Below are 57,671 nucleotides of genomic sequence, written 5' to 3' on the forward strand. Positions count from 1 at the left end.
TCACAACAGTATTCAAGTGATTGGCAAACATGCCCATATCACATTAAGTGCAGCGCGTGATGAAGAGTCAGACAGAGTCAGAATTTCAGTGTCTGACAATGGCCCTGGTATCGATTTAGCGCTGTCAGAAAAAATATTTGAACCCTTCTTTACTACAAAAAGCCAAGGCACAGGCCTAGGTTTAGCGGTTGTTAGCTCAGTGGCTAACTCACATAAAGGTAAAGTAGAAGTCACCAATAATGAACACGGCGGAGCATGTTTTAGTTTATTACTGCCAATTTCATTCAGTACAGAGCAATTGGAGGTTGTATGAGTCATTCAATTTTAGTTGTTGAAGATGATGCAGGATTAAGAGAAGCATTAATCGATACACTTCAACTTTCAGGTTTTGATACGGTTGAGGCGAGCTCTGCCGAAGAAGCAGTAATGCTTTTGAAAAAGCAAACCTTCTCGATTGTGGTCAGCGATGTGCAAATGGGCGCAATGAGTGGTTTGGATTTACTCAAAACCATTAAGCTTAACTACCCAGATTTGCCTGTGCTGATGATGACGGCTTATGCAACTATTGATGATGCAGTAGAGGCCATGCGTTTAGGTGCCGTTGATTATATGGCAAAACCGTTCGCGCCAGAAGTACTTCTGAATATGGTTAGTCGCTATATGCCGGAAAAAGAAAAAGAAACAGAGGGCCCTGTGGTTGCAGATCCACAAAGTCTGCAATTACTTGAACTTGCCAATAAAGTCGCTAAATCTGATGCTAGCGTAATGGTGCTAGGGCCAAGTGGTTCGGGTAAAGAAGTATTAGCTCGATTCATTCATGATAAATCAGAGCGTAAAGATGAAGCCTTTGTAGCCATCAATTGTGCGGCTATTCCTGAAAATATGCTCGAAGCTACTTTGTTTGGGTATGAAAAAGGTGCATTCACAGGTGCTATTCAAGCGTGTCCGGGTAAATTTGAACAAGCTCAAAAAGGCACTATTTTGTTAGATGAAATTACCGAAATGGATTTAGGCTTGCAAGCCAAACTCCTTCGCGTCTTGCAAGAGCGAGAAGTAGAGCGTTTGGGTGGTAGAAAAACTATCGACTTAGACGTCAGAGTTTTGGCGACCAGTAACCGTGATCTTAAAGAGGCTGTGGCTGAAGGTAAGTTTAGAGAAGACTTATATTACCGCTTGAATGTTTTTCCTCTGATGTGGCTGCCACTGAATGAGCGTCCGGGTGATATTGTAGTGCTAGCTGAGCATTTGTTAGCAAGACATACCAGCAAGGCAGGTAAGCCAGCAGTGTATTTAAGTGATAGTGCCAAGCAAAAATTATTATCACATTCTTGGCCTGGTAATGTTCGCGAGCTTGATAATGTAGTTCAACGTGCTTTGATCCTGCAGCAGGGCGATATTGTACATGGTGAAGATATCTTTATTGAAAACTATCAACCAAGCTTAGTAACTACAAGAATAACGAATACTGAAGTGTCGTCACAGATCAATGTGGAGCAACAGATGCGACAAGTTGAGCCTGAAATCAGTGACACAGAAAATTATGATGCTGCAAATTATAAAGCGACATTACAAGATAAAGAGCATCAAATTATCTTAGATACGCTTCATAAGTGTAATGGTAAGCGTAAAGATGTTGCTGAAGTTCTGGGCATGAGCCCAAGGACATTACGCTATAAGTTGGCAAAAATGCGTGATATGGGGATCCCATTACCAGCATAACTTTCTTCTCTACAAGAGGCCAAAATCTTGGCCTCTTTAATATTAATCCTCAAAATAGATCGCTCAACTAAAAATATTGGTATTGTTGTCAAAAAGTCGACTCACATAAAAACACCCTAAAGCACTGAAAATAAAGATTTAATTTTTGGCACGCTTTGTGCTTTTACAAGTTATATGTTTTTATTGGAGTGGGTGTTATGAAAATCCAACCAAACTCTCTTTATCAAGAAATGCAGTCTCTTGCAGTAGAGGCAACGAGAAATACCATTAAAACCAATGAAGTTGCAGTACAAAAAACCGCAGCGACTTCTTCTGCGCAATTTGGCGATTTGCTATCTGACGCAATCAATACGGTAAATGGTTTACAAAAAGATGCTAAATCAAAAGTAACGGCACTAGAGATGGGTGACAGAAGTGTTTCACTTGCAGAAGTCATGATAGCATCACAAAAATCATCAGTGGCTTTCGAAGCAACGGTACAAGTGAGAAATAAACTTGTAGAATCTTATAAAGAAATCATGAATATGCCAGTTTAATCTGGGTAGTGGAGTAGCACCGTGGCAACGAATCAATCAACCGATCTGACTTTAACCGATGGCACTGCTGGCGCTGGCTCTGAAGAGCAGCAAGAGCAAAAGTCGGGATATTTGAGCGCATTAAGTGGCGTTGATATGCTTCGCCAGGTGACTATTATCATTGCTTTAGCTATTTGTTTGGCAATAGCAATTGCGATTATCATTTGGGCACGCCAACCTGATATGCGCCCACTGGGCCAGTACCCAACCGAAGAGTTAGTCCAGACTCTAGACTTTCTAGATGCGCAGAAAATTGATTATGAGCTAGAAGGCAACACCATCATGGTTGCCGAAACCGATTACCAAACCATAAAACTACAAATGGCCCGTGATGGTTTCACACAAGCTCCAAGCTCAGGTACAGATATATTAATGCAAGACATGGGCTTTGGTGTGAGTCAGCGCCTAGAGCGTGAGCGCCTCAAGCATAGTCGAGAACAGCAATTAGCTCGTACCATTGAAGAGCTGCAAGATATTAACCGTGCCAAAGTACTGTTAGCTATACCTAAAGAAAATGTATTTGCGCGTCGTGAGAAAAAGCCTTCGGCTACCGTGGTTATTACTTTAAAGCGTGGTAGAACGCTTGGCGGTGAAGAAGTTGATTCGATTGTAGATATCGTTGCTTCAGCTGTGCAAGGTTTAGAACCCGCACGTGTAACAGTAACAGATCAAAACGGTCGTCTGTTAAATTCAGGTTCGCAGGACTCACTGGCTGCACGCTCGCGTAAAGAATATGAAATTGAGCGCAAGCGTGAACAAGAATATTTAGAAAAAATTGATAGCATCCTTATTCCTGTTGTTGGCCTCGGTAAGTATACCGCTCAAGTTGATTTAACTATGGACTTCAGTGCAGTTGAAGAAACACAGAAACGCTATAATCCCGATTTACCAGCTGTACGCAGCGAAACGACCTTCGAAGAAAGTAACATCGGAGGAATTACTGCGGGGATTCCTGGCGCGCTATCGAACCAACCACCAGTAAATTCAAATATTCCTGAAATCGCAGGTGGCGCTAACGGTCAAGGCTCATCGCCTTCTCGTTCACAAAAAGAAGCCACTCGTAACTATGAATTAGATACAACTATCAGCCACAAGCGTCAGCAAACAGGCGTGATTCGTCGAATCAGCGTTTCAGTGGCAGTAGATTATCTGCCAAAAGCAGATGAAGAAGGCAATATGACAATGGCACCTCGTAGCCAAGAGGAGTTAATGAATATTCGTCGTCTACTTCAAGGTGGTGTGGGTTTTGACATGCAACGTGGTGATGCGTTAGAAGTTGTAACTGTCCCGTTTGTTCGTGAGGATATCATTGAGCAAGCTGATCTGCCGCTGTGGGAACAAGATTGGTTTATGAAAACAATCCGTCTTGCGCTTGGTGCATTGGTTATTATTGTGCTTATACTGGCGGTTGTTCGTCCGATGCTGAAACGCCTAATTGACCCAGATGACACACTAGAGGACTTTGATGAAGACGCGTTAACAACCGGCGTAGACTTAGGTGATAGCACGTTAGATATGCTGAACAATGAGTTTGATTCATCAGCAGTTGGCTTCTCATCAGATGGTACTTTACAATTACCAGACTTACATGGCGACGAAGACTTACTGAAAGCAGTAAGAGCGCTTGTAGCCAATGAACCAGAATTATCATCACAAGTTGTGAAAGCGTGGTTAACGGAAGATGAGTAACGAAGAAGAACAAAAACAGCTCCCAGCAGCTTTTGATGTTGAGAAACTCGATGGGGTTGATAAAGCTGCCATCTTATTACTGAGCTTAACAGAAGAAGATGCTGCACAAATTTTAAAGCATCTTGAGCCAAAGCAAGTGCAAAAGGTTGGTATGGCTATGGCAGCCTTAGACGACCTTTCACAAGCTAAGATCAGTGCGGTTCATAACCTATTTATTGAGCAGATCCAAAGCTTCAGTACCATAGGTTTCCAATCTGAAGACTTTATCAAAAAAGCACTTACGGCTGCACTTGGTGAAGATAAAGCGGCAAGCCTAATTGACCAAATTGTCATGGGTTCTGGAGCGAAAGGTCTAGACTCATTGAAATGGATGGACTCAAAGCAGGTTGCCAATATTATTCGTAACGAGCACCCACAGATCCAAACCATCGTATTAAGTTATTTAGAGCCAGAACAGTCCGCCGAAATTTTGTCGCAATTCCCTGAAAAAGTCCGTTTAGATTTGACTATGCGTATTGCGAATTTAGAAGAAGTTCAGCCAGCTGCACTACAAGAGCTAAACGAGATCATGGAGAAACAGTTCGCAGGTCAAGCCGGTGCACAAGCTGCGAAAATGGGCGGCTTAAAAGCGGCAGCAGATATCATGAACTACCTAGACACCAATGTTGAAGGTCAGTTAATGGATTCAATCCGTGAGCATGATGAAGAGATGTCACAGCAAATTCAAGATCTGATGTTTGTATTTGAGAACCTGATGGATGTCGAAGATCGTGGTATTCAAGCTATTCTGCGTGAAGTACAACAAGATGTATTGATGAAAGCAATCAAAGGTACTGACGATGCACTGAAAGACAAGATCTTAGCGAATATGTCTAAACGTGCAGCTGAGATGATGGCAGATGATCTTGAAGCAATGCCACCAGTTCGCATCAGTGAAGTAGAAGCCGCACAGAAAGAAATCTTATCTACAGCTCGTCGCCTTGCAGATTCAGGTGAGATTATGCTGGGTGGTGGTGGCGGTGAAGAGTTCTTATAATCGATGAGTGATAAAAAGTTTTATAAAGGCAGACCGGTAGAAGGTGAAGCCATTGATGAATTGCTAAAAAGCTGGCCAATTCCGGATGTCAGCGAAGATCCGACCAAGTTCTCAGGCCGTTCTACGGCATTTGGGCAACCACTTGAGCAAGTTTATCAAAATCAGCAGCATACGCATGAAGATGAACCAGAAACGCAAGAGCCAGAAGAGTTTCCGACACTGACGCTTGAAGAACTTGAGCAGATCCGTCAAGACGCCTATGAAGAAGGCATTAAGCAAGGTCATGAACAAGGTTATATCGAAGGGTTCGATAAAGGGGTTACAGAAGGAAAAGAAGCTGGTTACAAAGAAGGCCTAGAAATAGGCAAAGAGCAAGGCTTAAACGATGTTAAACCTCTGATTGAAGAAAAGCTGCAATATTTAAGTCAGTTAATAGAAGGTATGGCAGCGCCTCTAAATAAAGTAGATGAATCAGTAGAGAAGCAACTTGTTCACCTTGCCAAATTATTGGCGGAGCAAGTGGTGTTTAAAGAGTTACAAACTAATCCAGAACTTATCTTAGTGGCACTTAAGAAATCTATAGATGCTCTGCCTATGGGTGAGCAGGGAGTAAAAATACATTTAAACCCTGAAGATTTGAGCTTAGTAGAAGAAGCGTATGGAGCTGAGCATCTGCAACAACAACACTGGCAATTAGTAGCTGAGCCAACGCTAGAAAGAGGAGGTTGTGAAGTAAAAACAGCCCAATCTTCAATAGATATGACACTTAAAACTCGTATAAATGAAATTATGGAGAAGTTCTTGCATGATAGTGGTATCTAATACCAGTAATTATCATGCATGAGTGTCGAAAGTCCTTTAGCTGAGCGTTTAACACGCTATCAAAAACACATTAAGCCATTTGCTACGGCCGTTGCTGGCAGCTTAACTCGCGTGGTGGGGTTAACCCTCGAAGCGCGAGGATTGAGTGCACCTGTTGGCAGTCAATGTAAAATCGAAACCATTCGCGGTTTTGTCAATGCCGAAGTGATTGGCTTCAACGGCGATACACTTTATCTCATGCCAAACGATCACATTTCTGGTGTATTACCAGGTGCGCGAGTGATCCCCCAATTAAACGAAACCGGCCTACCAGTTGGCATGTGCTTATTAGGTCGAGTCGTTGACGGCCTTGGAAGACCATTAGATGGTTTAGGTGCTATTGAAGCAGAGCACTATCTTAAGTTTGCTCAAGATCCAATCAACCCACTGGCGAGACGCCCAATCAGTCAACCTATGGATGTGGGTGTGCGCGCAATTAACTCGATCATTACCGTTGGGCAAGGTCAGCGTATGGGTTTATTTGCGGGCAGTGGTGTGGGTAAATCAGTTTTGCTTGGCATGATGACTCGTGGTAGTGAGGCGGATGTCATTGTTGTAGGCTTAGTGGGAGAGCGTGGCCGCGAAGTAAAAGAGTTTATTGATGAAATCTTGGGCCCAGAAGGTAGACGTCGCTCGGTTGTGGTTGCAGCTCCTGCTGATGCTTCTCCTCTGATGCGTTTAAAAGGTTGCGAGAGTGCTGTCACTATAGCAGAGTATTTTCGCGATCAAGGGTTAAATGTCTTATTACTTTTAGATTCAGTGACACGCTATGCTATGGCGCAGCGTGAAATAGCATTGGCAGTCGGTGAGCCGCCAGCCACAAAAGGTTACCCGCCTTCGGTATTTGCAAAACTCCCTGCGCTGGTGGAGCGAGCCGGTAATGGGGGTGAAGGGCAAGGCTCAATAACTGCTTTCTTTACAGTATTAAGTGAAGGGGACGACATGCAAGATCCTATTGCAGATTCGGCTCGTGCAATCCTAGACGGCCACATTGTTTTATCTCGTGAGCTGGCTGACAGCGGCCATTACCCAGCGATAGACATTGAAAAGTCCATTAGTCGTGTTATGCCACAAGTTGTGTCTGAGCCACATATGCAACAAGCTCGTGTACTAAAGCAAGTTTACTCAATGTATCAGCAAAACAAAGACATGATCACTTTAGGCGCTTATCAACAGGGAAGCGACCCTATGCTAGATCAAGCCATACAAATGATGCCGCAAGTAAATGGTTTCTTACAACAAGGTATGAAAGATGTATTGCGCTATGACGAGTGCTTACAAGGCCTCGCACAGTTACTAGGACAAGGCTAATGGCGAAAAATAAATTAGATTTACTACTCAAACTTGAGACCGATAAAGAAGAAAATTTACGCATTAACTATGTTCAAGCGCAACAAAACTTTGTCAGTAACCAACAAAAACTTCAGGGCCTAAACGACTTTCGATTGGAGTATAGTCAACAGCTTCATAACAGAGCCAAGCAAGGAATGAGTTGTGAAAGCATCAAACAGTACAATTCTTTCATCAACAAAATTGAAGAAGCGATAAACCAGCAAGCAACAACGGTGAGAACGGCGAAACAAGTTGAAGAGCAGCGTCGTAAATTGTGGTTAGCTCAACAAGCGAAAACTAAGGCGATTGCAAAGTTAATTGAAAAGAAAGCCATTGAAAAGCAAACCAAAGAAAATAAAGCTGAACAAAAAATGTTAGACGAGTTCGCAACGAATATATTTATGAGACGGATTGCAAGCTAGCTTGGCTTAAATATTGCTTTATTTTTACAGATTATAGAATTTAATACTAATGCGGCTTACGTTTGCCGCTCTGAAAAGGTGTAGATATGCTTAATTTAAAATTAGAAGTGGATCTAAAATTGAGCCAAGCTGAAAAAGCGCGATTTGCCAGTGAAAAAGAGCAAGCAGACAAAAACGCCTTTCATTCAGAGTTAGAGCGAGCTGAAAATGCATCAACGAGCGTTGATTCAACGAAGGTTACTACTAAAAATAGTGCGAGTGAACAAGATGCTATTAAAATTACCCAAAAGCCAGTGAGTGAGCACAATGAGAAAGTCAGTGATGTAGACAAACTCATGGTGGCAGACTCTAAAAAAGCAGGGGCTTTATCTAATAGTGATCCAGAGCAGAAAGAGTCGAGTGAAACGCCTTTAGCAGAAAACGCTCGCGAAGCGAGTGAACAAGCTGTTGATGATAAGAAAAAAAACTTAGAACAAATAGCTACGACAAAAGATACTGAGCAAAAAGCAAATATTAGTGTTTATCATGGGCAACAAGATCATGAGCAGGTGAGTGCTGAAGGTCAACAAGCGACTAAGCCAGTTACTGATAATAATGCTTTAAATGCTGGTCAAGTCGAACAACCTGATATTGCCAAGCCAAATAAACAAAATATTAATACACCTAGTCACACTGGTACGCTTACAAATGCTCAAGTTGAGCCTTCAACCTCTGATAAATTACTTGCTCAGATCCAAGCTTCGACAGCTCAAACTACCGATGTAAAACAGCACCTCGCGCCAGTGCCAAAAGCATTGAAAGACGTGCTAACACAGTTTGATAGAAGTAAAGAAGTTCTGCCTGTAAACACCGAGAAAGAAGCGGATGAAATTTCACCACCAGACTTAGGGCGAGATGAAAATGAAGCGGTAAAAGTAATGTCTGCTAAATCTGAACTAGTTTCATTACTTGGTGGGAAAATGCAAGTGGATACTAAATCATCTAGCCACACTGGTGAAGTCAACGCTTCATCGCCATTAGCAAGTAAAGCAACTCAAGAACCTCAGGGTCTATCTAAAGACGGCAAACCGAAAATTTTAAATGAACAAATACAATCTCAACCTGTTGCTCAGTCAGGTAAGGTGAATGAGGGGCTTACGGAGTCGGTTAATAATCAGGCTAGTAAAAGTGAAAAGTTAATTAGCAATGTAGCGGTACAGCAAACTTCACCTAAATCAAGCGAAAAACCATCATCTATGCTAATGAGTGAGGTGCAACCAGATGCTGATGTTAACCAAGTGTCAGATTTAAATGCGATTAAGAAATCTGATATTAATGTTACTCAAAAATCAAATGAACAAAACAATAGATTATCTCAAATACACGCTGATAAAAGGGTAGATACTTTAACAACTGACTTTAAGCAATCTGTAAAAGAGCCCACAGCAGATAATGTTTCTATTTCTAATGACGCAAAAGTAGTGACACATCTAGATAAGGTAATTGAACTCCAAGAAGGCAGTAACCGAGTTACAGATAAAGTGGTAAATTTGGCAGATAAAACCCCTGTCAACCCTAGTGCTTTAGAGCAGCAAATAAAGTCGCTGCCAAACCAAGAGAAACTTGCACTACAGCGCTCATTACAACAGGCCGTTGATAGTGGAAAGTTAGATGATGTGCAATTGGAACGTGCTGAACAGACAATATCAATACTTAAATCAAGTATTGATATGCATGACCAAGATGCTAAAAAAACTGAACCAAAAACAGCCAGCGCTATTGGTGTTATGGGAACTCAGAATAAAGGCAATGCTGATTTAACTAACTACAACAGTACAAAAGTAACAGCTCAAAGTTTATCTGAGACAGCTCAAGCATCTGTAGAACAAGCAAAGAATGAGCAAGTTTCAACTGCTGATTTATCAGACGTAATGCAGGCTAATAATGAACAGTTTACAAAGCAAGGCCGTAAAGCTGAGATGAGCCCGCAAACAGAGAATATTTTCAAGTCGATAATACAGCAGACACCATTAGCGAATACGCAATCAACACACGATTTAGATATTTCTCAATCAGTTCAACAGTTTGATAATGTATTGCAAAATGCGCAAACGCAGCAAAGTGCAGCAGTCACTCAAAAGGCAAGTACTGACCCGAATATTGCTCAAACTTTTAACCTGCAGAAAAATGATGCGGTAAAAGCATTACATGACAAAGTAAATGCAATGCTGAACATTAATAATAAAGAAGCCGAGATTCGCCTCGATCCGCCAGAGTTAGGCAGTATGCAAATTCGCATTCGCAGTGAAGCTGAACAGGCCCAGGTGAATTTTGTGGTTCAAAACCAGCAAGCAAAAGAGGCATTAGAACAATCTATGCCTAAACTTAAAGAAATGCTTGCTGAGCAAGGTATCCAGCTAGGAGAAAGTAATATTCAACAGGATTCTGGTTCAAGTTCTGAGCAAGGTACTGATGAAGCTCAAGAACTTGGTAATTCAAAGCTTGCTAATCAGGAGTCACAAGCGCAAAATAGCCAACAAACTAGAACAAATTCATCAAGCAGTGAATCCGGCATAGATTACTACGCATAACTGCTGCTAATATTGATTAGATTAGAATAAACTTGAAGGCTAGGCATGGCAGAAGAAACTGATTTAGAAATTGAAGAGTCGGGTGGCGGCAAGAAAAAGCTCATTATTATCATTGCTGCGGCTGTAGTTTTAATTGCAGGTGCTGTTGGGGCTTTTTTATTTTTATCAGGTGATGAAGAGCCGGCTGAGACTTTAGCGGAAGAAACGGTTACGACAGAGGCTGCTTCTGAGTCTTCAGGTGCAGAACTTGGTAGTGCATTATACGTGGCGATGCCAAGACCTTTCGTATTCAATGTGCCAGGCGCGAGCCGAGATCGAATTGTACAAATTAAGGTGCAACTCCTTGTGCGCGGTGACGTCAATGAAGAAGTTGCTAAGAAACATATTCCACTTATTGAAAGTACATTATTAGGTGTGCTTTCAACTACGACCGCTGACGAGTTAAGTACGTCTGCGGGTAAAGAAACTATCCGTCTAACCGCGTTAGATAAAGTGCAGGCCGCGATGGAAGCCGTTGAAGGCAGTAAAGTGATCGAACGCGTGTTATTCACCGGCTTTGTTATGCAGTAGCGAGGGTTAAGTGAGCGATTTATTATCCCAAGACGAAATTGATGCGCTCTTACACGGTGTTGATGAAGTCGAAGAAGACGAGATAGTCGAAGAGGGCGGTGAGTCCTCAGCAGGAGCACTGCAATATGACTTTTCTTCTCAAGATCGTATTGTTCGTGGTCGTATGCCGACCCTTGAGATTGTTAACGAACGATTTGCAAGGCATATGCGGATCAGCTTATTTAATATGATGCGCCGTACCGCTGAAGTCTCTATAAACGGCGTACAAATGCTCAAGTTTGGTGAGTACATACATACCTTGTTTGTTCCAACCAGCCTAAATATGGTGAGGTTTAGACCTTTAAAAGGTACTGGCTTGATCACCATGGAAGCGCGCTTGGTATTTATCTTAGTAGATAATTTCTTTGGTGGTGATGGCCGTTACCATGCAAAAATCGAAGGCCGAGAATTCACACCAACCGAACGTCGTATCGTGCAGATGCTTCTTAAAATCATCTTCGAGGACTACAAAGAAGCATGGGCGCCTGTAATGGATGTGTCTTTTGAGTACTTAGACTCAGAAGTAAACCCAGCGATGGCGAATATTGTGAGCCCAACTGAAGTGGTTGTTATTAGTTCATTTCATATAGAGCTTGATGGCGGCGGCGGTGATTTTCATATCTCACTACCTTACTCAATGCTTGAGCCTATTCGAGAGCTGTTAGATGCCGGTGTGCAATCAGATACAGAAGATACTGATTTGCGCTGGAGTAAAGCGTTACGTGATGAAATCATGGATGTCGAAGTAGAGCTATCTACGCAACTGTTAGAAATAGATTTATCATTAGAACAGGTTATGGGGCTTAAAGCTGGGGACGTTATTCCAGTTGAAATGCCAGAGCATATAACTGTTTTTGTTGAAGATTTACCAACATTTAGAGCGAAGATGGGCCGTTCTAGAGATAATGTTGCACTACAAATTAGTGAAAAAATTAAACGCCCTGAGTCTGTTAAATCTGAGCTGCATGTTTTCACAAAAGGTGGGAAAAAGCTCGATTCTGATGCTGAGCTGGCAGAGCTAGAGGAAGATCTTCACCTATCAGAGGGTGTGGATTTAGATTGGTAAGGTTAACTATTAGGTTTTAAGTTATGAGCGATGATCAAGATACTATGGATGAATGGGCGGCGGCCTTAGCTGAAGCAGAAGGAGCGGATGACGGTGGCGATGTTGCAGTTGCAGAGCTCGATGAGCTACAAGATTCGTCTCAAAGTTTATCGGCAGAAGAAAAGCGTAAGCTTGATACAATTTTAGATATCCCGGTCACCATTTCGATGGAAGTGGGTCGTTCTAAAATTAATATTCGTAATTTACTTCAGCTTAATCAGGGCTCAGTTGTTGAGCTTGACAGAGTTGCGGGTGAGCCGCTTGATGTACTTGTTAATGGCACCCTTATCGCCCACGGAGAAGTAGTTGTAGTAAATGACAAGTTTGGTATTCGTCTTACTGACGTTATCAGTCAAGTTGAGAGAATTAAGAAGCTACGATGAAAAAGGGGTTGCTTTGGGTTGCAGCGTTTTCCGCTCCGGCTCTTGCTGGGTCAAGTAATATTGGCCTGAGTAGCGATTTAGTATCAATGAGCCTATCACTTTTTTTAGTGTTAGGCTTAATTGTTGGTATGGCAGTACTTTTAAAAAGACTTAACCCTAGTCTGGGTAATAGCCCCGACTTTAAAGTTGTTAGAAGCTTTCCTTTAGGTAACAGAGAACGTTTGATGGTGGTTGAGCTTGATGGCAAGCACCATCTTCTGGGTGTCACTTCTCAAAACATTAATTATTTGTATCAGCTCGAAACACCTTTGAGTGATCAAAATACCCCCGCTTTTGCAAAAGAGTTAAGCCGCTTTATGATGCCGGCCAATAAGAAGAATAAAACAGATGATTAAGTTAAGTATAGGCATATTACTTTTGTTACTAGCGCCTTTTGCTGGTGCAGAGGGCATAGAAGCGCTGAGTGTTACGACTAATCCAGATGGGTCTCAAGAGTATTCTGTAACACTACAAGTTTTGGCTTTAATGACAGCCCTGAGCTTTATACCTGCGGCAGTGATTATGATGACCTCATTTACTCGTATTATTGTGGTGTTAGCCATACTTCGACAAGCCATCGGCTTACAGCAATCCCCTTCAAATCAGATATTGCTTGGCATGTCGCTATTTTTGACCTTCTTCATTATGGCGCCTATTTTTTCTCAAATTAATGATAAGGCGGTTCAGCCTTATCTCAATGAAGAGCTGACTTCGATTCAAGCGCTGGAACAAGCGAAAGAGCCAATTAAGGCCTTTATGTTGTCACAGACAAGAATCAAAGATCTTGAAACCTTTGCGAAGATTGCAGGTTATGACCAACTTGATAGCCCTGAAGACACCCCCTTTGTGGTGATTATTCCAGCATTCGTTACGAGTGAATTACAAACCGCATTTATTATTGGGTTTATGTTTTTCATCCCATTTTTGATTGTTGACCTCGTCGTAGCCAGTGTTTTGATGGCCATGGGTATGATGATGCTATCGCCAATGATTGTTGCCTTGCCATTTAAGATCATGCTGTTTGTTCTTGTTGATGGTTGGGGGTTAGTTATGGGGACACTTGCTCGAAGTTTTGGCTTAGGGGTCTGATATGGAACCAGAAGTTTTTGTCGACATATTAAGTGACGCGCTATTTGTTGTTATCAAACTCGTTGCAGCCATTGTTCTTCCAGGTTTACTGGTAGGCTTAGTCGTGGCTGTTTTTCAAGCTGCGACTTCTATTAACGAACAGACACTCAGCTTTTTACCTCGTTTGATTATCACAATAATTGCATTGATTGTTGGTGGTCATTGGATGACTCAGGTTTTAATGGACTATTTTCAAGGGTTGATAATGCAAATACCTGAAATCGCAGGTTAAAATGGAATTTACTTTTGCTGTAATTTTACAGTGGCTCAGTGACTTTATCCTTCCTTTAGTGAGAGTCACAAGCATGATGATGATTATGGCCGGTCTGGGTGCGAAAAGTGTACCGACTCGCATAAAGTTAGCATTGTGTGTTGTGATCACCTTTGCAGCGATGCCTATGCTGCCCAAGTCTCAATTTACAGACTTATTTTCTTTTGCCATGGTGCTGGTTGTCATAGAAGAGATGATTATTGGTTTTGCCATTGGTTTTGCTTCAATGCTGTTACTAAATACGTTCATCATTGCAGGTCAGATACTAGCAATGCAAACCGGCTTGGGTTTTGCGTCAGTTGTTGATCCTGCGAATGGCTTGAGTGTCCCCGCTGTGGGTCAGTTTTACCTGATCCTATCAACACTACTCTTTTTTGTTTTTAATGGCCATTTGATGATGATCCAAATGGTGTTATACAGCTTTGAAAGTATCCCTATCGGTCAGTTTACTTGGTCAATTGATAATTATTGGCAAATCGTTAATTGGGGAGGGTGGATGTTTGCAACAGCCTTGGCACTTTCTCTTGCTCCCTTAACCGCGATGTTAGTGATTAATCTTTCATTTGGTATTATCACTAGGGCTTCACCCCAAATGAATATTTTCGCGGTTGGTTTTGCATTTACGCTTGTTGCTGGTTTAATGATTATATGGGCGACGCTGGGTAACTTCATTGTGCAATATGAATTTCAGTGGCTTAAAATGACAGAGTTACTTTGTAATTTAATTGGCTGTACGGTGTAGAAAATGGCTGAAGATTCTGGTCAAGAGAGGACCGAAGAACCCACAGATAAAAAAATTAATGAGTCTCGCAAGAAAGGCCAAGTTGCCCGCTCAAAGGATCTAGGTACTACCTTTGTACTGATTTTTTCAGCGATTGCTCTGTTGATGTATGGCCCAGCAATCGCGAAAGGGCTCTATAACATTATGGGTCGTGGGCTAACATTGAATCGAAATGAAACTTACGACACCACGAAAATGTTCTCTGTTTGGGGTGAAATGTTCTCAGAGCTATTTTTTCCGATGGCTATGTTTGTATTTATTATCACAATCGCAGGTATTGTCGGGAATACCTTATTGGGTGGCTTTAATTTCAGTTGGCAAGCGGCAGCGCCTAAAGCGAGTAAAATGTCACCCATGAAAGGGATCAAGCGCATGCTGGGGCCGCAAGCCGCTATAGAGTTAGTGAAAGCTATTCTTAAATTTGTATTGGTTGCTGGCTTCGCAATTTTATTAATACAAATGTTTTTTTATGAAATTCTACACTTGAGTATTGAGCAGGTCCCAAGTTCAATTATTCATGCCCTAGAAATTCTGGCTTGGATGTTTTTGGCGCTTAGTTGCACAATGATAATCATCTCAGCAATAGATGCGCCTTACCAAAGCTATAACCACCACAAGCAACTAAAAATGACGTTGCAAGAAGTGAAAGATGAGTACAAAAACTCAGAAGGTGATCCGCAAATAAAAGCGCGAATTCGACGAACACAACGCGAAATGTCACAAAGGCGCATGATGCAGGATGTGCCAGATGCCGATGTCGTTGTTACAAACCCGACTCACTATTCAGTTGCGCTTAAATACGACACAGAAAAAGCAGGAGCACCGATTGTGCTTGCTAAAGGTGTTGATGAGTTAGCAATGCAGATAAGGAAAATTGCTAAAGGTAATGAGGTCCCTATTGTTGAGTCTCCCGTCTTAACACGCTCACTCTATCACACCACTGAAGTTGGCGATCAAATTCCAGATCAACTTTTCACTGCCGTGGCACAAGTTTTAGCCTATGTATTTCAGCTAAAACGTTATCAAAAAGGTCGTGGAAGAAGACCAACAAAGCTCAGTAATAACTTGCCTATCCCAGATGATGTAAAACATTAAATCCTGTAAATTTATTGGCTCACTAATTGCTTTATTAGACCAGTGTCAATATTTTGTAGTTGTTAAGTTATGGATTTTAAAGCAGTTTTACAAGGTCTTAATGAGAATAAAAAAGACTATGCAAAAGGGGTCGGAACACCATTATTAGTGCTTGCGGCTTTGGGCATGGTAATTTTGCCTTTACCTCCATTCCTTTTAGACATCTTATTCTCTTTTAATATCGCTTTGGCTTTGGTGGTATTACTCGTTACTGTTTACACAATGAAACCACTAGAGTTTGGCATGTTTCCAGCGGTTCTACTTATTGCAACCATCATGCGATTAGCGTTGAATGTAGCCAGTACTCGTGTTGTATTACTAGAAGGCCACAATGGCGGAGATGCTGCTGGTAAGGTAATTGAAGCGTTCGGCTCTGTGGTTATTGGCGGTAACTATGCCGTTGGTCTTGTTGTCTTCTTAATCCTGATTATTATCAACTTTGTAGTTATTACCAAAGGTGCTGGTCGTATTTCTGAAGTGTCAGCACGTTTCACTCTAGATGCCATGCCAGGTAAACAGATGGCAATTGATGCTGATTTAAATGCTGGTTTTATCAGTGCAGATGAAGCACGCAAACGCCGCGACGAAGTAACACGTGAAGCGGACTTTTACGGTTCAATGGATGGTGCTAGTAAGTTCGTAAAAGGTGATGCGATAGCAGGTATTGTAATCCTAGCCATCAATATTATTGGTGGTTTATTTGTTGGTATGATCCAACACGACTTAACATTTTCAAGAGCCATGGAAGTATATACATTACTTACCATTGGTGATGGCCTGGTTGCACAACTGCCTTCTCTTTTACTTTCAATTGGTACTGCAATCGTCGTTACTCGCCAAAACGAATCTCATAACATGGGTGAGCAGTTTAAAACTCAGTTAGGAAATGAGAAATCTCTCTATATTGCTGCTGGTATCTTAATTACAATGGGTCTAGTACCTGGTATGCCACATATTGCATTTTTAAGTTTAGGTGCGCTTCTTGGTTACTTGGCTTATTACACGCAGCAGCAAAAAGCAAAAGCAGAAGAGGAGCAGGCTCAACAAGAAGCCAAAGGTGGAGATGTTGCAGCTAAACAACAAGATCAAAAAGAGCTTGGCTGGGATGATGTTCAACCGGTCGATGTGATTGGCTTAGAGGTTGGCTATCGTTTAATTCCATTAGTTGATCAGGCTCAAGGTGGTGAGCTTTTAAGCCGCATTAAAGGTGTTCGTAAAAAGCTTTCACAAGAGCTTGGCTTCTTGGTTCCTCCAGTGCACATCAGAGATAATCTTGAATTAGATCCAAATGAATACCGTATCACCCTTATGGGGGTAGGTTCAGGAAATGGCGAATTAAAACATGGTGATGAATTAGCCATAAATCCTGGGCAAGTATTTGGCCCAATCAATGGCGTAGCAACGACTGATCCTGCCTTTGGTTTAGAAGCGGTTTGGATTAAGCCTGAGCAAAAAGACGAGGCGCATTCATTAGGTTACACAGTCGTAGATGCTGCGACCGTTGTCGCAACTCATATTAGCCAATTGCTTACAAACAACGCATCACTGCTACTAGGACATGAAGAAGTACAAAATTTATTAGATATGCTCGCTAAGTCACACCCTCGTTTAGTCGAAGGCTTAGTACCAGATATTTTACCTCTTACGACGGTTGTTAAAGTACTGCAAAACTTATTGAATGAAGGGGTTGCAATTCGTGATATGCGCTCGATTGTTCAGACCCTTGTTGAGTATGGTCCACGAAGTCAAGACCCAGATGTATTAACCTCTGCAGTGCGAATTTCACTGCGTAGACTAATTGTTCAAGACGCCGTTGGCGGTGCAGATGAAATTCCTGTCATAACATTGGCGCCTGAGTTGGAACAGATGTTGCATCAGTCACTTCAGAACGCAGGTGATGAAGGGGCTGGAATAGAGCCAGGCCTTGCGGAGCGACTTCAAGCATCATTAAGAGAAGCGCACCAAACGCAAGAAATGCTGGGCGACCCATCCATCCTTCTAACCTCAGGTATGTTAAGAAGTGTGCTTTCAAGGTTTGTCAAACATACGATCCCAGGTCTTCGAGTGATGTCATATCAAGAAGTACCAGATGAAAGACAAATTAAAATTGTAAGCTCAGTTGGACAATAGATAGGAATTAAGGGGTTGTAACATGAAAATTAAACGTTTTTTTGCCAAAGATATGCGCACAGCACTGAAAGAAGTAAAAGAAGAGCTTGGCGCTGATGCTGTGATTATGTCAAACAAGAAACTGGCAGATGGTGTAGAAATTGTTGCAGCCGTAGATAATGATAGAGCGCCAGAAGCACCCGTTGAGGCGCCACAAGTAAATATAGCGCCTGCGCAGCCCCAAGCTGCACAACCGCGCTTTGTTCGCCCTGAACCGCAGCGTGCAAAACCAGAGCCTCAGGCTCAAGTTGCTGATAGTTTACAGGCACTATTAGAAAGGCAAGCGCCGAAGCCCCGTTCACCTGAGCTTGCTTCTATGTTCTCTCAATCTGGTATTAATACCGAAGAAGTATTTAAGCCTCGTCAAGCGACTGAAGAGCGATATGAGCGTCCAACCTCAACGCAAAATTTCAGGGCTGAGTCAAATGTTAAAGCTCAACAGCAAGCGCAATCATGGAATTTTGATGATGACCTCGATACAGGCTTTGCTGATGATTTTGAGCCTGCGCCTAAAAAAGTCGATGAAATGGCAACCATGAGAGAAGAAATGAATGCCATTCGTCAATTACTTGAACATCAAGTTTCAGGCTTAATGAAGCAAGAAATGGAAAGAAGAGACCCAACGAGAGCTTGTTTAGTTGACCGTTTACAAGGTATGGGTGTTGATAAAGAAGTTGCTGAACAAATGGCTTGCTTCATCCCTGATGACGTTTCTCGTAAAGAAGCGTGGAATTCATTGCTTGAAATGGTAGCTAATCAAATGCATACAACCAACAACGATATTCTTCGTCAAGGTGGTGTATATGCATTAGTAGGTCCAACTGGTGTAGGTAAAACAACGACAGTTGCTAAACTTGCTGCATTAGGCGCGCAGAAATACGGTGCAGATAAAGTTGCGTTAATCACAACTGATACTTATAGAATTGGTGCTTATGAGCAACTGGCAACTTACGGCAGAATTATTGGTTGTCCAGTCAAACAAGTAAAAGATGCCAATGAATTAGCAGAAGTTTTATATCATTTACGCAATAAGCGTCTAGTATTAATAGATACTGCGGGTATGAGTCAAAGAGATATCCGTTTAACAGAACAACTTAATACGTTAATGAGAAGCTCTAGAGTCGATATTAGAAGTTATTTGGTTTTAAGTGCAACATCGCAAATGCATGTACTGCAAGAAGCGGTTCGTCACTTCCAAAAAGTGAATTTAAGTGGTTGTATTTTTACAAAACTTGATGAATGTCTAAGTTTAGGCGAGATTATTAGTATTGCGATTCAAAATCGCTTGCCAATAGGGTATCTTACTAACGGTCAACGAGTGCCAGAAGACATTCGTGTAGCAAATGCTCATAAAATGGTCAAAAAGGCTGAGCAATTGTATTTAAAGAGAATAAAAGCACAACATTCGCGACGTGTACCTGTAGCGTCTCAGACAGTAGGAATGTATGATTAACACAGTATTAGATCAAGCAAGTGGCCTGCGTAGAATGAATCAAAATGGCAACCATGGCGTAAAAGTAATTGCAGTAACGGGTGGTAAAGGAGGGGTTGGTAAAACCAATGTCTCATTAAATACGGCTATTGCACTTGGTCAGCAAGGAAACAGAGTACTCGTCTTAGATGCTGACTTAGGTTTGGCAAATTGTGACGTGATGCTTGGTTTAAGAGTAGAAAAAAACCTGTCTCATGTCCTTTCGGGTGAATGTGAGTTAGATGAGATCTTAGTTGAAGGTCCTGCTGGTATTAAAATTGTACCGGCTACCTCAGGATCGCAAAATATGGTTGAATTGACGCCTGCAGAACATGCAGGTCTCATCCGCGCATTTAGCGAGCTAAATACAGAATTTGATATTTTAATTGTCGATACCGCAGCGGGTATTTCAGACATGGTTCTTAGTTTTTCTCGCGCAGCACAAGATGTGATGGTCGTTGTGTGTGATGAACCGACCTCAATTACAGATGCTTACGCACTTATTAAGGTGCTTAGTCGTGAACACGGTGTTTACCGTTTTAAAATTGTTGCTAACATGGTTAGGAGCTTACGCGAAGGGCAGGAGCTATTTGCTAAACTTTCGAAAGTTACTGACAGATTCTTAGATGTTGCACTAGAATTAGTTGCAACCATTCCGTTTGATGAAAACATGCGTAAATCTTCTCGCCGTCAAAAAACCATTGTTGAGTTATTTCCAAACTCTCCGGCAGCGGTTGCATTTAGAGGGTTAGCGAGTAAAGCAGTTAAATGGCCAATACCACATCAACCTTCTGGTCATTTAGAGTTTTTTATTGAACAGCTAGTCAACGGATAACTATGTCGTCATCGATGGGTAAAGCGATGGGCTATCAAACTACAGACAACCTTAATAGAGTGATAGAGCGTCATACCGGTCTTGTCAAAAAAGTGGCGTGCCATTTATTGGCACGTTTACCAGCAAATATTCAGTTAGACGATCTTGTACAATCAGGCATGATAGGTTTGATTGAAGCCAGTAAAAACTTTGACGCAAGTAAGGGCGCAAGTTTTGAAACTTTTGCGGGGATCAGAATCCGAGGCGCGATGTTAGATGAAATTCGCCGTGGAGACTGGGCACCAAGAAGTGTTCATAAGAATAGTCGTATGGTTGCTGAAGCAATTGCTAATCTAGAAAGCGTCCTAGGTCGAGAGCCAAAAGACATTGAAATTGCTGAAAAACTTGATATTACTCTGGATGAGTACCATCATATTCTACATGATGTGAATGCAAGTAAAATCATTGGAATTGAAGATTTGGGGGTTGATGAAGACGTAATCACTCCTGTTAACAATGATTTAGCGCTAGACAAACCGTTCAATAACGTTAAAAATGAACGCTTTAACGAATCGTTGCTAACGGCGATTCAATCGTTACCCGAAAGAGATGCGCTAGTCTTATCTCTTTACTATAACGATGAAATGAATTTAAAAGAAATAGGGCAAATACTCGATGTAAGTGAATCTCGAGTAAGCCAAATTCATGGGCAGGCAATGATCAGGCTTAGGGCTAAAATCAATGACTGGGTCAATTAGAGTAATAATAATAGGTTCAAACCTCACTGGAGGATGTTTTGGATAAAAACATGAAAATTCTTGTGGTTGATGATTTTTCTACGATGAGAAGAATAATCAAAAACCTGCTTAGAGACTTAGGTTTTACAAATGTACAAGAAGCAGACGATGGCAGCACAGCTTTGCCTATGCTTCAAAATCAAGAATTTGACTTCGTAGTCACGGACTGGAATATGCCAGGTATGCAAGGCATCGATCTTCTTCGTGCTATACGTGCAGATGACAGTCTTAAGCATATTCCAGTACTTATGGTGACGGCTGAAGCGAAAAAAGAGCAAATTGTTGCTGCGGCGCAAGCTGGTGTAAATGGTTATATTGTAAAACCTTTCACTGCTGGAACACTTAAAACAAAACTAGAAAAAGTGTTTGAACGTTTAGGCTAGATAATTAAGAAGGAGAGGCGGATGTCAGCACCTTCTGTGCCTCAAATAACACTTGAGCAAGCTAAGCAACTTGTGACTTATCTTGAGCAAGGCGAGCAAGATAAAGCAGATAAGTTAATCATGGAGGCTGCAAGTAAGGAGCAATCTGAGCTTTTTGCTGAAGTGGGTAAATTGACCCGTCAACTACACGAGTCATTGAAAAACTTTGAGCTTGATACTCGTATTTCTGATTTGACGACAGAAGCCTTACCGGATGCTAAAGAACGTTTGAATTATGTCATGGAAATGACAGAAAATGCAGCCAATAAAACGATGGATGCAGTTGAAGCAAGTCTGCCTCTCGCGCAACAGCTTGCAGACGATTTATCTGATATAAAGCCAACTTGGGATAGACTCATGAGACGTGATATCCAGCTTGGTGAATTCAAATCTCTTTGTCATGATTTAGATAAGTTTATGCAAGGCTCACAAGCAACTACGGATGAACTTCAAGGACATATGACAAATGTTTTAATGGCTCAGGATTATCAAGACTTAACAGGTCAGGTCATTCGACGTGTTATCGAATTAGTTAGAGAAGTAGAAGACAGTTTAATCCACTTACTAACTGTATTTGGTACAGCAGAAGAACCTCAATCAAAACAAAAAGAAAATATTGAAGAGGTTCAGATTGCTGAAATGGATCCTGCAGAGTTATCAGGACCAGAAGGTCCGATAATGAATGCTGAATCTAGAGAAGATGTCGTATCTAATCAAGATGAGGTCGACGATTTATTGTCGAGCTTAGGCTTCTAATAGGAGAGTGTGTACATGAGCTTTGAAGTCGATGAAGATATATTACAAGACTTTCTTGTTGAAGCTGGTGAAATATTAGAGTTGTTATCTGAGCAGCTTGTTGAGCTAGAAAATAACCCTGAAGATAAAGAATTATTAAATGCAATCTTTAGAGGCTTTCACACTGTAAAGGGTGGTGCAGGCTTTTTGAGTATGACTGAGCTTGTAGACGCATGTCATGGCGCGGAAAACGTTTTTGATGTGTTAAGACAAGGGCAACGCTCTGTTTCTCCAGAACTGATGGACGTGATTCTTCAGTCCCTAGATACCATCAATGAAATGTTCGCACATATTCAAAATCGTGAGCAACCAGATCCTGCAGACCCAGCATTACTTGAAACACTTCATCAATTGAGTAAGCCTGAATCAGAAGACGAACAAATTTCTATTTCAAGTTCAGAACCAGATCCTGTTGTTGAGGATACTCCTCAAGCAGATTTATCTGCTGATGATATTCTTTTTGATATTGATACCGATGAAGTTGCTGGTGAATCTGCCTCAGATAGCATCGATGAAATAACAGAAGATGAATTCGAAAGCTTACTTGATGAGTTACATGGGGCTGGTAAAGGCCCAGCTGTAGAGCAAACTACTTCAGCGGCTTCAACTGCTTCAAACTCAGATGATGGTGATATTACTGATGATGAGTTTGACAGTCTTTTAGATGAGCTTCATGGCGTTGGCAGTTTCGGTTCGATTAGTCCACCTCCTCCAACAAGTACAAACACTAGCACTAGCCAAGCCCCTTCTTCACCAATTCCATCATCCCCCTCGAGTGATGATGAAATAAACGATGAAGAGTTTGAGGCATTGTTAGATGAGCTTCATGGTAAAGGTGGTGCGCCAAAATCATTAGAAGGGGCTGATTCCAACAAGCCTGCTCCAAGTATTGAACCTAAGCAGCCCGAACCTGTTATAACTAAACCAGTTGCTAAACCAAAACCGGCACCTCAACCAGCAAAGCCAGCTTCTTCACCATCTCCAGTTGCAAAAGCGCAAAGTGCACCTGCATCGGCCAAAAAGCCCCCTGCGCCTCAAGCTGAGACGACAGTCCGTGTTGACACTAAGCGTCTAGACCAAATCATGAATATGGTCGGTGAACTGGTACTAGTGAGAAACCGCCTCGTTAGTTTGGCAAATAATTCTAGCAGTGAAGCTATGGGTAAGGCGATATCTAACCTTGATGTAGTTACCGCAGATTTACAAGGTGCGGTAATGAAAACACGAATGCAGCCAATTAAAAAAGTGTTTGGCCGATTCCCTCGTGTTGTTAGAGACTTAGCACGTAGTTTAAAGAAAGATATTAATCTTATTCTTGAAGGTGAAGAGACCGATTTAGATAAAAACTTGGTTGAAGCACTTGCAGATCCACTCGTTCACTTAGTTAGAAACTCAGTTGATCACGGTATTGAAATGCCAGATGTTCGTGAGGCATCAGGCAAACCTCGCACAGGTACAGTGACGCTCTCAGCATCTCAGGAAGGAGACCATATTCTGTTGACCATTAAAGATGATGGTGCAGGGATGGATGCTGAAAAACTGAAAAAGATTGCGATAAATAAAGGCGTTATTGATTCGGACCAAGCAAGTCGATTGTCTGACACTGAAGCTTATAACTTGATTTTTGCTCCAGGCTTCTCAACAAAAGAAGAAATTTCAGATATTTCAGGCCGTGGTGTTGGGATGGACGTAGTTAAGACGAAAATCACTCAACTTAACGGCTCTGTTAATATTCAGTCAGAGCTCGGCGTTGGCACTATCCTTGAGATAAAAGTTCCATTAACACTGGCTATTTTACCAACCCTAATGGTTGTAGTTGGCGAGCAAACATTTGCTTTACCTCTTGCTGGTGTAAGTGAAATTTTCCACTTAGATCTGACAAAAACAAATGTAGTAGATGGCCAGCTAACGATTATTGTGCGTGAAAAAGCAATCCCTTTATTCTACTTAGAGCATTGGCTAGTTAAGGGGGCAGATAGATCAACGAAGAAAGCCGAAGGTCATGTTGTTATAGTGCAGATAGGTACTCAACAGGTTGGCTTTGTGGTTGACTCTCTCATCGGCCAAGAAGAAGTTGTGATCAAGCCATTAGATGCATTATTGCAAGGTACTCCTGGCATGGCAGGTGCGACAATCACTTCAGATGGTGGCATAGCATTAATCTTAGATGTGCCAAATATGCTAAAACACTATGCAGGTAAATAACCTGAGATAGCAAAACAGTTAAAAGGTGGTGCGGATGCACCACTTTTCGTTCTTAAGAATTCATAGAGTATGCTAATGGCAGTAAAAGTTTTAGTTGTAGATGATTCAAGCTTTTTTAGGCGTCGAGTCAGCGAAATTTTAGAGCAAGATAGTGATATTAAGGTAATTGACTTTGCTGTTAATGGGCAAGAGGCGGTTGAAAAAGCGGCTTCATTACGTCCAGATGTTATTACTATGGATGTAGAAATGCCTATTTTAGACGGAATTAGTGCCGTAAAAAAAATTATGCAGGCTAACCCTACGCCAATCCTGATGTTTTCTTCACTAACTCGAGAAGGGGCAAGTGCTACTCTAGATGCGCTTGATGCAGGTGCATTAGACTTTTTGCCTAAAAAGTTTGAAGACATAGCCCGTAATAGCGAAGAAGCAATTAAGTCTCTACAAAACAAGGTGAAAGAAATCGGGCGAAGAAGACTTCCTCGTTCAGTTAGCAGCTATTCGCGACCAGCAGTGAACAAGCAAGCGGCTACTCAATCACCGGTGGCAGACAGGTCTGCAGCAGCATCTCGCACGTCAAGTATTGCTCAACCTGATAGAAGTTTTCAAAGAGCAGCTGTTCAGCCAGCATCAAGTTCAACTGCAACAGCTAAACAGTTCAAAGCGTCTGGAAAGCAATATAAACTTGTGGCAATAGGGACTTCAACAGGTGGGCCAGTTGCACTGCAAACCATACTAACGCAGCTACCTGCTAACTTTCCACACCCGATATTGTTGATTCAACATATGCCAGCTGCTTTCACACCCGCTTTTGCAACTAGACTAAATAGCCTTTGTAAGATAAAGGTAAAAGAGGCAGAACATGGTGATAAATTACAGCCAGGTGTTGCTTATTTAGCGCCAGGTGGTAAGCAAATGTTGGTTGAATCAAAAGGTGCAATGAAAACGCTTCGAGTTTTTGAGGATGATAGTGCAAGAGTGACCTACAAGCCGTGTGTTGATGTCACCTTTGCAAGTGCAGCAAAAGCTTATCAAGCTGATGTACTCGCCATAGTTTTAACTGGAATGGGTGCTGATGGTCGAGACGGCGCACGTTTACTGAAACAATCAGGTGCAACAATCTGGGCTCAGGATGAGCAGAGCTGCGTGGTTTACGGCATGCCTCAAGCTGTTACAAATGCAGGACTATCCTCTGAAAGCTTGGCTTTACATGACGTCGCAACAAGAATAAATAAAGAAATAGGTTGTTAATCTATTTGTTCAAGCACTGGGAAGTAATTGTTTCGTGAAGATCTGGACTGTAGCAAATCAAAAGGGAGGCGTTGGTAAAACAACGACTACGGTGAGTCTTGGCGGTATTCTTGCCAAGCAAGGCAAACGCGTTTTGCTTATAGATACAGACCCTCACGCATCTCTGACTTATTATTTTGGTATTGATTCTGAAGAGTTAGAAGTCAGTGTTTATGACATATTTGCTCGAGGGACGGCAATGGAGAGCGAGGAAATCCTCCAAGCTTTATGCCCCTCAACCATTGAAAACCTTGATATTTTGCCGGCAACAATGGCAATTGCGACGCTTGATAGAAGCATGGGTAATCGCAATGGTATGGGCTTAATCCTGAAAAAAACACTGGCGAAAATAAGCGAACATTACGACTATGCGATTCTTGATTGCCCACCTGTATTAGGCGTGCTAATGGTAAATGCTCTCGCAGCCAGTGAACGTGTGCTAATTCCAGTGCAAACTGAGTTCCTAGCGCTTAAAGGTTTAGATCGTATGATGCGTACCATGGAATTAATGCAAAGCTCTCAAGCAAAACAATATAATTACACCATCGTACCAACCATGTATGATAAGCGAACCAAGGCATCGTTAGAGGCATACAAAACATTGCTTGCCAATTACGAAGGGTCTGTCTGGCCCGGTGTTATTCCGGTTGACACAAAATTTAGAGATGCCAGTTTGGCACAGCAAGCGCCAGTTGAGTTTTGTCCAAAATCTAGAGGTGTATTTGCGTATAAAGCACTACTAGAGTATTTAATGAAGGGTAGTTAGAAGCTATATGAGTAAACACTTGTTTGCTAATGAAAAGGTGATGAAGCAGTATCTTGGCGCATTATTACAAGAAGATGAGCCTCAAGAGACTGCGCTTGCCCCTGTGGCAAAATTACTCGAGCGTGTCCCTGAGATTACTGAGACAGAGTTAAGCCAACCAGTCAATAAAGTTGTACCAGATATCATTGAGACTCAACCTGCCCCGGAATTAGAAAGCCCTGAGGTTGTTGAAATCCCAGAAGGTGAGTCGAAAGATCTTGAGTTAACAAAAAATAATACTATTATCAAAGAAGAAGCTGTTGTTGAACCAAGTTTAACAAGTGTTCAAGAAGAGTATGGTGAAAGTGAGTTTCAAGCACTATTTTTTGAAGTCGCAGGGCTAACTCTTGCTGTTCCTCTAAAGTCTTTAGGTGGTATTCACCAACTAGGAGAAGTAACACAGCTTTTCGGCAAACCTAAGTGGTTTAAAGGTGTCATGGTTAACCGTGAAGAAAAGCTAAATGTTGTTGATACTGCCAGATGGGTTATGCCAGAGAAGTATACCCCGGAGCTTGAAGAAAAACTGGATTATCAATATTTAATTACACTCGGTGATAGCCCATGGGGGCTATTGGCTGAAAATTTAATAAATAACATTACATTAAAGCCTGAAGACATTAAATGGCGTGTAAACGGTGGCAAGCGACCTTGGCTTGCTGGCGTCATTAAAGAAAAAATGTGTGCTTTGATTGATGTAGAGAATTTAAACCGCTTACTAGAGCAAGGCTTAGATAGCCAAGAGCAGTAACTCAGAACTTTATGGAGTATAACCATGAGCCAAGATAGACTACTTTCTGCAGACAATAATGCCGACAGTAATGATGAAGTTCTTCAATGGGTAACTTATAAGTTAGAAGACGAAACGTATGGTATTAATGTAATGCAAGTGCAGGAAGTGCTGCGTTATACTGAAATTGCACCAGTTCCAGGTGCACCAAGCTATGTTCTTGGTATTATCAATCTACGTGGTAACGTTGTTACTGTTATTGATACTCGCGCACGCTTTGGTTTGATGAGTGCAGAAGTGACAGACAATTCTAGGATTGTCATCATCGAAGCTGAAAAGCAAGTGATTGGTATTCTTGTTGATAGTGTTGCTGAAGTTGTGTACTTACGCAGCTCTGAAATTGACAGTGCGCCAAACATTGGTACAGAAGAAAGCGCTAAGTTTATTCAAGGTGTATCAAATAGAGAAGGTGAGCTACTTATTCTTGTTGATCTGAATAAGTTACTTAGCGATGATGAGTGGGATGAGTTGAGTCACATATAAGTGCTAGCTGTCGTTCAAGAAAATCTTGCTTTTATTGTAGTCACTATTACTTCAGGTATCCTTTTTTTAATATGTCTGGGGTTTATTTTTGGATTGCAAAAAAAGTTAGAACAAAATCATAAAAATCAAAAGTTTTTAAAACAACAACTCGAAGAATCTAATGCTCAAACTGAGATACTACGCAGTGAAATAGCTGAACTAAGATCAGGTTTAATGAGCGTTGGTAAGCGCTTACTGGCTTGCGAAAACTTTGCGAAAGATTTAGCCCAGCAGCAAGCAGCACAAAAGTACGATGATCCAGATGCAAAAATTTATTCTCGAGCTGTTAAAATGATTGAGCTAGGAGCCGATCTCGAAGAGATAATGCAAGAGTGTGAAATACCTCGAGCAGAAGCGGAGTTACTTCTTTCATTGCACCAAAAACAATCTTAAATAAAAGCGCTGAGTACTTACCTCGGTGCTTTTTCTTTTAAGCTTTTATATTCAACTTCTTATTAAAGCCTTCCCAGCCAGGTGGGAACTTACCTCTTAAAACATAAGAAAAAGCAATTAATTCGGCGATTACATAATAGAGCTCTTTAGGGATCTCTTGGTTTAACTCAAGTTGATTTAATGTCGACGCCAGTTCGGCATCTTCGTGGATCATAATGCCTTTTTCTTTTGCGAATGTAATGATCTCATCAGCTAACTCACCAAACCCTTTACAGACAACCTCAGGTGACTTGCCTGCTTCATATAGCAAGCCAATGGCTGATTTTTGTTCCATTTTCAATTCCCCTAAACCTGAATATTGACAATAGCATGCTGAGTAAAAAATAAATCAGCTTTTTCACTGTCTTCATTTAACTCGATGTCACCCACTTGCAGACCATGAGCACTTAATTTCCTTCTCAAAGTATCAAGGTGCGGCGCAGCTATTGCACATACCTGAGAGGAGTTTCCGGTTAATTGACATTCTAGTGATTTATCCATGAGTTCCGCTTGCACTGAGAGTTTTCCAGTAGAAGCGAAGTCGAAGTTTAATCGGATATACCAAACCGTTTTTTCAGGTAAATTGCCTTTTGCTGGTTTTTTATAATTGCCTATTTGTAAATGTGTCTGTTGGCAATTGTCAGGGAGCTTAGTTGGTAAAAACAAACTGACTAATAGTTGGGTATCACTAGTTTGGTTTTGATTTTGGTTGATGTTTGCTGACTGAAGCATATTTTGTTGCAAACTATTATTGAGTTGCACGAGTTCACTCATCAAAGATGAGTTTAAATTGGGTATTTGTTGCTGAAGTTGGCCGATATTCTGTGCTTTAAAGTTGGGTTGTAGGGTTTTTAACAGAGCATCTAATTTCGCTTGAGTTGAACGATCGTTATTTTCATCTTGCATCATTTTTGGCGCAGATAGAAATGTTAGCAGCAATTTTTCAACGTTATTCAGTAAACTACTACTTTGTAGGTTTGTATTTATATTGCTTTGAGTCGCTGCGCTAGTAAGTGGGTTTGGTAAGTTAAGCTCATTGGCAATTTGCGCTGAAGAGTGCTGTTTCTCATCAATCATTCTAGAAAAAGCTTGATGCACCAAACGCGAAAGATCTGGTGACTTTTCATCCTTAAAGCGAGAAAGTTTATTAATCTGCTCTGAGCTTACTTCCGGCATCAATTTTTCGGTTTTATCTATTTGTTGCTCAGATATAAATGGCTTAATCAAACGTTTCTCAAGGCTACCTGAAGGCACATAATGGTTCTTTATGATTGATAATACATTTTGGCTAGGAAGCCTAACTTGGTTTGAGTCATTCATTACTTCAGATTGGGGACTAAGGCTTTGTAGTAAAGCATTAGTATTTTTCGCAACGTTTTTACTTTGTTGTGTTATCGGACTCATACTGCTTTGTATTGAACTTTGAGTATCTGAAGCTGCACCATTTTTAACATCAATTTGCTTTTTTCCTTCCTTATTTAGTTGCGTGAGTGCACTGTGTAGGTGTGGAGATGCAACAGTTGTAGTGCGAGTTTTTACTTCATTAATTGGATTTTTTGTTGTTTGTAATTGCTCACTTTTATTCGCGTTTTTATTTCCTAAAAAGGAGGTAGTTAGCCCTTTTTCAGCGTTTACTTCGTTGCTTAAAGATGTTCTTTGAATTGCTTCTTTAGATATAAACCTTTCTTGCGTAGCCATTTGAACTTTGTTGGGGTTTATTTCAGTGTTCACCTGTTTGGCTTTTGGCTGCTGTAATGATGACTCTTGCTTGGGTGAGGGCATCGACTCAGATGGAAGCTTATTTGGATCACTTACACTTGATGCCATGGACGTTTTAGGCGTTGCTTTCAAATTTTCCTGAGAAAATAGTGATGTTGCTAAAAGGTGTTCGGGAACTTTGAGTGGCGCCATAATTGTAAATTGAGGTGTAAAAGCTATTGTTTGTCTGATCTGAGAAAATAGCTGCACAATAGGTTCTGATTTTAAGTTTTTTGCTTCAGGGTAAATGAGCGTTTGAGAGTCGGGTGTTTTGTTCAAGGTAAGCAATTTATTCACAACAGCCGCGATATCCACATTTGAAGAAACAGTGTTTTTACTGTTTTTCTCACCGATCAACATAAAAGGCGCTGCAATAATATTTCGTAATGCAGCTTGTACTGCTTGCTTTACGTCTTTAAATGAAACATTTAGCAAGGGCTTGTCATAATGCAACCCCGATTTGAGAGGCGCCTCGTTTGTGGGCCTTTCCAGCTTTGTAGCCTGTGTAAGCATTGACTTAGCTGAGTGCTTTAATTGAATAGCATATTGTTTCGACTTTTCGCTAATTTCAAGGCCATGCATGGTGGAAGTAGGTGTTGCAGCCCGCCAGCTTTTGTCTTGGGTGTTTGCTGAAAGCGGTTCTATATTTCTGAGTGATAAAGCTGCTTTGGTGACAGGATGTTGAATTTTTGGCGCTTTCTCAGAAAAATTAAGGACCATAGAAGGAAAGCTATTTGTTAGGCTCTGTGTAATTTTATTCTTGGCGATTGGTTGTTTGAGCAGTTGCTCTCCAAAGCGATCACTTATCGTGAGTAATACCTGTGCAGTATTGGCATTTAACTTTGCAATTAATTTAGGCTCTGCGGCAAGTATTTTTGCAAGACTTGGATTGATTGCTAGGCTTACATCAAGCTTAGGAAGCTGAAGGCTCGCGGGTGTGGTTTTTATCTCAGCGTGTGTCGTGATATTTGGGCCAATTGAATCTCCTTTTAAAAAGTTCAACAGAGAGAGCAATTGGTCAGGAGCCTTGATATGTAAACCTTGTTTTGGGGTTTGTAATGTTAACTTTAATCCCGTTTCATCGAGCTTAACAATTGCTTCTGGTAGTTCGAGCTTTTGACTGTGAGGCTCTATTGCAAGGCGAACAGTTTGCCAGCGTCCATTTATTTCGATGTCCATATTGATTGAATCAGATTTTATCGAAATGTTCTTGGCTAAGAACGATTGCCCAATCGAGTTATGCAAAGCGCGTCTATTTGCTTCGCTTAAAGTTGAGATAGACTCAGATGAGACCGAGCTCAGGTTTATAATTGGCAATTCATTCATTATTTTAAATCAAATTTTAAGTAATCGGTCGCAAAGCTCTGTTCGTATTACCATACCATTATGGTAGACTATCGCCCAATTTTACGCACCGAGAATACTAATTTGCTAGAGGTTAAATCTGTCACTTGCGTCAAGCAAGAACGCTGTTTATTTGAAGCGCTTAGCTTTACACTCGGATCTGGCAAGATTATGCAAATTGAAGGCCCAAATGGTGCGGGAAAAACCTCTTTATTGAGGATTTTGTCAGGCTTTGCTCAACCAGAAGAAGGTGAAGTACTGTTCGAGCAGCGTTCAATTAATGATTATTACGATGAATTTGCTGCTGAGTTATTATTCATTGGGCATAAAACGGGTGTAAACGCCCAACTCACAGCATTTGAAAATGTCTGTCATTGGCTGCGTGTTCACGGTTATAACGATGAAAGTCAGGTGTATGACCTATTAGGCAAGTTAGGCTTAGTGGGCCTAGAAGATGTACCTGTCAGAACACTATCAGCAGGTCAGCAACGCCGAGTTGCACTGGTTAGACTTTGGCTAAACAGCGCAAAGCTGTGGATTTTAGATGAGCCTTTTACAGCCCTAGATAAAAAAGGCGTTGCCATGTTGCAGTGCCGCTTTAATGAGCATCTCGAGCAAGGCGGATCAATTTTATTAACAACGCACCAAGACCTCACGCAGCATTTTGAACAATTACAAACTTTAGTGCTGGAGTATCGACACTAATGCAAGTAAATCATTCTTATTGGCAGCTTTTTAAAGCTGTATACAGCAAAGATGTCACTTTAGCATTTAGGCAGCGTGCAGAAATAGTAAACCCGTTATTGTTTTTTCTAATCGTCATTACCTTGTTTCCTTTAGCAATTGGCCCTGAGCCTGGGTTATTAGCCCGCATGGCGCCAGGTATTATTTGGGTTGCAGCGCTACTGTCTACCATGCTAGGCCTTGATAAGTTATTCAGAGATGATTATCACGATGGTTCATTAGAGCAAATGATTGCCTCACCTTATCCATTGTCTTTGTGCGTGTTAGCGAAAGTCTTTGCGCATTGGACCATCACCGGTTTACCTATGGTTCTAATGGCACCCATGTTTGCACTTTTGATGAACCTTGAGTCTCAGGCGCTCGGTGCAACCATTTTAACCTTATTAATCGGAACCCCATTGTTAAGCTTTATCGGTGCCATCGGCGCTGGTTTAACAGTGGGCTTACAAAAAGGAGGTATTCTAATGAGTTTACTTGTTTTACCTCTTTATATTCCTGTCCTAATTTTTGCAACCTCGGCCATTGATACCAGTAGTATGTCGCTGGCATATGGCGGACAGCTTGCAATCTTGGGTGCGATGTTAGCTGTTGCCTGCATTGCCGCACCTTTGGCCATATCGTCAGCATTAAGAGTGAGTGTAAGTTAACATGTGGAAATGGTTACATCCCTACGCTAAAGCAGATCGTGCATACCAGTTGTGTAACACCTTACTGCCGTATTTTGCCGTAATTACCGTTGTCTGTTTAGTTGTTGGTTGGGTCTGGGGCTTAGCGTTTGCGCCAGCTGATTATCAACAAAAAGACAGCTACAGGATCATCTTTATTCATGTGCCTTCAGCCATTTTGTCTATGGGCGCGTATTCTTCAATGGCGATTGCCGCAATTGTGGCACTCGTCTGGCAGTTGAGAAATGCTGAGTTGGCTGTAATTGCAATTGCGCCTGTAGGGGCTGCAATGACTGCAATTGCTCTCATCACCGGTGCTGCATGGGGTAAGCCTATGTGGGGAGCATGGTGGGTGTGGGATGCACGCTTAACCTCAGAGCTCATTCTTTTATTCTTATATCTAGGGGTTTTATCGCTCTATCATGCGTTTGAAGACAAAAAGGCAGCGGGTAAAGCGGCTTGTATCTTAGCGATCGTAGGTGTGATCAATCTACCTATTATTCATTTCTCAGTTGAGTGGTGGAACACGTTACACCAAGGTGCAACCATCACTAAGTTTGATACGTCGGCAATTGACCCTAGCATGTTGTGGCCTTTATTTATCAACATCGCTGGCTTTGCTGGTTTTGTGGGTGTGATTACACTGATTCGTTTAAAAAATGAAATTCTTCAGCGTGAAAAACACCGTCCTTGGGTACGCAGTTTAGTAAGTCGAGGTTAACAATGCAGTTCGAATCTTTTAGTGACTTTATAGCTATGGGTGGCTATGGCTTCTTTGTGTGGCTTTCATATGGTTCTTGTGCCGCTATTTTGGCTAGTATTCTACTTAGTTCTCTTAACGATAGTAAAAAACTAAAAAAAGAAGTAAAAGCGCAAATGTTGCGTGAAGAGCGTATAAAGAAAGCAAAAGAGGAGGCGCAAGCATGAACCCTAGACGTAAAAAGCGCATGTTTGCTGTGCTAGGCATTATCTTTGGTCTTGGCTCAGCGATTGGCTTAACTTTATACGCATTACAAGAAAACATTAATTTGTTCTACACCCCGTCAGAGCTAATAAATGGTAAGGGTGAAAACTATGAAATGCCATTCGTAGGTCAAAAGTTGCGAATTGGCGGCATGGTTGTACCAGGCTCAGTAAAGCGCGATGAAACTTCGTTGGATGTTGAGTTTAAGCTCATTGATACTGGCCCGATGGTGACTATTCGCTATCACGGGATTTTGCCAGATCTGTTTCGTGAAGGTCAGGGTATTGTCGCACAAGGTACTTTAATTGAGCCTGATGTGATTGAGGCCTTTGAAGTTTTAGCCAAGCATGATGAAGAATATATGCCTGCTGAAATTGCAGAAGCCGTTAAAGGTATCAAACACGAAAAACCAAAATATAATTTAAATAACGAGAATTAGTATGATCCCAGAAATTGGTTATTTCTCGCTTGTACTGGCAATGGGCTTAAGCTTGTTGCTATGTATTTTTCCTTTATGGGGCGCTTACACCGGTAATCTTAGGTTAATGCGAGCAGCGCCTTCATTGGCTGTTGGTCAGTGTCTTTTTGTTCTATTTTCTTTCGCAATTTTAATTTATGTCACGCTGACTGATGATTTTACCGTCGCGTATGTGGCACATCATTCAAGCACAACTTTACCTTGGTACTACAAGGTTACGTCGACTTGGGGTGGCCATGAAGGTGCAATTTTACTCTGGCTCGTAATGCAGTCGTCTTGGACAGCATTGGTTGCGCTTATGTCAAACTCTTTACCTTGGGTTTTACGTGCTCGCGTGCTAGGCGTGCTGGGTTTCTTGGGGGTTGGCTTTATGCTTTATACTTTATGGATGTCGAGCCCATTTGAGCGTTTACTGCCTTATTACCCAGTAGAAGGGCGTGATTTAAATCCGCTGCTACAAGACCCGGGTATGATCATTCACCCACCATTGCTTTATATGGGCTATGTGGGCCTATCTGTATCCTTTGCGTTTGCAATTGCGGCATTACTAACGGGTAAGCTTGATAATACTTGGGCTAAATGGTCTCGCCCATGGACTATGGTTGCGTGGGGTTTCTTAACATTAGGTATCACTATCGGCAGTTGGTGGGCGTATGCTGAACTAGGCTGGGGCGGATGGTGGTTCTGGGATCCAGTTGAAAACGCTTCACTGATGCCATGGCTAGTTGCTACTGCATTACTGCACTCGTTAGCAGTGACTGAAAAACGCGGTGTGTTTAAATCTTGGACGGTATTACTTGCGATTACTGCGTTTAGTTTATGTTTGCTGGGTACCTTTATCGTTCGTTCAGGGATTATTGTCTCTGTGCATGCCTTCGCGACTGATCCAGACCGAGGACTATATATCCTTTCGTTCTTAGGTGTTGTGGTTGGCGGTAGCTTAGCGTTATACGCAATGCGCGTTTCTGAAGTTTATAGTGAGGGACGCTATAAGTTTGCTTCTCGAGAAGTGACTCTCTGGGCGAATAATATCTTTTTAGTGGTGGCAACCCTCATTGTATTGCTGGGCACCTTGTTGCCTATGATCCATAAAGAGTTAGGCTTAGGCACCATTTCAATTGGTGTGCCTTTCTTTAATCAGATGTTCTCTATTTTGGTTGTGCCTTTTGCTTTATTACTAGGTATTGCACCTATGATGCGTTGGAAGCAAAACCAATTACCACCTATGGTGAAAAAATGGGGAGGTATGTTGGTCTTAGCTCTGGCTCTGACGGCATTGTGGTTATTGCCTAACTACGAATATGTTGCGCCGATGACGTTTATTGCAACAGCGCTTGCAGTGTGGATCACGCTAGGCACATTGCTAGATATTTTTGACAAGGCGTCTGCACAAGACAGCTTTGCAAATGGTATAAAACGTTTAGGTTTAAGTTATTGGGCAATGGTGCTTGGCCATATTGGTATTGCATTTGTGATAGCCAGTGTGACACTTACATCAGCGTATTCAGTCGAACGATCAGTCAGCATGAAACCAGGTGACGTGGCACAGCTAAACGAATACAGCTATCGCTTTGATGGTGTAAAGGAAATTCGCGGTCCAAACTACAGTGGTCATGCGGGTGTGGTAACTGTGTTAAAAGACGATAAATTCATCGTTGAGTTATATGCTGAAAAACGCCTATATGATATCGGCATGCAATTTATGACAGAAGCTGCGATTGATGATGGTTTCTTCAGAGATTTATATTTAGCGCTCGGTGAGCAACTGAGTGAAGGTGCGTGGTCGTTACGTATTTATCACAAACCTTACGTTCGCTGGATGTGGCTAGGTGGTATTTTAATTTCACTTGCCGGCTTCATGGTTGTGGCAGATAAGCGTTACCGTAGAAGAAAGATAAAGGGAGCTGTAGCATGAATAAAAAGCTATTAGGTTTTATTCCTTTTTTAATCTTTATCTTCTTATGTGTTTTCCTGTACCAAGGCTTGTTTGGTAACCCAAGAGAGTTACAAACCGGCCGTATAGGTCAAACGATGCCAAGCTTTGTTTTACCTGATTTAATGGATGAATCAAAACAGTGGCGTGATACAGATCTAAAAGGTGACGTATATTTACTGAATGTATGGGGCACTTGGTGCCCGACCTGTATCGCTGAATTGGGTTATCTTACTGAGTTAAGAGAGCGTGGGGTACGCATTATTGGTTTGTATTATGAGCAAGCTTATGATCCAGACTTTGGCGATCAATTTGATATCAATGCACTGCGCAATGAAGTGCAGAATATGCTTGATAGAGCTGGCAACCCATATCAATTCAATATTTTAGACTTAGACCGCACACTGGCACTTGACCTAGGCGTTTCAGGTGCGCCTGAAACTTTCCTTGTTGATGCCAATGGTACGATTTTATTGCACCACACAGGAGATATAAACCCTCGAGTTTGGCGTGCTAAGTTTGCACCTGTTATGCAGGAGTTATCAGAATGAGAATTTTAACTTTATTATTTCTTAGCATTTTAAGCTTTTCAGCTTATAGTGCACAAGATGAATATGAGTTCGCTAATGCTGAGCGTGCAGCAACCTTCAAGGCCCTGACGCAAGAGCTTCGTTGTCCGAAATGTCAAAACCAGAATATCGCTGATTCAGATGCCATTGTCGCTAGGGACTTACGTGACAAGGTGCTAATGTTAGTTAACGAAGGAAAATCAAAGCAAGAAGTCATTGATTACATGATTGACCGTTATGGTTACTTTGTTCACTACCAACCGCCGGTTACACCTGCAACCATTGTACTTTGGGTATTACCAGTACTAATTGTGATCATTGGTTTTGGCTTTATTGTCTTTCGACAAAAGAAGGCGTCAAAGAAACAAAAGTGGAATGCGCAAGACGAAGAAAAGCTCGCGCAACTGATCAAGCAGTATCAACGTCAGGAGCATAATTCATGAGCGCAATGACGCAAATGTGGGGCATGTTTGCTCTATTATCAATTCTTGCCGCTTTGTTTGTTGTGGTGCCATTTTTACGACGTGAAAAGGTCATCGCGGTTGATTCTGATGCCAATGCAGAGCGTATTGCCATTTATCAACAGCGCTTAGATGATTTAGAGCAAGAGTTTGCGGATAAGAAAATTGAGCAAACAGCTTACAACGAATCAATTGTTGAGTTAAAGCGCCGCTTGCTTAATGAGTTGTCTCCTGAGAAGCAACTTAATGCTCGAGGTAATAACCGTATATTCGCGCTAACCGGTTTGGCTTTTTTAGTCGCAGTGAGTGCCGTATTTTATGGCTTTACAGGCAGTCAAAAGCAAATAGAAGATTGGTACACTGCCATCGATAGGTTGCCAGAATTTGGTGAACGTGCGGTTTTACAGCAAGGCGAACCACTGTCTCAGAATGAACTTCAAGCATTTGCTTTAGGTCTGCGCACAAAGCTGGCAGAAAGTGGCGATGATGCCGTTGCTTGGATGCTGTTAGGCCGTGTTGCTATGTCACTGGGTGATAATGATATGGCCAAGCAAGCTTTTGAAAAAGTACTGGTTATGCAGCCTGATAATAACAATGTATTGGTGAACTTCAGCCAAGTATTGCTAATTGAAGGTACTGAGCCGAGCATGAATCGCGCTGCGAGAATGCTTTCTAAAGTTTTACAGTCTGATCCAAGTAATATGGACGCGATTTCGCTATTGGCATTAATTGCATATGAGCGTCAAGACTGGGAAGAAGCGAAAGCCGCATTTGAAGTACTGCAATCTTCTATGACCCAAGATGACCCTCGCTTTGCCATGATTTCAGAGCGTATTCATGATATCGAGCATAAAATCAATCCTGATGCTCATGCGCATGAAGAAAGTCAGCCTCCTGCAGGTGCATCATTGACGGTATCTGTGTCGTTAAATGATTCTATAGCAAGTCAGTTACCAGACAATGCGACGTTGTTTATTTTTGCTAAAGCCCATAATGGCCCACCAATGCCATTGGCTGTGAACAAATTAAAACAATTTCAATTTCCGATTACTGTTACACTTGATGACAGCATGGCTATGATGCCTGATCTGAAACTTTCTAATTTTGAAAAAGTTGAGATCACTGCCCGAGTTTCAAGTGATGAAGCTGTAACGGTGCAGACGGGCGACTTAGAAGGTCAATCAGACGTGATAGCCTTAGATAATGCGCCGTCAATTGTGCGTGTTGAGATCAGTCGTGTAATAACCAGCACAGGAAGCTAAATGTTAAAACCTATATTATCTGCGTTTGCTGCACTCATTATTTCAGGGTGCGCAACAGTTGCCCCAGAAAAAGTTGATGAGCGAGATCCGCTTCAAAGTATCAACAGAACGGTGTATGACTTCAATATGGATGTACTTGATGCATATATTTTGAAGCCTGTCGCCGAAGGATACCTAGCCGTAACCAATGATCCGGTTAGAAAAAGTGTCTATGCGTTTACGACCAATATTGCAGCTCCCACTGATGCGGTTAACTCATTATTGCAGGGAAAACCAAAAGATACAGGCATTAATACTGCGCGGTTCTTGGTGAATTCAACGGTGGGTATTTTTGGTCTCTTTGATGTTGCAAGCTCATTAGGTTTAAAACATAAAGATGAAGATTTCGGGCAGACTTTAGGTGTATGGGGCGTTGGCGATGGCGCATATTTAATGTTGCCAGGTTATGGACCGTCTACCGCTAGAAACATCACGGGTGACGTGGTAGACAAGTTTGTATTACCTGAACTTGCGATGTCTACACCTCAAAGCCTATTAGTTTTTGCTGTAAGAGCAATTGATACGCGTGCGAGTTTATTATCGCAAGAGAAGCTACTTCGTGAGTCACTTGACCCGTATGTGTTCATGAAAGATATCTACTTCCAGCGTCAACTTTACGAGCTGCATGATGGTAACCCACCAATCAAAGAAGAAGAAGTTGAAGATTTTGATGAAGACTTCTTAGAGAATCTTTAAGAACGCAAGCATACTTAATAGAAAGCCAAGTCAATGACTTGGCTTTTTCTTTATCTAACACTAATCCTAAGAGTTAAAAGCGCCAGTTGAGGTTAAGCCAAGCAGTTAACCCCGCTTCATTCACTCTGCTGGTCTGCTCATAGCCATTTACAGCCGCACCTGCACGACTTAAGTGCTCGCTGTAGGCTTTGTCGAGTAAATTATCTATCCCAAAACTCCAGTCTATGTTTTGATTTTGACTGTAGTTAGCATTTATTGACAGCACACCGTAACCGGCGGACTTTGAGACGTCTTGACCTGCGATATTACCCTGACCAACAGCAACACGATGTTGCTTTTGTACAACACGCCAAAGCATGCCAAGCTGCCAATCTTTTAGTGCGTAATCAAGTGTAAAACGAGCCTGTAAAGCAGGTTGTTGCGCCAATGGTCTATGATCAGTTAGGTTTGTAGCCCGTACCCAACTGATACTTGCCCCAGTTGATAACGACTTAGTGAGTGAATATTTGCTGTCTAACTCAAAACCAAAGCTCTCAGAGTCAACGTTACGCGTTACTTTTGCCGATTTACCCATTTTCTCAAACGTATTGTCGATGAGAATAAAATCATCGGTTTGATTGTAGAAAACAGAAGCTGAGCTTTGCCAATTATCAGTTTGGTGGACTAAGCCTAAATCGAATTGACTTGTGGCTTCATGCTTTGTGTTAAAAGCACTTGTTGTCTCTTCGCTGCTTCGACCCGCTCCTAATAATTCCCAGTAATCAGGAAATCGTTCTACATAACCGAAGCCTGCAAAGTAACTGGTATTTTCGGTTTGCGCTTGAAATCTTGTAAACCCACTATACAAAGATGACTTTCGGGTCTGAAAAGCAGTTGGGTTAGGGGACATCATCATCATTGAGCCGACCATTTTACGGTCATCCGTTGCTTGCCATCTGTCTATGCGTAAGCCCGATACCCATTGTTTGTTTTCTTCTAGACTAAATTCGTATTCTGCAAATACCCCAAGCTGCTCAAAACGTCCGTCGGTAGTACGCATTTGATTGTCAATTGGCATCATATTGATATTCATAGACATACGATTTGTATGCTCATTACTTTGATGGTCAACGCCAATGCTAAACTTGCTCGTTTTATTATACTCACCGTGTGCTAAAAACTTACCGCCGTAAGTTGTTCTGTCGGGGTTCATCGCTCTAGGCGTTTTGTTCATTGGTGTTGCAACGAAATCACGTAATGAGAAATTGTCCATAATATGATCGACATAGTTGTAAAAAGCTTGCCCTTCAATGCGTTTAATGACTGTGCCTTCAAGTAACCAATCGAATTTAATTGCACTGTGAGTTCTGTCAAATAAACTTCCGTCCATTGCTCTATCTGCATAAGCAACTTCGCCATCACTTCGGCCAAGAGAAAGGCTAATAATCTTATCGTCACTTGGTGTGTAAGCGAACTCTAAATCGGTATTCCACTTCTCGTACCCTGAATGCACGTGCGTACCATTGCCGTCCTTATAATTGTCTGCTTTGTTATAGCTGGCTGATATATTGGCAAAGTAGTCTTGATCTCCAAACTTTAGCTGAGAATTAATACCTCTACGTCCTGCATTGGCAAGCACTAGGTTGCTAAAACCCTCTAAGCCAGCTTTGTCCATTCTGTAACTATCACGCTCAAATAATACGGTCGCAGCGCTGTTACCTGGTCCATATAATACTGTTTGTGGGCCTTTTATTACGGTAAGCGTGTCATAGGTTTGTGGCGTAATATAAGCCGTTGGAGGGTCCATACGATTTCCACATCCACCCAAGGTGAGGTTGCCATCTGTTAGAATATTCAAGCGCGAACCTGCTTGACCTCTAAAGACTGGATCTGAGCTTGCAGCCCCTTTTTTGATTAATGAAAAGCCACTGATACTTGAGAGTAAATCTGACCCATCTTGAGCAGGCAAGGGCTGCCTTGGCAATTTAGGATCGGTCTTTATATTGAGTGGTGTTTGCATTGGTGCTATGACAACGATTTTTTCTATGTCATCAGCTACAGCATAGCCACTTAATACGGTGCAGATAAGTCCACTTAGAATTGATTTTTTCATTTAAAAGCCCAGCAATTGAAAGAGTTGTGGGCAGTGTATAGATTTTTATTTGCTGAGGAATGTGACAGATTGTCGCACCTAGCGGGGTTTGTTGATGCGACAATATCTTGATTGATTTATATCAAGTTAATTCTGTACTAATTGCACTCCATGACTTGAAGTTGCTCGTTGCCCCAAGTAACAGCTTGGTTGTAAATTTCAGGTAGTAAATCGTTGCTAAATTTAATACGTTCACAATATTCACCGGTCAACTCCCAATCTGCTTGCTCATAAGCTTTGATGAGGCCTAAATATTGCGCCAGTATCCCTTGTTTTTGCACTAAGGCATCTTTGATCAGATTACTTAAAGGCAATTTTTTCATAACGCCTTCCATGCTTTCATCTAAAATCGCATCCATCAGTGACATCATACCAACTAAAAAAGCCATGCCAGTGTCTTGGATCCCCTTATGTTTTTGCGCGAGTAGCTCACAAAAGCGTGCACGAGTTAGAGACAGTTTGATTAATTCGATAGGCTTTTCAGAGGAAACTTGAGCAGCGAATAAAAGAGATAAAAACTTTTTCAGTTCTTGGTTGCCAAGTACAACCACCGCTTGTTTGATTGTATTTATCTCTGCACGTCGTTTAAAAGCAGCGGAATTTGAATAGCGAAGTAACTTATATGATAAGTTGACGTCTCTTTCAAAAACAGAGGTGATTTTTTTGATATCTACATCAACCACTGAGGTTTCATAAAGCAGCTCTGCAAGTGCCATTTCTGAAGGAGGCAGGGATTTGCTTTTCACCATTTCAGGTTTGGCAAAAAAGTAGCCTTGAAAGTAACTAAAGCCCAGAGCCACGGCCTTTTCGAATTGCTCATTGGTTTCTACTTTTTCTGCAACAAGCTTAATACTTTCAAATTCTTTGGTGGCTTCGATGAGCTCTGCAATCTCTTCATCTGAGGTGATCAGGAGGTCGACTTTAATTTGATCTATGTATGGATAAAAATGACGCCACACTTTTTGGTGTTTGTAGTCATCAAGGGCTAAGGTATAACCTTTATTTTTTAGCTCTTGAACTGCAGCAAGTAAGCGTTTACCAGGCTGAACGGTTTCTAGAATTTCTATAACGACTTGTTCACTGGGCAACATGGATGGATAACCCTTAAGAATGGTATCCAGTGTAAAATTAATATATGCAGGCTTGCTATCCGTTAAGTCTTCTAAACCAAAGTTAAACTGGCTGCCCTCAATGAGCTTTGAGGTGGCTTCATCCCCGTCTATATTTGGAAAAACATTGTCTACGCCATCTCGAAACAATAGCTCATAACCCATAAGCTGTTTGTGTTGATCAAAAATAGGTTGGCGGGCTGCATAAAAATACATGTACTACTGATCCTGTTACTTACTTTTACATCGTAAATATAAAATATAATGCGTATTAAATCATTAACTAATTTACAGTTAGCAACCCAATGTTAATCCTTTGTTCCTAGTTTGGTGTGTATTTTTGATGTTAACCGCACGTGGCTGGGGTTAGTTTTTCATACATGTTATAGTCATCTTCATAATAAGATTAATATTTATTCACCAACCAAGATTCTCTTAATGAGTAAATGGAGGTAAGTTTTGGAAACAGGTACTTTAGTATCTCTTGTATTATATTTTATCGTGATGTTAGGTATTGGCTTGTATGCTTATCGTAAGTCAACCAGTGATGTTTCAGGCTATATGCTAGGTGGGCGCAGTTTACCTCCTAGTGTAGCGGCACTTTCTGCCGGCGCTTCAGACATGAGTGGTTGGATTTTGATGGGCTTACCGGGCGCAATGTTCGTGACCGGTTTCAGCAGCACTTGGATTGCGACAGGCTTAGTGATAGGGGCTTGGTTAAACTACTTATTAGTTGCCCCAAGGTTGCGTGTTTATACTGAAGTTGCGAACGACGCCATCACCATTCCTGATTACTTTGCAAATCGCTTTGAAGATAGAGGCAATGCGCTAAGAATTGTGTCGGCTTTAGTCATCATCATTTTCTTTACTTTATACACTTCTTCAGGTGTTGTAGCTGGCGGAAAGCTGTTTGAGAACTCATTTGGTATGAGTTACGAGTCGGGCTTATATATTACAACGGGAGTAGTAGTACTTTATACTTTATTTGGTGGTTTCTTAGCAGTAAGCCTAACAGACTTTGTACAGGGCTGTATTATGTTCATTGCACTGGTTTTAGTGCCTTTAGTGACTTTCTCCCTTCTGGAAAACCCCTTATCTTCTACACTTAATGAGCTAAATCCTGAAATGTTAACTTGGATTGGTGCTGGTGGTGCAATTGGTGTTATCTCAGCGATGTCTTGGGGCTTAGGCTACTTTGGTCAGCCACATATCATTGTACGTTTTATGTCAGTCAGAAGCGTAAAAGATATGCCAGTAGCACGTCGCATTGGTATGAGCTGGATGATAATTGCAGCCTTGGGTGCTGTCTTTACTGGTCTTTTTGGTGCTGCATATGCCTATGAGAAAAACCTTGTTGTTGACGATCCTGAAACAATATTTTTGATTTTGTCACAGTTATTATTCCATCCACTTATAGCTGGTTTCTTACTGGCGGCTATTTTGGCAGCAATTATGAGTACAATTTCTTCTCAGTTATTGGTGAGTTCAAGTTCATTAACAGAAGACTTCTACAAAATCTTTATCCGACGTGACGCCACGGATAAAGAGCTTGTATTAGTGGGTCGCATCAGTGTGGCGCTGGTTGCATTGTGTGCCATCTATTTGGCGTATGACCGTGACAGCTCAATTTTAGACTTGGTAAGTAATGCGTGGGCAGGTTTCGGTGCAGCATTTGGTCCGCTAGTATTATTTAGTTTACTTTGGAAACGTATGAACTTTGCTGGTGCATTAGCTGGTATGTTAGTTGGAGCGGGTACCGTTCTTATTTGGATTTATGCGCCGATCCAAATTAATGGTCAGTCTTTAAGTAGTTTAATCTATGAAATCGTACCTGGGTTTATTCTTTCTTCAATTGCTATTGTTGTGGTGAGTTTAATCACAGACGAACCTTCTGCGCAAATCAGCGATAAATTTGCCGAGTATGAACAAGAGTTAAATGCATAGCGTGATTTTTAATTAATTAAAAGGGAGCGATATGCTCCCTTTGTTGTTTTTACTCACTACTGACTGATAATCTTTTCTACTTAAGTGATCTTAAATCCCTTCACAATTTCAGATAATTGATGGCTAGCTTGTTTTAAACTTAAGCTGGCTTCAGTAAGTGCATGTGTCGTTTCTAAAGAGTGGTCGGTGGCTTCTGACAGGTCTGTTATTCGGATGTTTACTTCCTGTGCAGCTGTGCTTTGCTCTTCTGTTGCGCGTGCTATATGGCTATTCATATCTGTAATTGACATGATGAGTCGCTCTATTTCATTTAACACTTCATCGGCTTCTGCGACTTGCTTTACTGTATTTTCAGAGATTTGCTGACTTGCCTGTACAGCACTCACCGCTTCCTGAGCACCTTTTTGCAATTTCTCAATCATGGTTTGAATTTCATCAGTGCTTTGCCCTGTACGGCTAGCAAGGGTTCTTACTTCATCAGCTACAACAGCAAAGCCACGACCTTGCTCACCCGCTCTGGCAGCCTCTATTGCTGCATTTAAGGCCAGTAAATTGGTTTGTTCTGATATTCCTCTAATTACATCTAGTACAGAGCCTATATTATTACTTTCTTCAGCAAGTACAGTTGTGACTTCGCTGACTTCTTGAATGTTGCTCGATAAGGTTTCTATTGCACTGATAGTTTTCGCGACGACTTGTTTACCATTGTTACTGTTCTTAAGCGCGTCATTAGCTGCGTGCTCTGCGGCTTCGGCATTTTCGCTTACTTCCCTGATCTGCATACTCATCTGTTCAACCGCAGTGGCAACTTGTCGACTATTCTCATTTTGATGTTCAATATGATTCAAATTGACTTTACCTGTTTCATCTACTGAGCTTGAAAGTCGTTCGACCTCAGTCGCACTGTGAGAAACGCGCTCTATAGAGTGGCGCATTTTTTCAGTGTAGGCGTTAAAGTAATTCGCTAATTGTGATATCTCGTCTTTGCCTGACTCATCTAGTCGTTGGGTGAGATCACCTTCGCCATGGGAAATGTTCTTCATCATTTCAGTCGCTAAATTGACGGGGTTGAGAATACTATTGCTAATTAAAGAAATCAGTGCGGCTAAAATGATAAGCAAGACCACTACATCAATAATCATTAAATTTCCAAGTTCTGCAAAGTCTTCTTCAATGGAATCAAGATAAACACCAGAGCCCAAAATCCATTGCCAAGGCGCAAACCCTTTAACATAAGAGATTTTGTCTACAGGGTCATCAAAACCTGGTTTTGGCCATTTATAAGGCACAAACCCTTCACCTTGTTGACGGACAATTTTGACCATTTCCATGAATAGGTATGTGCCATCAGGATCTTTACTTGCTGAGAGTGACTTGCCAACTAATTGTGGCTTCATTGGATGCATAACCATATTTGGGGTGTAATCATTAATCCAATAGTAATTATCAGTGTCGTAACGAAGCTTAGAAATAGCATCAAGGGCTGCTTTTTGAGCTTGGTCTTGGGTTAATTCACCAGATTGTTGCAAGTCATGAAAATGCTCTATGATGCCAAATGTGTTCTCCACGAGGTTTTTGGTTTTCTCATATTGTTGCTGTTCCAGACTAGAAAATTGCTGCGGAAGACTCGTTAAACATAGTAACACAAGGCCTAATGCGACCACACCTAGTATCATCAGCAGCCGTTGAAATATTGAGAAGTTTCTTAAAAACTGCATAGATTCACCACCTTTTTATATTTAAGCTTATCTAAGCTACGCAAAACTGCCTTTGCGCGAAGAAGCATGCTGTTGGCTCTGCGTCTAGTAATAAAATTTAGCTTAGTTTAGAGATTTGATTTTGTTACAACTTGAGTGATCAAATATATTTAAAACAGGGGTTTATAGTGTTTTTTTATTCTAGGTCAAGGCAATAGGAGATTGGTCTTAAGCCAAAAGTTGTATAGTGTTTTATATTACTAATTCTCAGTAATACTTAATCATTTTTAGGGACTAAAACTTACTCTAATTTTCCTTGCCTCAAAATAGACCGATAAATTAAGAGGATTGGTATAAATGAAAATGCAATAAAAAAGCCCTAAGAAAGGGCTTTTGAAGACATAATTTTATCTAGACTCTAAACTGTTCTACAGACTGCCTCAGCTCTTCAGCGAGTTTAGCGACTTCTGAACTTGAAATCGAAGTCTGGTTCGAACCTTCAGCAGTTTGCTCGGCGATAGCAACAATAGATTCAAGACGTTCGCTGATCTCTTGGGCTACTTGTTGTTGCTCGTTAGCAGCATTTGAAATTTCTTCACTGACGTCATGAGCTTGAGAAACCGCTTGGGTTATACTGTTTAAGGCTTCGTTAGCTAAGTCACTCTGTTCAACACAAGAAACCGCTTGTTGCTTGCCTTTTGACATAGCGTTTACTGCTTCTTCAGCACCCGCTTGCAGAGATTCAATCATTGATTGGATCTCTTGAGTTGACTCTTGAGTTTTGCTCGCCAGTGACCTAACTTCATCTGCAACAACAGCAAAGCCTCGTCCTTGTTCGCCCGCACGCGCAGCCTCAATCGCTGCATTTAGCGCAAGCAGGTTAGTTTGTTCAGCAATACCTCGAATAACATCTAAAATACCACCAATAGATGCACTGTCTTGATGTAGCTTATTGATAACACGAGATGCTTCGTCAACTTCTGATGCGAGTTGCTCAATGGTATGCTTGTTCTCATGTGAAATGCCTTTCACACGCTCAGCCTCTTTGTCTGCATTCTTGATTTCTAGCAATGCCTGATGAGCACTGTTACTGACACCATGAGAGGTACTGCTCATTTCTGTGGTCGCTGTTGCAGCTTGCTCAACTTGAGCCTGCTGACTCTTAATTGCCTGACTAGACTCTGTGGTGATCATAGATGTTTGCTCTGAAGCTGCAGCCAGTTGAGTAGAGCGAGATACAATACCAGTAATTAGCTCTCTTAAACTGGTGATAAGCGTGTTACAGCTTCGCGAAAGCTCGCCGAATTCATCTTGCGCGCTGTCATCTAAGCGTTGGGTCATGTCACCACTTGCAACTATGGTTAGGATCTTATTCACTTCCGCAAGCGGTTTGGTAATAAGTTGAACGGTAACATAAGCAATACCCACTGCTATAAGTGTTGCAGCAAGCATACCAACCCAAGTCCATAAATTAGCTGCACTCACATCATCACGCACGCCAGTCTGAAGCTCTAAAGCTACTTCATTTGCTAACGCTACTAGTTCAGAGAGTTGTTTTAATGCGGCTTCAGTAGCCAATTCTGAATCGTTAACAGCCTGTCGAGTTTTAGCTTCGGTTTGTAATAACGCACGTTTATTACCAGCTAAACCAGTTTGACCTTCAACTTGTTCCTTTAAATCACCATAATAGCCTTCTAAATCTTCTAAATAAGAAGGCTCGAGGGAGTTTACCGGGCCTCTGATCAACTCTATATTTCGAGCAATTTCTTTGATAGCAAAGTTTTGCTCGTTAGCAATAATGTCAACTGTGTTTGCGTTATCAGCGGCAATTAGATCGTTACTGCTTGTAACTAAGTTAGAAAAGTGATTCTCAAGGCTTGATGCTGCTTGGAAAGCTCTTTGGCTAGTAGCTTTTAGTTCACCAATATCAAGGATATCAAGCACGCTCGTTGTGGCATCTTCTGCTGCTAGCTCTATTTCTTCAAGTTGCGTTACCAAATCTTTTTTAATTTGCAGGGTACTGGCTTTATCGTCTAGCAGTAAATTTACAGTAGGTAGAAATTTGTTAAATGTATCACCTACTTTTTGCGAACGTTGAGATAAATCAGGGTTGCTTTGTACGACCTGTTCCAACTGACGGTAAGCGTTTTTGAAGTTTTCTTGTCGTTTTTCAAATTGAGACTTCAATTGAGCTAGCTCTGAAGGTTGGGATGCGAAAAAGCTACTCTGTGCGAGTTTACTCATCTGTGTGAACTCTACTTGTAGCTCAGAGCTATTAGTTAATGCTGGCAGAGAAAGGTTATTCACTTGCTGAGATGAGCTGTCAATATTTGCAATTCTCAGGAGAGAATTACCCCCAATCATAAGGAGTAACAAGGTGATGAAAACAAACCCACCCCAAATACGTTGGCTAACAGTGAAATTCATATCGATTCCGTAAGTTGCTTAAGACAGTAAATATATCGGTCTGGTAACTGATAAGTTAAGTATTTTATAGCAGATGTAGCAAAATAATTCAGTAAAAAGGGAGGATTAACAAATTATTTGCTCAAATATTGTTCACCCGTGTCGAGGTTTATGAGGGTCATGTTCCCACCCCAGACACAACCAGTGTCTAAAGCAAGTATGTTTTCAACTTGGGTCACTCCTTCAAGGGCTGCCCAGTGACCAAAGACATAACGATTTTTATCATTTTCAAAGCGCTCATGTCTAAACCAAGGCATTAGGGTACTTTGCTGAGGGCTACCTTTTTCAAAAAAATTCAAGTTTCCTGATTGCTCTAAGAATCTCATTCTTGTGAAAACATTAACAGTGATTTTAAAGTTTGTTATAAGATCTTTGTTTGGTGAATAGGCTGGATCTTTATTGCCATACATGTTTTCAAAGAAGATATTCGCTTCATCACTTCGGTAGTTTTGCCCTGCAATATGTGCATAATTTAATGCCTGCTCGATACTCCAATGCGGATGAATACCTGCATGGGAGATAAAGGTAGAGTGCTCTTTTAGATATACTGCAAGTGGCTGTGTCCTTAAATAAGAAACATAGTGTTCACAGAATTTACTTGAAAATACAGGGGCTAAATTGTCTTTTGGGTTAGGTTGCTTACCAAGGAGATAGCAAGCGATAAAGTGCAAGTCGTGGTTACCTAGAGTAACGGTTAAGGCATCTTGGTTTTGATACACAAAGTCTAGGCAAGCGAGAGAGTCAGGCCCTCGCGCAATAAGATCACCTACAAGGTATAGATGATCTTTACTTGGATTAAACCCGACTTCAGATAGCAGTTTTATGAAGGGGGTAAAACACCCTTGCAAATCGCCGACTGCGTAATTAGCCATGATTAATGCAAAATGTTTGGCCGAGAAAGCCTGAATACATCAATCGGGGCTTGAAACTCTGTACCAAACTCGTTTCTCATCACATAGTGCCCCTGCATCGTGCCAACCGGTGTGTCTAGTACCGCGCCACTGGTATAGGAATAAGATTCGCCAGGAGCAATAGTCGGACGTTCACCAACGACGCCTTCGCCCTCAACTTCAGTTTCTTTGCCATTCGCGTCAGTAATTAGCCAGTAGCGGCTCTCTAATTTTGCGTTACACAAACTATGATTTTTGATAGTGATAGTGTAGGCAAAAACATACTTATCTTTTTCTGGTTGAGATTGGTGCTCAACATACATGGTTTCTACAGACACCTTTATAGGTGATCCTAAGTTACTGCTTGTTGTCATAAATCCAATTTGCGATATCAATAAATTGAGTCAGAGATAAACTTTCTGCACGTAATGACGGGTCGATGCCTAAGGCTGTTAGCTCATCCGCTGTTAAAAGGTTTGAAAGACTATTACGCAGTGTTTTTCTGCGCTGGTTGAACGCCTCTAAGCATACAGTGTTCAATAACTTAGTGCTTTTCGCTGTTCGCTGCTCAGGCTTTTTAGGAATTAAGCGTACGACTGCAGAGTCAACTTTCGGGGCTGGTTTAAAGCACTCAGGCGGCACATCAATTACTGGCATTGCATGACAGTAATACTGTGTCATCACACTTAAGCGACCGAAAGCTTTAGAGCCGGGGCCTGCAACCATACGCTTAACGACTTCTTTTTGAAGCATAAAGTGCATATGTTCAATATTGTCTACAAACTCAAATAAATGGAATAATAATGGCGTAGACACATTGTATGGTAGGTTACCGAAGACTTTTAACTTCTCGTCGTCACGGATAAGGCTTGCGAAGTCGAATTTCATCGCATCGCCCTGATGAACAGTTAATTTAGGTCCTAAGAAAGGATGTTGCGTTAATCTCTCTGCTAAGTCTTTATCTAGCTCGACAACGGTTAATTGACCACTTAAATCAGTGACTGGTTCAGTGATAGCACCTAAACCAGGGCCAATCTCAACCAAGTTATCTGAAGGTTTAGGGTCAATCGCGGTGACGATTTTGTCGATGATCATGTCATCGTGTAAAAAGTTTTGTCCAAAGCGTTTACGTGCTCTGTGACCTAAATGTACGTTATCTGTCATTAATTCATTGCTTTTTTTGAGGCGAGCGTAATAGCTTCGCGGATCGCTAAATCAAAACTACCGACTTCGATCTGCCCTGTGGCAGCTAAATCTAAAGCAGTACCATGATCAACGGATGTTCTAACGAAAGGCAAACCGAGTGTTATGTTCACTGAATTACCAAAGCCTTTGTATTTTAGCACAGGCAAGCCTTGATCGTGATACATTGCAAGCACCGCATCGGCATTATCTAGGTATTTAGCTTGAAAAAGTGTATCTGCTGGAAGAGGGCCAACAAGAGTCATGCCCTGACTATTCAGTGATTCAAGTGCAGGCTCAATCGTTTCAATTTCTTCTCGTCCTAGATGACCGCCTTCACCGGCATGAGGGTTGAGACCACAGACTAAGATTTTTGGTTGAGCAATACCGAATTTTGTTTGCAAGTCATGATTTAGAATATTGATGACTTTTGTAAGGCGGTCGTGCGTGATTGCTCTTGATACATATGCAAGTGGAATATGAGTTGTAACAAGCGCGACTCTTAGTCCTTCAGTAGCCAGCATCATAACAACATCTTGCGTATTCGATTGTTGTGCAAAAAACTCAGTGTGGCCGCTAAAAGAGATACCTGCTTGGTTGATGATACCTTTATGAACAGGGCCAGTGACAACTGCGGCAAATGTGCCGTCCATATTCTTTTCAGATGCGACTCTGAGCGTCTCTAGTACGTATTGACCATTCGCTTCATTTAACTCGCCAGGTGTAACCTCAACGCCTTTATCAATTTGTAGATAAAACAAGCTACCGGCGGGGGCTAAACTAGGGGCGTCATTGTCTTTAAAAGGAATTAGGTTAATTGTTTCTCCTAATTCCTTTGCGCGCTTTTCTAAAATAGTTTTATCAACAACAGCGACGAGTTGTACAGGCCACGCTTTTTGTGCCAGCTTGATAACTAAATCAGGGCCAATGCCAGCTGGCTCACCCGGTGTTATAGCGATACGAATGGTCATATATTACCTATTCAGTAGGAAAAACATCGATATTTGCTTGCTCTCGCATTTCATTCATCCAACGCAAACTTTCTTCTTGAAACTTTCTGTTATAGAGGATGCCATGAGCACGATTTTTCTTAGCAAAATCAGTTTTATCAGCAACACGCTTATCGAGTAGTTGAACGATGTGCCAACCAAATGTTGATCTAAATGGTTCGCTGATTTCATTTTTATCAAGAGAAAGCAAAGTATCTCTAAACGCAGGCACGTATGTCGTAGGATCTGTCCAGTCATACTCACCGCCTTTTAATGCAGAGCCCGGGTCTTCAGAATGTTCTTTTGCTAATTCTGCGAAGTCAGCGTTACCTGCACGTAAGTCTTTAACAAAACCAGCAAGCATTGAGCGCGCTTTCTCTTCACTTAAGATAATAGAAGGCTTGATTAAGATATGGCGCGAGCGTACTTCAGTGGTTTCAACCACCTGTCTGCCACGAATATCTTGTACTTTTAAGATGTGGAAGCCGGCGCCTGAACGAAGTGGACCAATAATATCATCTTTCTTTTTACCTTTAACTGCTTCAGCAAACAGTGAAGGCATTTCATTGATCCCCATCCAACCTAGTTGACCACCATCAAGCGCTTTAGCGCCGCTAGAAGAGGCAATCGCAATGCGTTTGAAGTCTTTGCCATCGTTAAGAAACTTAATAACGTTATTGGCTCGGTCTCTGGCATCTTCTAGTTCTTCAGGAGATGCTTTGCTTGGCACTTTTACTAAAATATGGCCAATGTCATATTCTTCAGACTGACCTGTTTGCTGCTCAAGAATGGTTTGTAAATTAGCGATTTCTTGAGGGTTAATATAGATACGGCGGTCGACGTTTGCGCGTCGCACCTGACTGATGGTGATTTCTTGCCTAATTTCTTCTCGATAGGCTTTGAAACTCTCACCGGTCGCTTCGATTGATTTTCTTAAATCAGCGATTGTTGCACCTTGTTCAGATGCAATATTTGCAAGCGTTTGGTCTAATTGAGCATCTGAGATTTCTAAGCCCATTCTTTCAGCTAGTTGTAATAATAGAGATTGGTCAACAAGCCTGTCTATTGCCTGTATACGTAGTGTATTATCAGAAGGTAACTGAGTATTTTGCTCTTTTGCTTGTTGTTTTACTCGAGAAATAACTTTATTTACTTCGCTTTGCAATACAACACCATCATTGACTGTTGCGACTACTTTATCTAATTGTACTCGCTCAGCTAATGCTGCTTGACTAAAACCTAACCCCATTAGGGCGGCGATTAACAACGTTTTTAAATTCATAATGCTCTATTATTTTACTAATTATTCAAAAAATAAGGTCGACGGTAGCCAAAAATACCCTGTTGTAGTAATCGGCTTACATCATAGCTTGATTTACCACCTAGCCCTTTGAGTACAAAGTTAAGACGAATGCTGGTATCAAACTGAGCCTCATCTTGGTTAATTGTTTTATTTAAATCGGTTTGAATTTGTCTATTACCAGTAAGCTGAACTGCCCAACAACAGCTTTCATATTGTAAACCGGCAAAAAGTTCAGTACTTCTCTTTGATACTAAATCTCTATGATAACTTGCAATAAATTGCCACTGTTGGTTTAGAGGCACGCTGGTAAAAAAACCAATTTGGTCTATTTCATACCCTGAGACATCGTTTGCATAACGATGGTTCAATTGTACAAGCTGATTTTTATCGCCTTTATAATCAATCGTTGCATGAGATTGAATTAATTGTTTGGTGTCAGCGTCGTATTGAATACCTGCAGACAAATACCATCTACGATGCCAATGTATCATGCTTTCTGCAGCAAACAAGGCATTATAGTTTGTTTTATTCAATGGATTTTGGCGAGTTGGTTTAACATTACTATCTAAATAAACAATTTGCCCAACACTCAAATTAAAGCGTTCTTGGTTTTTATTATCAAAAATACGTGTTGTCGCACCTATCGTGAATTGGTTCGCCTGGGCAATGCGATCAACGCCTGAGAAACGTTGCTCTCTAAATAAGCCTGAGAAGTCATCCTGCATTTTAGTGGTATCGTACAACCCAATATTGTCTTGATCTTTTTTAGGTACGTATAAATATTGCAGTTGAGGTTCAAGCGTTTGTACGCCGTCATACACAACCAATTTCGTTGCGCGCTCAAGATTCATTTGTGCATGCAGTCTTAGTTTCGGCAAAGTCCTGCTTACTCGTTCATCAAATTGTGCTTCGTTGAAGCTTCCGTTTTGTTGATAGTAAGTATGTAGCAGGCTTGCTTCTAATAAAAATGACCAAGCGGTGTCGTTAATAGCGTAACTTGCTTTGGGCTCAATATGCAATCTTGAGGCGTCTGTAATCACTAACGCATCATTTTTGAAGTGGCTAAACTCACCGATTAGAGACCAATCAATGCCTTGCCAAGATATTGAATCGGTGGTGTGCCAAGAGAGTTGAGGTAGAGCAGCATAAGATTCTTGGTGGTCGCCTAGTACTTCAAAATTTTGCACTTTCAATTGCGCAGACCAAATGTCACCGAGATAGTTTAAAGTACCGGTTCGGTATAATTGTGTGTCAGTGATATTACCATATTCTGAATTTAAATCTGTTAAATAGTTGTCGTCACTGACGTTGGTAATATCAATGCTTGCGCGCCAATTTTCATTAAAGTAGCTATTTTGTTGCCAAAATAGTAAGTAACGCTCTTCTAATTCAGGCTCTGAATCATCTTGTTCTAGAAGCTCCATAGCAAATAGGCCTGAGTGGCGTGGTGTTAGATACCTGAATTCAGTGTTAATTTGAACGCCCTTTTTAGACATATATCTCGGTGTAATAGTTGCGTCATAGTTAGGCGCGATATTCCAATAAAATGGCGTTGAGAGTTCTAAACCATAGCGTTCAGAGCTTGATATGGTGGGTGCAAGAAGTCCGGTTTTTCGTCTATCGTCAATCGGAAAAGTAAAGTAAGGGATATAAATAACGGGCGTGTCTAAAATTCTGAGCACCGCATTATATGTTTCACCCCAGCCTTCGGTTTTCGACAAGCTAATTGTGCTTGCTTCGATGGACCAAAAAGGTTTATCTGACGGGCAAGTGGTAAAGCTTGCATTCAGTAGTTCGATGCTATTGTCGCGCGCAGATAATTGAGCTGCACCACCATGACCGAGTTGTTGAGTTAGTTGGTAGTCAGCACCCATTAAGTCGATATGGTAATTATTTAGATCTGCAAACAATCCGTTGCTTTTCACTAGGGTGTAAGGGTCTTGGTAGACTAGAGGCCCTTCGGCATTAAGTTGTAAGCTTTGTTTGTTAAACAGAGCTGAACTCGCAGAGAGTTGCATTTGCTCTGTGTTTATTACAACATTACCAGCGAATTGCGCACTCGACGTATTGTTGATATTTACTCGATCTGCACGGATGTCGACAGCGTTTTTTGGTAAACCTGTGAGCGGTTGCCACTGCTGAGGTAAATTATTATTTTGGCAAAGCAAAGGCCTTTCAATTTCTGTAGCTGCATATACAGCAGGACAGAGAGGAAATAGTGCCACGGTTAGCCAAACTTTGTTCATTAATTAACCTGTTTACCAGTTGTTACTTCAAGGACAGCACATAATAAAGTAAAACAGAGTTAAATTCAGTAATTAAGAATGTAAAATTGTGATAAAGAACGATAACAGAAAAACACAATTAGAAGCCTTTCTAATAAAATACTTAGGCCGCCAACCTTTTTCTTTTCATGCAATTACTTCAGACGCGAGTTTTAGGCAGTATTACCGAGTCGTAACCGATTCTGAGAATTTGGTTTTAATGGATTCCCCTGCAGATTTAATTGATAACCGACCATTCGTCGGGTTACAACAAGATTTTGACAATGTGGGACTCATTGTGCCGCAAGTACTCGCTTCAGATTTCGAGTCTGGTTTTATTTTACTAAACGATTTGGGAACAGAGCACCTGGCAGATCGTTTAAGTTCGGATAGTCGAATGAAAGACTACAAGGCCGTTTTATCTTTGTTACCACAAATTGCCTCTATACCACCCAGCCAGTGGATGAAACCGTACGACGACGATTTTATACGTTTAGAAATCAATATTTTCAAAGAGTGGTTGCTCGAGAAATGGCTAGGTTTAAATGTATCGGGCGAGCATCAAAGACTTTGGCATGAATTGGTAACGAGTTTAATTGAGGTTATGCTACAGCAACCCCAAGTGACGATGCATCGGGATTTTCATTCTAGAAATATCATGAAAACGTCAGGTGGGTGGGCGTTAATTGACTTTCAAGACGCTGTTCAAGGTCCAATCAGTTATGATGCGGTCTCTTTGCTCAAAGACTGTTATTTCACTTTACCTGAGCATGAGTTTGAACAATTGCTTAAATACAACTACGAGCTGTTTTATAAACAAGGTTTGATGGCTGATTTGTCATTTGGTCAATATTGCGACTACTTCCTCCTGACTGGTTTACAACGGCATCTAAAAGCCGCAGGGATATTTTGCCGCTTGCTTCTGAGGGATGGTAAATCAGGGTATCTACAAAATATTTTACCAACATTAGATTATATTCTTGAAACAAGTAAACAGTATGAACAATTTCAATGGCTTGCAACTTGGCTCGACAATGAGATAATTCCTGCAGTTAAGCGTAAGTTAGAGCCGCAGACATGAAAGCAATGATCCTTGCAGCAGGTAGAGGCAAACGTATGATGCCTTTGACTGCTGAATTACCTAAACCCATGCTCGAAGTAAATGGGAAACCGTTAATTGAATACCATATCGAACGCTTAAAAGCGGCGGGGATCACAGAGATAGTCATTAATCTTGCCTGGCAAGGGGACAAAATAGAGCAATATTTTGGTGATGGCTTGCAATTAGGCGTCAAGATTGAGTATAGCTATGAGCCTGAAGGTGGTTTAGAAACGGCCGGCGGTATCATCAATGCGTTACCAATTTTATGTAAAGCATGTGATAAGTTTATCGTCATCAACGGGGATATTTTTACTGACTACGATGTACACGCTCTAACGCAGCTGGTGTTGCAAGAAGGCGAAGCACACATTGTTTTAGTCGAAAACCCAGTGCATCATCCAGATGGTGACTTTACTTTGGGGTTAGCGAACCAAACACAGAAGTATACCTTTTCAGGTATAGGCCTTTACCACCAATCTTTTTTCGATACTTACGACAATCAATTTCTAGCTTTAGGACCTCTGCTGAGACAAGGTATCGAAGAAGGGCGAGTATCACGTGAGTTATATTTGCATGTATGGTCGGATATTGGCACGCCAGAGAGACTAGAGGAAATCAACAAGCAATTAGGAACTGCATATGTGGGGTAAGCTACTAGGTACGTGTTTTGGCTTTATGTTTGGTCGTTGGCTTGGCGCGGCGCTTGGTTTTTGGCTTGGCCACTTATTTGACAAAAGCTTAAAGCAGGACTTTGACAAAGCCGGTGGCTTTCAGGGCTTTTTTGATAAAGACGAGTTAGATCAGCGTCAAGCATTATTCTTCTCTAGCTGCTTTGCGGTTATGGGTCATATTGCAAAGTCGAACGGACGTGTCAGTGAAATTCATATTAAAGCTGCCACTGCATTTATGGATGAAATGGGTTTACACGGTGAAGAGAGGAAAGAGGCACAGAATGCATTTCGTTCAGGAAAATCGAGCGAGTTTTCATTAAAAGAGTCAATTCGAGATGTAAAAGAAGTATTTGGCCGTCGTTATGACTTACTTCAGCTGTTTTTAGAAATTCAAATTCAAATGGCGTTTTCGGACGGTCACTTAGCAGAGCAAGAAAAGCAACTTTTACAGCAAGTAAGCCGCTTGCTTGGTTTATCAAGCCGACACTTTCAATTCTTACTAAACCGATATCAAGCAGAATTTCAATTTAGAAAACATAGAAGTCAGCAACATAGCCATCAATCAAGCTATCAGTCTGAACAGCAATCTGATTATAGACACAAAGCGGCAACACCATCTTTAAATCGGGACAACGCGCTTGCTGTGCTGGGTCTAACTAAAAATGCCAGTGAAAAAGATATCAAACGTGCTTATCGAAAACTCATGTCACAACATCATCCAGATAAGCTGGTTTCACAAGGCTTACCGCCTCATATGATGGAAATTGCAAAACAAAAAAGCCAGGATATTCAGTCTGCGTATGAATTTCTTAAGGCTAAGTAACATTTATAGATGACTGAGAAAGCCGTT

General features: G+C 41.4%; 56 protein-coding genes (2 of these 56 cut by a window edge). 43 read left to right on the forward strand and 13 right to left on the reverse strand.

Annotated elements, in window-relative coordinates; all coding sequences use genetic code 11:
• The 29 genes from ABMY35_RS16170 to ABMY35_RS16310 all read left to right on the forward strand — a co-directional run.
• Positions 1 to 313 carry the final stretch of an ATP-binding protein gene (locus ABMY35_RS16170; protein ID WP_349287157.1) on the forward strand. The gene continues 824 nt to the left of window position 1, outside the view, so the window shows 313 of its 1,137 coding nt (coding positions 825-1,137); its start codon lies beyond the left edge, outside the window; the stop codon is at positions 311 to 313.
• The gene (locus ABMY35_RS16175) at positions 310 to 1,719 is read left to right on the forward strand and encodes a sigma-54 dependent transcriptional regulator (protein ID WP_349287158.1); all 1,410 of its coding nucleotides are present in this window, start codon (positions 310 to 312) and stop codon (positions 1,717 to 1,719) included. The genes ABMY35_RS16170 and ABMY35_RS16175 overlap by 4 nt, the downstream gene beginning before the upstream one ends.
• A 197-nt stretch (positions 1,720 to 1,916) precedes the next feature.
• On the forward strand, positions 1,917 to 2,255 hold the full coding sequence (gene fliE, locus ABMY35_RS16180; RefSeq protein ID WP_058029194.1) for a flagellar hook-basal body complex protein FliE: 339 nt from the start codon (positions 1,917 to 1,919) through the stop codon (positions 2,253 to 2,255).
• Positions 2,256 to 2,276: 21 nt separating this feature from the next.
• Positions 2,277 to 3,983, forward strand: a complete 1,707-nt coding sequence (fliF, locus tag ABMY35_RS16185) for a flagellar basal-body MS-ring/collar protein FliF (protein WP_349287159.1) — start codon at positions 2,277 to 2,279, stop codon at positions 3,981 to 3,983.
• Complete coding sequence (gene fliG, locus ABMY35_RS16190; RefSeq protein ID WP_058029196.1) at positions 3,976 to 5,019, forward strand: flagellar motor switch protein FliG; 1,044 nt, start codon at positions 3,976 to 3,978, stop codon at positions 5,017 to 5,019. Before fliF ends, fliG begins: the two co-directional genes overlap by 8 nt.
• A gap of 3 nt (positions 5,020 to 5,022) precedes the next feature.
• Positions 5,023 to 5,841: a flagellar assembly protein FliH gene (gene fliH / locus ABMY35_RS16195; RefSeq protein ID WP_349287160.1), complete on the forward strand. Its 819-nt coding sequence runs from the start codon at positions 5,023 to 5,025 to the stop codon at positions 5,839 to 5,841.
• 18 nt (positions 5,842 to 5,859) lie between these two features.
• Entirely contained in the window at positions 5,860 to 7,191 is a 1,332-nt protein-coding gene (gene fliI / locus ABMY35_RS16200; RefSeq protein WP_349287161.1) for a flagellar protein export ATPase FliI, read from the forward strand.
• Positions 7,191 to 7,634, forward strand: coding sequence for a flagellar export protein FliJ (fliJ, locus tag ABMY35_RS16205; protein ID WP_349287162.1), 444 nt, complete (start codon positions 7,191 to 7,193; stop codon positions 7,632 to 7,634). Before fliI ends, fliJ begins: the two co-directional genes overlap by 1 nt.
• An 86-nt stretch (positions 7,635 to 7,720) precedes the next feature.
• Entirely contained in the window at positions 7,721 to 10,204 is a 2,484-nt protein-coding gene (locus ABMY35_RS16210) for a flagellar hook-length control protein FliK (protein ID WP_349287163.1), read from the forward strand.
• Between the two features lie 45 nt (positions 10,205 to 10,249).
• Positions 10,250 to 10,774, forward strand: a complete 525-nt coding sequence (gene fliL / locus ABMY35_RS16215) for a flagellar basal body-associated protein FliL (RefSeq protein ID WP_349287164.1) — start codon at positions 10,250 to 10,252, stop codon at positions 10,772 to 10,774.
• A gap of 10 nt (positions 10,775 to 10,784) precedes the next feature.
• Positions 10,785 to 11,879 (forward strand): flagellar motor switch protein FliM, encoded by a 1,095-nt coding sequence (gene fliM, locus ABMY35_RS16220; protein WP_349287165.1) that lies wholly within the window; start codon positions 10,785 to 10,787, stop codon positions 11,877 to 11,879.
• A 23-nt stretch (positions 11,880 to 11,902) separates the two neighbouring features.
• A complete protein-coding gene (gene fliN / locus ABMY35_RS16225) occupies positions 11,903 to 12,301 on the forward strand; it encodes a flagellar motor switch protein FliN (RefSeq protein ID WP_349287166.1) in 399 nt (132 codons plus the stop codon).
• An 86-nt stretch (positions 12,302 to 12,387) separates the two neighbouring features.
• Positions 12,388 to 12,696 (forward strand): flagellar biosynthetic protein FliO, encoded by a 309-nt coding sequence (fliO, locus tag ABMY35_RS16230; RefSeq protein ID WP_349287263.1) that lies wholly within the window; start codon positions 12,388 to 12,390, stop codon positions 12,694 to 12,696.
• Positions 12,689 to 13,429 carry a flagellar type III secretion system pore protein FliP gene (gene fliP, locus ABMY35_RS16235; protein ID WP_349287167.1) on the forward strand — a complete coding sequence of 247 codons (741 nt, stop codon included), beginning with the start codon at positions 12,689 to 12,691 and terminating at the stop codon, positions 13,427 to 13,429. The genes fliO and fliP overlap by 8 nt, the downstream gene beginning before the upstream one ends.
• A 1-nt stretch (position 13,430) precedes the next feature.
• Positions 13,431 to 13,700, forward strand: coding sequence for a flagellar biosynthesis protein FliQ (gene fliQ, locus ABMY35_RS16240; protein ID WP_349287168.1), 270 nt, complete (start codon positions 13,431 to 13,433; stop codon positions 13,698 to 13,700).
• A 1-nt stretch (position 13,701) separates the two neighbouring features.
• Positions 13,702 to 14,481, forward strand: a complete 780-nt coding sequence (fliR, locus tag ABMY35_RS16245) for a flagellar biosynthetic protein FliR (protein WP_349287169.1) — start codon at positions 13,702 to 13,704, stop codon at positions 14,479 to 14,481.
• Positions 14,482 to 14,484: 3 nt separating this feature from the next.
• Positions 14,485 to 15,615: a flagellar biosynthesis protein FlhB gene (gene flhB, locus ABMY35_RS16250; RefSeq protein ID WP_349287170.1), complete on the forward strand. Its 1,131-nt coding sequence runs from the start codon at positions 14,485 to 14,487 to the stop codon at positions 15,613 to 15,615.
• A gap of 69 nt (positions 15,616 to 15,684) precedes the next feature.
• Positions 15,685 to 17,784: a flagellar biosynthesis protein FlhA gene (flhA, locus tag ABMY35_RS16255; RefSeq protein WP_349287171.1), complete on the forward strand. Its 2,100-nt coding sequence runs from the start codon at positions 15,685 to 15,687 to the stop codon at positions 17,782 to 17,784.
• Positions 17,785 to 17,806: 22 nt separating this feature from the next.
• Positions 17,807 to 19,276 carry a flagellar biosynthesis protein FlhF gene (gene flhF / locus ABMY35_RS16260; protein WP_349287172.1) on the forward strand — a complete coding sequence of 490 codons (1,470 nt, stop codon included), beginning with the start codon at positions 17,807 to 17,809 and terminating at the stop codon, positions 19,274 to 19,276.
• A complete protein-coding gene (locus tag ABMY35_RS16265) occupies positions 19,269 to 20,129 on the forward strand; it encodes a MinD/ParA family protein (RefSeq protein WP_138483351.1) in 861 nt (286 codons plus the stop codon). Before flhF ends, ABMY35_RS16265 begins: the two co-directional genes overlap by 8 nt.
• 2 nt (positions 20,130 to 20,131) lie before the next feature.
• On the forward strand, positions 20,132 to 20,866 hold the full coding sequence (locus tag ABMY35_RS16270; protein WP_349287173.1) for an RNA polymerase sigma factor FliA: 735 nt from the start codon (positions 20,132 to 20,134) through the stop codon (positions 20,864 to 20,866).
• Positions 20,867 to 20,904: 38 nt separating this feature from the next.
• Complete coding sequence (gene cheY / locus ABMY35_RS16275; RefSeq protein WP_010364893.1) at positions 20,905 to 21,288, forward strand: chemotaxis response regulator CheY; 384 nt, start codon at positions 20,905 to 20,907, stop codon at positions 21,286 to 21,288.
• A 21-nt stretch (positions 21,289 to 21,309) separates the two neighbouring features.
• Positions 21,310 to 22,083, forward strand: a complete 774-nt coding sequence (locus ABMY35_RS16280) for a protein phosphatase CheZ (RefSeq protein WP_349287174.1) — start codon at positions 21,310 to 21,312, stop codon at positions 22,081 to 22,083.
• Between the two features lie 15 nt (positions 22,084 to 22,098).
• Positions 22,099 to 24,327 (forward strand): chemotaxis protein CheA, encoded by a 2,229-nt coding sequence (locus ABMY35_RS16285; protein WP_349287175.1) that lies wholly within the window; start codon positions 22,099 to 22,101, stop codon positions 24,325 to 24,327.
• Between the two features lie 75 nt (positions 24,328 to 24,402).
• Positions 24,403 to 25,575, forward strand: coding sequence for a chemotaxis response regulator protein-glutamate methylesterase (locus ABMY35_RS16290; RefSeq protein WP_349287176.1), 1,173 nt, complete (start codon positions 24,403 to 24,405; stop codon positions 25,573 to 25,575).
• A 34-nt stretch (positions 25,576 to 25,609) separates the two neighbouring features.
• Positions 25,610 to 26,380: a ParA family protein gene (locus tag ABMY35_RS16295; protein ID WP_349287177.1), complete on the forward strand. Its 771-nt coding sequence runs from the start codon at positions 25,610 to 25,612 to the stop codon at positions 26,378 to 26,380.
• Positions 26,381 to 26,387: 7 nt separating this feature from the next.
• A complete protein-coding gene (locus ABMY35_RS16300) occupies positions 26,388 to 27,167 on the forward strand; it encodes a chemotaxis protein CheW (protein ID WP_349287178.1) in 780 nt (259 codons plus the stop codon).
• A gap of 24 nt (positions 27,168 to 27,191) precedes the next feature.
• Positions 27,192 to 27,689 carry a chemotaxis protein CheW gene (locus tag ABMY35_RS16305; RefSeq protein WP_138483340.1) on the forward strand — a complete coding sequence of 166 codons (498 nt, stop codon included), beginning with the start codon at positions 27,192 to 27,194 and terminating at the stop codon, positions 27,687 to 27,689.
• 84 nt (positions 27,690 to 27,773) lie between these two features.
• Complete coding sequence (locus ABMY35_RS16310; RefSeq protein WP_349287264.1) at positions 27,774 to 28,121, forward strand: DUF2802 domain-containing protein; 348 nt, start codon at positions 27,774 to 27,776, stop codon at positions 28,119 to 28,121.
• Between the two features lie 37 nt (positions 28,122 to 28,158).
• Here ABMY35_RS16310 and ABMY35_RS16315 read toward each other — a convergent pair whose 3' ends face one another.
• On the reverse strand, positions 28,159 to 28,455 hold the full coding sequence (locus ABMY35_RS16315; RefSeq protein WP_349287179.1) for an EscU/YscU/HrcU family type III secretion system export apparatus switch protein: 297 nt from the start codon (positions 28,453 to 28,455) through the stop codon (positions 28,159 to 28,161).
• Between the two features lie 11 nt (positions 28,456 to 28,466).
• Positions 28,467 to 31,244, reverse strand: coding sequence for a flagellar hook-length control protein FliK (locus tag ABMY35_RS16320; RefSeq protein WP_349287180.1), 2,778 nt, complete (start codon positions 31,242 to 31,244; stop codon positions 28,467 to 28,469).
• 60 nt (positions 31,245 to 31,304) lie between these two features.
• Between ABMY35_RS16320 and ccmA the strand changes: the two genes are divergently transcribed.
• Genes ccmA through ABMY35_RS16370 form a run of 10 tightly spaced genes read left to right on the forward strand, consistent with a single transcriptional unit; the run spans position 31,305 to position 39,073 of the window.
• A complete protein-coding gene (gene ccmA, locus ABMY35_RS16325; protein ID WP_349287181.1) occupies positions 31,305 to 31,967 on the forward strand; it encodes a cytochrome c biogenesis heme-transporting ATPase CcmA in 663 nt (220 codons plus the stop codon).
• The gene (gene ccmB / locus ABMY35_RS16330; RefSeq protein WP_138559509.1) at positions 31,967 to 32,653 is read left to right on the forward strand and encodes a heme exporter protein CcmB; all 687 of its coding nucleotides are present in this window, start codon (positions 31,967 to 31,969) and stop codon (positions 32,651 to 32,653) included. The genes ccmA and ccmB overlap by 1 nt, the downstream gene beginning before the upstream one ends.
• A gap of 1 nt (position 32,654) precedes the next feature.
• Positions 32,655 to 33,392, forward strand: a complete 738-nt coding sequence (locus ABMY35_RS16335; RefSeq protein ID WP_138483332.1) for a heme ABC transporter permease — start codon at positions 32,655 to 32,657, stop codon at positions 33,390 to 33,392.
• 2 nt (positions 33,393 to 33,394) lie between these two features.
• Entirely contained in the window at positions 33,395 to 33,598 is a 204-nt protein-coding gene (gene ccmD / locus ABMY35_RS16340) for a heme exporter protein CcmD (RefSeq protein ID WP_349287182.1), read from the forward strand.
• On the forward strand, positions 33,595 to 34,074 hold the full coding sequence (ccmE, locus tag ABMY35_RS16345; protein WP_058029223.1) for a cytochrome c maturation protein CcmE: 480 nt from the start codon (positions 33,595 to 33,597) through the stop codon (positions 34,072 to 34,074). Before ccmD ends, ccmE begins: the two co-directional genes overlap by 4 nt.
• A 1-nt stretch (position 34,075) precedes the next feature.
• Positions 34,076 to 36,028 carry a heme lyase CcmF/NrfE family subunit gene (locus ABMY35_RS16350; RefSeq protein ID WP_349287183.1) on the forward strand — a complete coding sequence of 651 codons (1,953 nt, stop codon included), beginning with the start codon at positions 34,076 to 34,078 and terminating at the stop codon, positions 36,026 to 36,028.
• Positions 36,025 to 36,597: a DsbE family thiol:disulfide interchange protein gene (locus ABMY35_RS16355; RefSeq protein ID WP_138483324.1), complete on the forward strand. Its 573-nt coding sequence runs from the start codon at positions 36,025 to 36,027 to the stop codon at positions 36,595 to 36,597. The genes ABMY35_RS16350 and ABMY35_RS16355 overlap by 4 nt, the downstream gene beginning before the upstream one ends.
• Positions 36,594 to 37,058, forward strand: coding sequence for a cytochrome c-type biogenesis protein (locus ABMY35_RS16360; RefSeq protein WP_349287184.1), 465 nt, complete (start codon positions 36,594 to 36,596; stop codon positions 37,056 to 37,058). The genes ABMY35_RS16355 and ABMY35_RS16360 overlap by 4 nt, the downstream gene beginning before the upstream one ends.
• A gap of 5 nt (positions 37,059 to 37,063) precedes the next feature.
• A complete protein-coding gene (ccmI, locus tag ABMY35_RS16365; RefSeq protein WP_349287265.1) occupies positions 37,064 to 38,338 on the forward strand; it encodes a c-type cytochrome biogenesis protein CcmI in 1,275 nt (424 codons plus the stop codon).
• Positions 38,339 to 39,073, forward strand: a complete 735-nt coding sequence (locus ABMY35_RS16370; protein WP_349287185.1) for a VacJ family lipoprotein — start codon at positions 38,339 to 38,341, stop codon at positions 39,071 to 39,073.
• A 73-nt stretch (positions 39,074 to 39,146) separates the two neighbouring features.
• Here ABMY35_RS16370 and ABMY35_RS16375 read toward each other — a convergent pair whose 3' ends face one another.
• Complete coding sequence (locus ABMY35_RS16375) at positions 39,147 to 41,165, reverse strand: TonB-dependent copper receptor (RefSeq protein ID WP_349287186.1); 2,019 nt, start codon at positions 41,163 to 41,165, stop codon at positions 39,147 to 39,149.
• A gap of 137 nt (positions 41,166 to 41,302) precedes the next feature.
• Positions 41,303 to 42,529: an HDOD domain-containing protein gene (locus ABMY35_RS16380; protein ID WP_349287187.1), complete on the reverse strand. Its 1,227-nt coding sequence runs from the start codon at positions 42,527 to 42,529 to the stop codon at positions 41,303 to 41,305.
• Between the two features lie 243 nt (positions 42,530 to 42,772).
• On the opposite strand from ABMY35_RS16380, the gene putP reads away from it, so the two are divergent.
• Positions 42,773 to 44,257, forward strand: coding sequence for a sodium/proline symporter PutP (putP, locus tag ABMY35_RS16385; RefSeq protein ID WP_349287188.1), 1,485 nt, complete (start codon positions 42,773 to 42,775; stop codon positions 44,255 to 44,257).
• A gap of 80 nt (positions 44,258 to 44,337) precedes the next feature.
• Here putP and ABMY35_RS16390 read toward each other — a convergent pair whose 3' ends face one another.
• The 8 genes from ABMY35_RS16390 to lptD form a co-directional block, all read right to left on the reverse strand.
• Positions 44,338 to 45,975, reverse strand: a complete 1,638-nt coding sequence (locus ABMY35_RS16390; protein WP_349287189.1) for a methyl-accepting chemotaxis protein — start codon at positions 45,973 to 45,975, stop codon at positions 44,338 to 44,340.
• 390 nt (positions 45,976 to 46,365) lie between these two features.
• Entirely contained in the window at positions 46,366 to 48,381 is a 2,016-nt protein-coding gene (locus tag ABMY35_RS16395) for a methyl-accepting chemotaxis protein (RefSeq protein ID WP_349287190.1), read from the reverse strand.
• A 113-nt stretch (positions 48,382 to 48,494) separates the two neighbouring features.
• Positions 48,495 to 49,292: a symmetrical bis(5'-nucleosyl)-tetraphosphatase gene (locus ABMY35_RS16400; protein ID WP_349287191.1), complete on the reverse strand. Its 798-nt coding sequence runs from the start codon at positions 49,290 to 49,292 to the stop codon at positions 48,495 to 48,497.
• Positions 49,293 to 49,294: 2 nt separating this feature from the next.
• Positions 49,295 to 49,684 carry a Co2+/Mg2+ efflux protein ApaG gene (gene apaG, locus ABMY35_RS16405; protein ID WP_138483307.1) on the reverse strand — a complete coding sequence of 130 codons (390 nt, stop codon included), beginning with the start codon at positions 49,682 to 49,684 and terminating at the stop codon, positions 49,295 to 49,297.
• Positions 49,668 to 50,474, reverse strand: a complete 807-nt coding sequence (rsmA, locus tag ABMY35_RS16410; protein ID WP_138483305.1) for a 16S rRNA (adenine(1518)-N(6)/adenine(1519)-N(6))-dimethyltransferase RsmA — start codon at positions 50,472 to 50,474, stop codon at positions 49,668 to 49,670. Before rsmA ends, apaG begins: the two co-directional genes overlap by 17 nt.
• Positions 50,474 to 51,463, reverse strand: coding sequence for a 4-hydroxythreonine-4-phosphate dehydrogenase PdxA (gene pdxA / locus ABMY35_RS16415; RefSeq protein ID WP_138483303.1), 990 nt, complete (start codon positions 51,461 to 51,463; stop codon positions 50,474 to 50,476). Before pdxA ends, rsmA begins: the two co-directional genes overlap by 1 nt.
• A gap of 7 nt (positions 51,464 to 51,470) precedes the next feature.
• Complete coding sequence (gene surA, locus ABMY35_RS16420) at positions 51,471 to 52,763, reverse strand: peptidylprolyl isomerase SurA (RefSeq protein WP_138483301.1); 1,293 nt, start codon at positions 52,761 to 52,763, stop codon at positions 51,471 to 51,473.
• A 17-nt stretch (positions 52,764 to 52,780) separates the two neighbouring features.
• Positions 52,781 to 55,030: an LPS assembly protein LptD gene (lptD, locus tag ABMY35_RS16425; RefSeq protein WP_349287192.1), complete on the reverse strand. Its 2,250-nt coding sequence runs from the start codon at positions 55,028 to 55,030 to the stop codon at positions 52,781 to 52,783.
• A gap of 88 nt (positions 55,031 to 55,118) precedes the next feature.
• Here lptD and ABMY35_RS16430 point away from each other — a divergent pair, with 88 nt between their 5' ends.
• The 3 genes from ABMY35_RS16430 to djlA are packed head-to-tail and all read left to right on the forward strand — an operon-like array spanning position 55,119 to position 57,644.
• Positions 55,119 to 56,129: a phosphotransferase gene (locus tag ABMY35_RS16430; protein WP_349287193.1), complete on the forward strand. Its 1,011-nt coding sequence runs from the start codon at positions 55,119 to 55,121 to the stop codon at positions 56,127 to 56,129.
• Positions 56,126 to 56,800, forward strand: coding sequence for an N-acetylmuramate alpha-1-phosphate uridylyltransferase MurU (gene murU / locus ABMY35_RS16435; protein ID WP_349287194.1), 675 nt, complete (start codon positions 56,126 to 56,128; stop codon positions 56,798 to 56,800). The genes ABMY35_RS16430 and murU overlap by 4 nt, the downstream gene beginning before the upstream one ends.
• On the forward strand, positions 56,790 to 57,644 hold the full coding sequence (gene djlA, locus ABMY35_RS16440) for a co-chaperone DjlA (RefSeq protein WP_349287195.1): 855 nt from the start codon (positions 56,790 to 56,792) through the stop codon (positions 57,642 to 57,644). The genes murU and djlA overlap by 11 nt, the downstream gene beginning before the upstream one ends.
• 3 nt (positions 57,645 to 57,647) lie before the next feature.
• On the opposite strand, the gene ABMY35_RS16445 is transcribed toward djlA, so the two are convergent.
• Positions 57,648 to 57,671 carry the final stretch of a DUF3530 family protein gene (locus ABMY35_RS16445; protein ID WP_349287196.1) on the reverse strand. It continues 825 nt past the right edge of the window, so the window shows 24 of its 849 coding nt (coding positions 826-849); the start codon falls outside the window, past its right edge; the stop codon is at positions 57,648 to 57,650.

This window comes from Pseudoalteromonas sp. BZB3, from assembly GCF_040104455.1.
GTDB lineage: Bacteria > Pseudomonadota > Gammaproteobacteria > Enterobacterales > Alteromonadaceae > Pseudoalteromonas.

Coding starts and splice junctions, on each gene's coding strand:
- ABMY35_RS16175 (WP_349287158.1), top strand. CDS start 310: ATGAGTCATTCAATTTTAGTTGTTGAAGATGATGCAGGATTAAGAGAA.
- fliE (WP_058029194.1), top strand. CDS start 1,917: ATGAAAATCCAACCAAACTCTCTTTATCAAGAAATGCAGTCTCTTGCA.
- fliG (WP_058029196.1), top strand. CDS start 3,976: ATGAGTAACGAAGAAGAACAAAAACAGCTCCCAGCAGCTTTTGATGTT.
- fliH (WP_349287160.1), top strand. CDS start 5,023: ATGAGTGATAAAAAGTTTTATAAAGGCAGACCGGTAGAAGGTGAAGCC.
- fliI (WP_349287161.1), top strand. CDS start 5,860: ATGAGTGTCGAAAGTCCTTTAGCTGAGCGTTTAACACGCTATCAAAAA.
- fliJ (WP_349287162.1), top strand. CDS start 7,191: ATGGCGAAAAATAAATTAGATTTACTACTCAAACTTGAGACCGATAAA.
- ABMY35_RS16210 (WP_349287163.1), top strand. CDS start 7,721: ATGCTTAATTTAAAATTAGAAGTGGATCTAAAATTGAGCCAAGCTGAA.
- fliL (WP_349287164.1), top strand. CDS start 10,250: ATGGCAGAAGAAACTGATTTAGAAATTGAAGAGTCGGGTGGCGGCAAG.
- fliN (WP_349287166.1), top strand. CDS start 11,903: ATGAGCGATGATCAAGATACTATGGATGAATGGGCGGCGGCCTTAGCT.
- fliO (WP_349287263.1), top strand. CDS start 12,388: ATGAGCCTATCACTTTTTTTAGTGTTAGGCTTAATTGTTGGTATGGCA.
- fliP (WP_349287167.1), top strand. CDS start 12,689: ATGATTAAGTTAAGTATAGGCATATTACTTTTGTTACTAGCGCCTTTT.
- fliQ (WP_349287168.1), top strand. CDS start 13,431: ATGGAACCAGAAGTTTTTGTCGACATATTAAGTGACGCGCTATTTGTT.
- fliR (WP_349287169.1), top strand. CDS start 13,702: ATGGAATTTACTTTTGCTGTAATTTTACAGTGGCTCAGTGACTTTATC.
- flhB (WP_349287170.1), top strand. CDS start 14,485: ATGGCTGAAGATTCTGGTCAAGAGAGGACCGAAGAACCCACAGATAAA.
- flhA (WP_349287171.1), top strand. CDS start 15,685: ATGGATTTTAAAGCAGTTTTACAAGGTCTTAATGAGAATAAAAAAGAC.
- flhF (WP_349287172.1), top strand. CDS start 17,807: ATGAAAATTAAACGTTTTTTTGCCAAAGATATGCGCACAGCACTGAAA.
- ABMY35_RS16265 (WP_138483351.1), top strand. CDS start 19,269: ATGATTAACACAGTATTAGATCAAGCAAGTGGCCTGCGTAGAATGAAT.
- ABMY35_RS16270 (WP_349287173.1), top strand. CDS start 20,132: ATGTCGTCATCGATGGGTAAAGCGATGGGCTATCAAACTACAGACAAC.
- ABMY35_RS16280 (WP_349287174.1), top strand. CDS start 21,310: ATGTCAGCACCTTCTGTGCCTCAAATAACACTTGAGCAAGCTAAGCAA.
- ABMY35_RS16285 (WP_349287175.1), top strand. CDS start 22,099: ATGAGCTTTGAAGTCGATGAAGATATATTACAAGACTTTCTTGTTGAA.
- ABMY35_RS16290 (WP_349287176.1), top strand. CDS start 24,403: ATGGCAGTAAAAGTTTTAGTTGTAGATGATTCAAGCTTTTTTAGGCGT.
- ABMY35_RS16300 (WP_349287178.1), top strand. CDS start 26,388: ATGAGTAAACACTTGTTTGCTAATGAAAAGGTGATGAAGCAGTATCTT.
- ABMY35_RS16305 (WP_138483340.1), top strand. CDS start 27,192: ATGAGCCAAGATAGACTACTTTCTGCAGACAATAATGCCGACAGTAAT.
- ABMY35_RS16315 (WP_349287179.1), bottom strand. CDS start 28,455: ATGGAACAAAAATCAGCCATTGGCTTGCTATATGAAGCAGGCAAGTCA.
- ABMY35_RS16320 (WP_349287180.1), bottom strand. CDS start 31,244: ATGAATGAATTGCCAATTATAAACCTGAGCTCGGTCTCATCTGAGTCT.
- ccmA (WP_349287181.1), top strand. CDS start 31,305: ATGGTAGACTATCGCCCAATTTTACGCACCGAGAATACTAATTTGCTA.
- ccmB (WP_138559509.1), top strand. CDS start 31,967: ATGCAAGTAAATCATTCTTATTGGCAGCTTTTTAAAGCTGTATACAGC.
- ABMY35_RS16335 (WP_138483332.1), top strand. CDS start 32,655: ATGTGGAAATGGTTACATCCCTACGCTAAAGCAGATCGTGCATACCAG.
- ccmD (WP_349287182.1), top strand. CDS start 33,395: ATGCAGTTCGAATCTTTTAGTGACTTTATAGCTATGGGTGGCTATGGC.
- ccmE (WP_058029223.1), top strand. CDS start 33,595: ATGAACCCTAGACGTAAAAAGCGCATGTTTGCTGTGCTAGGCATTATC.
- ABMY35_RS16350 (WP_349287183.1), top strand. CDS start 34,076: ATGATCCCAGAAATTGGTTATTTCTCGCTTGTACTGGCAATGGGCTTA.
- ABMY35_RS16355 (WP_138483324.1), top strand. CDS start 36,025: ATGAATAAAAAGCTATTAGGTTTTATTCCTTTTTTAATCTTTATCTTC.
- ABMY35_RS16360 (WP_349287184.1), top strand. CDS start 36,594: ATGAGAATTTTAACTTTATTATTTCTTAGCATTTTAAGCTTTTCAGCT.
- ccmI (WP_349287265.1), top strand. CDS start 37,064: ATGACGCAAATGTGGGGCATGTTTGCTCTATTATCAATTCTTGCCGCT.
- ABMY35_RS16370 (WP_349287185.1), top strand. CDS start 38,339: ATGTTAAAACCTATATTATCTGCGTTTGCTGCACTCATTATTTCAGGG.
- ABMY35_RS16375 (WP_349287186.1), bottom strand. CDS start 41,165: ATGAAAAAATCAATTCTAAGTGGACTTATCTGCACCGTATTAAGTGGC.
- ABMY35_RS16380 (WP_349287187.1), bottom strand. CDS start 42,529: ATGTATTTTTATGCAGCCCGCCAACCTATTTTTGATCAACACAAACAG.
- ABMY35_RS16390 (WP_349287189.1), bottom strand. CDS start 45,975: ATGCAGTTTTTAAGAAACTTCTCAATATTTCAACGGCTGCTGATGATA.
- ABMY35_RS16395 (WP_349287190.1), bottom strand. CDS start 48,381: ATGAATTTCACTGTTAGCCAACGTATTTGGGGTGGGTTTGTTTTCATC.
- ABMY35_RS16400 (WP_349287191.1), bottom strand. CDS start 49,292: ATGGCTAATTACGCAGTCGGCGATTTGCAAGGGTGTTTTACCCCCTTC.
- apaG (WP_138483307.1), bottom strand. CDS start 49,684: ATGACAACAAGCAGTAACTTAGGATCACCTATAAAGGTGTCTGTAGAA.
- rsmA (WP_138483305.1), bottom strand. CDS start 50,474: ATGACAGATAACGTACATTTAGGTCACAGAGCACGTAAACGCTTTGGA.
- pdxA (WP_138483303.1), bottom strand. CDS start 51,463: ATGACCATTCGTATCGCTATAACACCGGGTGAGCCAGCTGGCATTGGC.
- surA (WP_138483301.1), bottom strand. CDS start 52,763: ATGAATTTAAAAACGTTGTTAATCGCCGCCCTAATGGGGTTAGGTTTT.
- lptD (WP_349287192.1), bottom strand. CDS start 55,030: ATGAACAAAGTTTGGCTAACCGTGGCACTATTTCCTCTCTGTCCTGCT.
- murU (WP_349287194.1), top strand. CDS start 56,126: ATGAAAGCAATGATCCTTGCAGCAGGTAGAGGCAAACGTATGATGCCT.
- djlA (WP_349287195.1), top strand. CDS start 56,790: ATGTGGGGTAAGCTACTAGGTACGTGTTTTGGCTTTATGTTTGGTCGT.